This is a genomic window from Rheinheimera oceanensis (genome assembly GCF_018831085.1).
GTDB classification, from domain to species: domain Bacteria; phylum Pseudomonadota; class Gammaproteobacteria; order Enterobacterales; family Alteromonadaceae; genus Alishewanella; species Alishewanella oceanensis.
The window spans coordinates 1-56,676 of the sequence record NZ_JAGPNM010000003.1; the positions used below are offsets into that span (position 1 = coordinate 1).

General features: G+C 47.5%; 59 protein-coding genes and 5 tRNA genes (1 of these 64 only partly in view). 46 read left to right on the top strand and 18 right to left on the bottom strand.

Annotation, left to right across the window (positions count from 1 at the left end; genetic code table 11):
- Positions 1–128: 128 nt before the first annotated feature.
- The 10 genes from J3B89_RS08035 to aqpZ all read left to right on the top strand — a co-directional run bounded on the left by J3B89_RS08035 (position 129) and on the right by aqpZ (position 5,979).
- The gene (locus tag J3B89_RS08035; RefSeq protein WP_215768298.1) at positions 129–344 is read left to right on the top strand and encodes a hypothetical protein; all 216 of its coding nucleotides are present in this window, start codon (positions 129–131) and stop codon (positions 342–344) included.
- A 118-nt stretch (positions 345–462) separates the two neighbouring features.
- Entirely contained in the window at positions 463–810 is a 348-nt protein-coding gene (locus tag J3B89_RS08040; RefSeq protein ID WP_215397034.1) for an immunity protein Imm33 domain-containing protein, read from the top strand.
- A gap of 88 nt (positions 811–898) precedes the next feature.
- Positions 899–1,429, top strand: coding sequence for a hypothetical protein (locus J3B89_RS08045; RefSeq protein WP_215397035.1), 531 nt, complete (start codon positions 899–901; stop codon positions 1,427–1,429).
- A gap of 150 nt (positions 1,430–1,579) precedes the next feature.
- Positions 1,580–1,969, top strand: coding sequence for a hypothetical protein (locus J3B89_RS08050; RefSeq protein ID WP_215397037.1), 390 nt, complete (start codon positions 1,580–1,582; stop codon positions 1,967–1,969).
- A 390-nt stretch (positions 1,970–2,359) separates the two neighbouring features.
- Positions 2,360–2,770 carry a hypothetical protein gene (locus J3B89_RS08055; protein ID WP_215397039.1) on the top strand — a complete coding sequence of 137 codons (411 nt, stop codon included), beginning with the start codon at positions 2,360–2,362 and terminating at the stop codon, positions 2,768–2,770.
- 189 nt (positions 2,771–2,959) lie between these two features.
- A complete protein-coding gene (locus J3B89_RS08060; RefSeq protein WP_215397040.1) occupies positions 2,960–3,397 on the top strand; it encodes a hypothetical protein in 438 nt (145 codons plus the stop codon).
- Positions 3,398–3,500: 103 nt separating this feature from the next.
- Positions 3,501–3,968: a hypothetical protein gene (locus J3B89_RS08065; protein ID WP_215397041.1), complete on the top strand. Its 468-nt coding sequence runs from the start codon at positions 3,501–3,503 to the stop codon at positions 3,966–3,968.
- 65 nt (positions 3,969–4,033) lie between these two features.
- Positions 4,034–4,333 (top strand): hypothetical protein, encoded by a 300-nt coding sequence (locus tag J3B89_RS08070; protein WP_215397042.1) that lies wholly within the window; start codon positions 4,034–4,036, stop codon positions 4,331–4,333.
- A gap of 74 nt (positions 4,334–4,407) precedes the next feature.
- Complete coding sequence (locus J3B89_RS08075; RefSeq protein WP_215397043.1) at positions 4,408–5,016, top strand: hypothetical protein; 609 nt, start codon at positions 4,408–4,410, stop codon at positions 5,014–5,016.
- 270 nt (positions 5,017–5,286) lie between these two features.
- Positions 5,287–5,979, top strand: a complete 693-nt coding sequence (gene aqpZ, locus J3B89_RS08080) for an aquaporin Z (RefSeq protein ID WP_215397044.1) — start codon at positions 5,287–5,289, stop codon at positions 5,977–5,979.
- A gap of 42 nt (positions 5,980–6,021) precedes the next feature.
- Here the strand turns inward: aqpZ and J3B89_RS08085 are convergent, their stop codons facing one another.
- Both J3B89_RS08085 and ppnP read right to left on the bottom strand, forming a co-directional pair.
- A complete protein-coding gene (locus tag J3B89_RS08085; protein ID WP_215397045.1) occupies positions 6,022–7,824 on the bottom strand; it encodes an ABCB family ABC transporter ATP-binding protein/permease in 1,803 nt (600 codons plus the stop codon).
- Positions 7,825–7,859: 35 nt separating this feature from the next.
- Positions 7,860–8,141, bottom strand: a complete 282-nt coding sequence (gene ppnP, locus J3B89_RS08090) for a pyrimidine/purine nucleoside phosphorylase (RefSeq protein ID WP_215397046.1) — start codon at positions 8,139–8,141, stop codon at positions 7,860–7,862.
- 253 nt (positions 8,142–8,394) lie between these two features.
- Between ppnP and J3B89_RS08095 the strand changes: the two genes are divergently transcribed.
- The gene (locus J3B89_RS08095; RefSeq protein WP_215397047.1) at positions 8,395–10,971 is read left to right on the top strand and encodes an ExeM/NucH family extracellular endonuclease; all 2,577 of its coding nucleotides are present in this window, start codon (positions 8,395–8,397) and stop codon (positions 10,969–10,971) included.
- Positions 10,972–11,036: 65 nt separating this feature from the next.
- Here J3B89_RS08095 and fadE read toward each other — a convergent pair whose 3' ends face one another.
- On the bottom strand, positions 11,037–13,505 hold the full coding sequence (fadE, locus tag J3B89_RS08100; RefSeq protein ID WP_215397048.1) for an acyl-CoA dehydrogenase FadE: 2,469 nt from the start codon (positions 13,503–13,505) through the stop codon (positions 11,037–11,039).
- 188 nt (positions 13,506–13,693) lie between these two features.
- On the opposite strand from fadE, the gene J3B89_RS08105 reads away from it, so the two are divergent.
- A complete protein-coding gene (locus tag J3B89_RS08105) occupies positions 13,694–14,461 on the top strand; it encodes a class II glutamine amidotransferase (protein ID WP_215397049.1) in 768 nt (255 codons plus the stop codon).
- On the opposite strand, the gene J3B89_RS08110 is transcribed toward J3B89_RS08105, so the two are convergent.
- The 8 genes from J3B89_RS08110 to J3B89_RS08145 all read right to left on the bottom strand — a co-directional run bounded on the left by J3B89_RS08110 (position 14,440) and on the right by J3B89_RS08145 (position 20,900).
- On the bottom strand, positions 14,440–15,192 hold the full coding sequence (locus J3B89_RS08110) for a DUF3108 domain-containing protein (protein ID WP_251372313.1): 753 nt from the start codon (positions 15,190–15,192) through the stop codon (positions 14,440–14,442). The genes J3B89_RS08105 and J3B89_RS08110 overlap by 22 nt on opposite strands.
- The gene (gene purN, locus J3B89_RS08115) at positions 15,173–15,823 is read right to left on the bottom strand and encodes a phosphoribosylglycinamide formyltransferase (RefSeq protein WP_215397050.1); all 651 of its coding nucleotides are present in this window, start codon (positions 15,821–15,823) and stop codon (positions 15,173–15,175) included. The genes J3B89_RS08110 and purN overlap by 20 nt, the downstream gene beginning before the upstream one ends.
- Positions 15,824–15,831: 8 nt before the next feature.
- Positions 15,832–16,875 (bottom strand): phosphoribosylformylglycinamidine cyclo-ligase, encoded by a 1,044-nt coding sequence (gene purM / locus J3B89_RS08120; RefSeq protein ID WP_215397051.1) that lies wholly within the window; start codon positions 16,873–16,875, stop codon positions 15,832–15,834.
- A gap of 78 nt (positions 16,876–16,953) precedes the next feature.
- Positions 16,954–17,361, bottom strand: coding sequence for a hypothetical protein (locus tag J3B89_RS08125; protein ID WP_215397052.1), 408 nt, complete (start codon positions 17,359–17,361; stop codon positions 16,954–16,956).
- A 7-nt stretch (positions 17,362–17,368) separates the two neighbouring features.
- On the bottom strand, positions 17,369–18,265 hold the full coding sequence (locus J3B89_RS08130) for a LysR family transcriptional regulator (RefSeq protein ID WP_215397053.1): 897 nt from the start codon (positions 18,263–18,265) through the stop codon (positions 17,369–17,371).
- Between the two features lie 23 nt (positions 18,266–18,288).
- Positions 18,289–19,254: a tRNA 5-methoxyuridine(34)/uridine 5-oxyacetic acid(34) synthase CmoB gene (cmoB, locus tag J3B89_RS08135; protein WP_215397054.1), complete on the bottom strand. Its 966-nt coding sequence runs from the start codon at positions 19,252–19,254 to the stop codon at positions 18,289–18,291.
- 24 nt (positions 19,255–19,278) lie between these two features.
- Entirely contained in the window at positions 19,279–20,004 is a 726-nt protein-coding gene (gene cmoA / locus J3B89_RS08140; RefSeq protein ID WP_215397055.1) for a carboxy-S-adenosyl-L-methionine synthase CmoA, read from the bottom strand.
- A gap of 59 nt (positions 20,005–20,063) precedes the next feature.
- Positions 20,064–20,900 (bottom strand): DUF72 domain-containing protein, encoded by an 837-nt coding sequence (locus J3B89_RS08145; protein ID WP_215397056.1) that lies wholly within the window; start codon positions 20,898–20,900, stop codon positions 20,064–20,066.
- Between the two features lie 66 nt (positions 20,901–20,966).
- On the opposite strand from J3B89_RS08145, the gene J3B89_RS08150 reads away from it, so the two are divergent.
- The 25 genes from J3B89_RS08150 to J3B89_RS08270 all read left to right on the top strand — a co-directional run bounded on the left by J3B89_RS08150 (position 20,967) and on the right by J3B89_RS08270 (position 46,156).
- A complete protein-coding gene (locus J3B89_RS08150; RefSeq protein ID WP_215397057.1) occupies positions 20,967–23,789 on the top strand; it encodes a transporter substrate-binding domain-containing protein in 2,823 nt (940 codons plus the stop codon).
- Between the two features lie 83 nt (positions 23,790–23,872).
- Positions 23,873–25,651 carry an aspartate--tRNA ligase gene (gene aspS, locus J3B89_RS08155; protein ID WP_215397058.1) on the top strand — a complete coding sequence of 593 codons (1,779 nt, stop codon included), beginning with the start codon at positions 23,873–23,875 and terminating at the stop codon, positions 25,649–25,651.
- 63 nt (positions 25,652–25,714) lie between these two features.
- Positions 25,715–26,458, top strand: a complete 744-nt coding sequence (locus J3B89_RS08160) for a YebC/PmpR family DNA-binding transcriptional regulator (RefSeq protein ID WP_215397059.1) — start codon at positions 25,715–25,717, stop codon at positions 26,456–26,458.
- Between the two features lie 13 nt (positions 26,459–26,471).
- The gene (gene ruvC / locus J3B89_RS08165) at positions 26,472–26,996 is read left to right on the top strand and encodes a crossover junction endodeoxyribonuclease RuvC (protein WP_215397060.1); all 525 of its coding nucleotides are present in this window, start codon (positions 26,472–26,474) and stop codon (positions 26,994–26,996) included.
- 34 nt (positions 26,997–27,030) lie between these two features.
- A complete protein-coding gene (ruvA, locus tag J3B89_RS08170; protein ID WP_215397061.1) occupies positions 27,031–27,651 on the top strand; it encodes a Holliday junction branch migration protein RuvA in 621 nt (206 codons plus the stop codon).
- A gap of 3 nt (positions 27,652–27,654) precedes the next feature.
- Positions 27,655–28,665 (top strand): Holliday junction branch migration DNA helicase RuvB, encoded by a 1,011-nt coding sequence (ruvB, locus tag J3B89_RS08175; protein ID WP_215397062.1) that lies wholly within the window; start codon positions 27,655–27,657, stop codon positions 28,663–28,665.
- A gap of 746 nt (positions 28,666–29,411) precedes the next feature.
- Positions 29,412–29,822 carry a tol-pal system-associated acyl-CoA thioesterase gene (gene ybgC, locus J3B89_RS08180; protein WP_215397063.1) on the top strand — a complete coding sequence of 137 codons (411 nt, stop codon included), beginning with the start codon at positions 29,412–29,414 and terminating at the stop codon, positions 29,820–29,822.
- Positions 29,812–30,501, top strand: a complete 690-nt coding sequence (gene tolQ, locus J3B89_RS08185) for a protein TolQ (RefSeq protein ID WP_349814204.1) — start codon at positions 29,812–29,814, stop codon at positions 30,499–30,501. Before ybgC ends, tolQ begins: the two co-directional genes overlap by 11 nt.
- Positions 30,501–30,932: a protein TolR gene (gene tolR / locus J3B89_RS08190; RefSeq protein WP_068229639.1), complete on the top strand. Its 432-nt coding sequence runs from the start codon at positions 30,501–30,503 to the stop codon at positions 30,930–30,932. The genes tolQ and tolR overlap by 1 nt, the downstream gene beginning before the upstream one ends.
- A 1-nt stretch (position 30,933) precedes the next feature.
- Entirely contained in the window at positions 30,934–31,851 is a 918-nt protein-coding gene (gene tolA / locus J3B89_RS08195) for a cell envelope integrity protein TolA (protein ID WP_215397064.1), read from the top strand.
- Between the two features lie 2 nt (positions 31,852–31,853).
- The gene (tolB, locus tag J3B89_RS08200) at positions 31,854–33,200 is read left to right on the top strand and encodes a Tol-Pal system beta propeller repeat protein TolB (protein WP_215397065.1); all 1,347 of its coding nucleotides are present in this window, start codon (positions 31,854–31,856) and stop codon (positions 33,198–33,200) included.
- 40 nt (positions 33,201–33,240) lie between these two features.
- The gene (gene pal / locus J3B89_RS08205) at positions 33,241–33,762 is read left to right on the top strand and encodes a peptidoglycan-associated lipoprotein Pal (protein WP_215397066.1); all 522 of its coding nucleotides are present in this window, start codon (positions 33,241–33,243) and stop codon (positions 33,760–33,762) included.
- A gap of 27 nt (positions 33,763–33,789) precedes the next feature.
- A complete protein-coding gene (ybgF, locus tag J3B89_RS08210) occupies positions 33,790–34,593 on the top strand; it encodes a tol-pal system protein YbgF (RefSeq protein ID WP_215397067.1) in 804 nt (267 codons plus the stop codon).
- A 148-nt stretch (positions 34,594–34,741) separates the two neighbouring features.
- Positions 34,742–34,817 (top strand) — tRNA-Lys (locus J3B89_RS08215).
- 25 nt (positions 34,818–34,842) lie between these two features.
- Positions 34,843–34,918, top strand: a tRNA-Lys gene (locus J3B89_RS08220).
- A gap of 17 nt (positions 34,919–34,935) precedes the next feature.
- Positions 34,936–35,011 (top strand) — tRNA-Lys (locus tag J3B89_RS08225).
- A gap of 22 nt (positions 35,012–35,033) precedes the next feature.
- Positions 35,034–35,109: transfer RNA gene (locus tag J3B89_RS08230), tRNA-Lys, on the top strand.
- Between the two features lie 71 nt (positions 35,110–35,180).
- Entirely contained in the window at positions 35,181–36,239 is a 1,059-nt protein-coding gene (nadA, locus tag J3B89_RS08235; RefSeq protein ID WP_215397068.1) for a quinolinate synthase NadA, read from the top strand.
- A gap of 115 nt (positions 36,240–36,354) precedes the next feature.
- Positions 36,355–36,444, top strand: a tRNA-Ser gene (locus tag J3B89_RS08240).
- Between the two features lie 323 nt (positions 36,445–36,767).
- Entirely contained in the window at positions 36,768–38,339 is a 1,572-nt protein-coding gene (locus J3B89_RS08245) for a class I SAM-dependent DNA methyltransferase (protein ID WP_215397069.1), read from the top strand.
- A complete protein-coding gene (locus J3B89_RS08250; protein WP_215397070.1) occupies positions 38,329–39,699 on the top strand; it encodes a restriction endonuclease subunit S in 1,371 nt (456 codons plus the stop codon). Before J3B89_RS08245 ends, J3B89_RS08250 begins: the two co-directional genes overlap by 11 nt.
- A complete protein-coding gene (locus J3B89_RS08255) occupies positions 39,699–41,999 on the top strand; it encodes an AAA family ATPase (protein WP_215397071.1) in 2,301 nt (766 codons plus the stop codon). The genes J3B89_RS08250 and J3B89_RS08255 overlap by 1 nt, the downstream gene beginning before the upstream one ends.
- An 88-nt stretch (positions 42,000–42,087) precedes the next feature.
- Positions 42,088–45,246: a type I restriction endonuclease subunit R gene (locus J3B89_RS08260; protein ID WP_215397072.1), complete on the top strand. Its 3,159-nt coding sequence runs from the start codon at positions 42,088–42,090 to the stop codon at positions 45,244–45,246.
- The gene (locus J3B89_RS08265) at positions 45,243–45,956 is read left to right on the top strand and encodes a zeta toxin family protein (RefSeq protein WP_215397073.1); all 714 of its coding nucleotides are present in this window, start codon (positions 45,243–45,245) and stop codon (positions 45,954–45,956) included. Before J3B89_RS08260 ends, J3B89_RS08265 begins: the two co-directional genes overlap by 4 nt.
- A 29-nt stretch (positions 45,957–45,985) precedes the next feature.
- Complete coding sequence (locus J3B89_RS08270) at positions 45,986–46,156, top strand: hypothetical protein (RefSeq protein ID WP_215397074.1); 171 nt, start codon at positions 45,986–45,988, stop codon at positions 46,154–46,156.
- Between the two features lie 314 nt (positions 46,157–46,470).
- Here the strand turns inward: J3B89_RS08270 and J3B89_RS08275 are convergent, their stop codons facing one another.
- Positions 46,471–47,166 (bottom strand): 2OG-Fe(II) oxygenase, encoded by a 696-nt coding sequence (locus J3B89_RS08275; protein WP_215397075.1) that lies wholly within the window; start codon positions 47,164–47,166, stop codon positions 46,471–46,473.
- Positions 47,167–47,339: 173 nt separating this feature from the next.
- Here J3B89_RS08275 and bdpA point away from each other — a divergent pair, with 173 nt between their 5' ends.
- Together bdpA and J3B89_RS08285 are read left to right on the top strand one after the other, a co-directional pair.
- Entirely contained in the window at positions 47,340–48,833 is a 1,494-nt protein-coding gene (gene bdpA / locus J3B89_RS08280) for a BAR domain-like protein A BdpA (protein ID WP_215397076.1), read from the top strand.
- A gap of 90 nt (positions 48,834–48,923) precedes the next feature.
- The gene (locus J3B89_RS08285; protein WP_215397077.1) at positions 48,924–49,115 is read left to right on the top strand and encodes a hypothetical protein; all 192 of its coding nucleotides are present in this window, start codon (positions 48,924–48,926) and stop codon (positions 49,113–49,115) included.
- 9 nt (positions 49,116–49,124) lie between these two features.
- Here J3B89_RS08285 and yjjX read toward each other — a convergent pair whose 3' ends face one another.
- A complete protein-coding gene (yjjX, locus tag J3B89_RS08290) occupies positions 49,125–49,643 on the bottom strand; it encodes an inosine/xanthosine triphosphatase (RefSeq protein ID WP_215397078.1) in 519 nt (172 codons plus the stop codon).
- Between the two features lie 157 nt (positions 49,644–49,800).
- On the opposite strand from yjjX, the gene J3B89_RS08295 reads away from it, so the two are divergent.
- Complete coding sequence (locus tag J3B89_RS08295) at positions 49,801–50,508, top strand: DUF445 domain-containing protein (RefSeq protein ID WP_215397079.1); 708 nt, start codon at positions 49,801–49,803, stop codon at positions 50,506–50,508.
- A gap of 69 nt (positions 50,509–50,577) precedes the next feature.
- Here the strand turns inward: J3B89_RS08295 and J3B89_RS08300 are convergent, their stop codons facing one another.
- Entirely contained in the window at positions 50,578–51,780 is a 1,203-nt protein-coding gene (locus J3B89_RS08300; RefSeq protein ID WP_215397080.1) for a dipeptidase, read from the bottom strand.
- Between the two features lie 250 nt (positions 51,781–52,030).
- Between J3B89_RS08300 and J3B89_RS08305 the strand changes: the two genes are divergently transcribed.
- Both J3B89_RS08305 and J3B89_RS08310 read left to right on the top strand, forming a co-directional pair.
- A complete protein-coding gene (locus J3B89_RS08305; protein ID WP_092794992.1) occupies positions 52,031–52,228 on the top strand; it encodes a CsbD family protein in 198 nt (65 codons plus the stop codon).
- A 93-nt stretch (positions 52,229–52,321) separates the two neighbouring features.
- On the top strand, positions 52,322–52,705 hold the full coding sequence (locus tag J3B89_RS08310) for a cytochrome b562 (RefSeq protein ID WP_215397081.1): 384 nt from the start codon (positions 52,322–52,324) through the stop codon (positions 52,703–52,705).
- Between the two features lie 72 nt (positions 52,706–52,777).
- Here J3B89_RS08310 and J3B89_RS08315 read toward each other — a convergent pair whose 3' ends face one another.
- Both J3B89_RS08315 and J3B89_RS08320 read right to left on the bottom strand, forming a co-directional pair.
- Positions 52,778–53,479, bottom strand: coding sequence for a YebC/PmpR family DNA-binding transcriptional regulator (locus tag J3B89_RS08315; protein ID WP_215397082.1), 702 nt, complete (start codon positions 53,477–53,479; stop codon positions 52,778–52,780).
- Positions 53,480–53,614: 135 nt separating this feature from the next.
- Positions 53,615–54,199, bottom strand: a complete 585-nt coding sequence (locus J3B89_RS08320; protein ID WP_433915365.1) for an acyl carrier protein phosphodiesterase — start codon at positions 54,197–54,199, stop codon at positions 53,615–53,617.
- Between the two features lie 154 nt (positions 54,200–54,353).
- Between J3B89_RS08320 and J3B89_RS08325 the strand changes: the two genes are divergently transcribed.
- From J3B89_RS08325 to J3B89_RS08335, 3 genes are read left to right on the top strand one after another with little or no spacing between them, the layout of a single operon-like run.
- Positions 54,354–54,692, top strand: coding sequence for a hypothetical protein (locus J3B89_RS08325; protein ID WP_215397084.1), 339 nt, complete (start codon positions 54,354–54,356; stop codon positions 54,690–54,692).
- A gap of 15 nt (positions 54,693–54,707) precedes the next feature.
- A complete protein-coding gene (locus J3B89_RS08330) occupies positions 54,708–55,229 on the top strand; it encodes a hypothetical protein (protein WP_215397085.1) in 522 nt (173 codons plus the stop codon).
- The gene (locus J3B89_RS08335; RefSeq protein WP_215397086.1) at positions 55,226–55,516 is read left to right on the top strand and encodes a hypothetical protein; all 291 of its coding nucleotides are present in this window, start codon (positions 55,226–55,228) and stop codon (positions 55,514–55,516) included. The genes J3B89_RS08330 and J3B89_RS08335 overlap by 4 nt, the downstream gene beginning before the upstream one ends.
- Here the strand turns inward: J3B89_RS08335 and J3B89_RS08340 are convergent.
- A complete protein-coding gene (locus J3B89_RS08340) occupies positions 55,513–55,851 on the bottom strand; it encodes an MGMT family protein (protein ID WP_215397087.1) in 339 nt (112 codons plus the stop codon). The two genes, J3B89_RS08335 and J3B89_RS08340, sit on opposite strands and share 4 nt — an antisense overlap.
- 42 nt (positions 55,852–55,893) lie before the next feature.
- Positions 55,894–56,307 carry a YccF domain-containing protein gene (locus J3B89_RS08345; RefSeq protein WP_215397088.1) on the bottom strand — a complete coding sequence of 138 codons (414 nt, stop codon included), beginning with the start codon at positions 56,305–56,307 and terminating at the stop codon, positions 55,894–55,896.
- 160 nt (positions 56,308–56,467) lie between these two features.
- Here J3B89_RS08345 and J3B89_RS08350 point away from each other — a divergent pair, with 160 nt between their 5' ends.
- Positions 56,468–56,676: the 5' portion of an HAD family hydrolase gene (locus J3B89_RS08350; RefSeq protein ID WP_215397089.1), read on the top strand. It continues 403 nt past the right edge of the window; only the first 209 of its 612 coding nucleotides appear in the window; its start codon is at positions 56,468–56,470; the stop codon falls past the right edge of the window.

Here is a 56,676-nt window from a genome sequence, read left to right on the forward strand (position 1 = left end):
TCGTTCCGGCCACAAAAAGCGTGGCCTCCACTGGACTGCCTACGCTGCGCTGCGGCAGCCAATTAGCAAAGCGTTATAAGCCATAGGCAAGTATGAGTGTAAATAGGGAACAACTCGCGAAAGTTCGGATGCCGTTTAGAGTACTGGCAGGGTTTATTTTATTGCTTTCTCTGTTTGCTATTCTAGCAACTGTATTTTTTGCAATTACAGAACCATATGATCATATTATTTGGGCTTTAAGTGCAGTAGTTTTAACTATGGCGTATGTATCGGCACATGTAGTTATTACTGGTTATGCTCCTAAATTTTTATTGTTTGCGCACGGTGCCAAAAATGGCTTATAACAAATTGCTTAATTTCGTTCCGGCCACGAAAAGCGTGCCCTCCACTGGACTGCCTACGCTGCGCTGCGGCAGCCAATTAGCAAAGCGTTATATGCTTTCGAAGGATCGGAGTTGAATCTTGAGTTTTGAATCGAATCAGCGAGAGTGTTGTGAACACTTCGGCGCTCAATACAAACCAGTAGATGAAAATCAACTTGTGGCTATTTCAAAAGGGATTTACGAAGGCGTTACTCCTGTTGAAGGAGTGAGATACCCATCTCCACCGCATATGAGTGGTTGGTGGTTAACTACCGACGAATATGATGGAAATATAGGCTCTTTGGTAACCGTTCACTTTAAACATATCATTGAAAAGCGTCCCGAATTAGCTTTATATATGGCATTGCCGTTTGGTTATCGTTTTATCTTGGGTGGTGAAACTGATCATGTTTGGTTTGACCAAGTAGTAGCGAATGAAAGCATATAACAAACGCCTTAAACATCGCGGCCTGCGGCCGCTGGACTCGCAACAAGTTGCTCGCCGTTTAGGCGAGCGTTACGTTGCAAGGTGAAGTATGAAGCAAGCATCAAGGTTTATGCCCAAGTACGAACCTAGAAAAGCAAGTAAAGCAGCTCTGATTGCCTTTCTTGCAGTTTCATTGGCGATTGTTTTATACCAGCCTTGGTATCTTGCTGTTATTGCGGGAATAGCTTTACTAGTGGTTGTATGGAGTGCAATCGATCAGCCCAAAGTAGAAAGGCATTTTATTGACCTGTGCAAGGAGCGTAATGGATTATCAATTTGTGAATTTGCAAGAGAGTTTGATCCAAAGGTTGTAGATACTTGGATTATTCGCGCGGTTTATGAGCAACTCCAAGCTGCGCTTCCGACTAAGCAGCATGTTCCTATTAAGGCTTCAGATACGCTCTTTGAAATATTGATGCTTGATGAAGATGATCTTGATCTAGATTTAGTAGAGGAAATAGCACAAAGAACAGGTCGAAGTTTTGAGGGCTACGAAAATAACCCTTACTACGGCAAGGTAACAACAGCACGAAACCTAGTGCTCTTTTTCAATCATCAGGCCCGTGCCAATGCAACGTAACAAGGCCAAGCACAATCGCCCAATGAAAAATCCGCATTGGGCTGGACCTCGCTACCGCTCGGCCTGTGTTGGCGGCGTTAGGTCTTTTGGTATCTGCTCGACTTAGACAATCTTGGTAAATATATGCTTTTTCTGAATTAGGAATTCAAAGTGAACGAATTTATCGCTAAAGACGGGAATAAATACTATATCGATTTATATGATGGAAAAGATATTACGGTGTATGACAGCAATATGAGTCGGGTGGGCTCTGTTACGCTTATGCATGTAAATGAAGATGATTGGCAGTTACCAAGTTACTTCTATCTTCAGCACCTTGAATTAGATAGATGTAAGAGACTTGGTATCGGAACCGAAATATTTCGTCTTCATAACGAAATTTTCGGTGAGCCGATTACAGCGGCCAGTGAATTTGGGCCGAGGATGGATGATGGTAGCCACCTTATCGATGACGGTGTACCGTTTGTGGCAAAAATGAGAGAGAAAGGACTCATTTGTGCAGAGTCTGGCGACGAAGAATTTATGGATGAAGACTACTGACCTAACAATGCCATACACGCGACAAGCGCGTGATGGCGGGCGTTAGCCGGTTTGGATTACTGAGACGTTATGGATTCATTTTTGGACTTGCTTTTATATAGACATCGCCGGTTTAAAGGAGAAACGTATTTCAGAAATCGATTCCCTTTAATGCTTTTAATCAGCGCCATTTTTTCAGCTTTCATAGCTGATACCTTTATTCTGTTTTTAGTTTCAGTAGGTTTTTTTATGTTTATAGATATGCTCCTCGCTTTCGGGGCGTGGCTTTACTATAAAACTGATTTATAGCTTTTACGGACAAGGATATGGCTAACAAACGCAGTCACAATAGGCTACTACGTGGCCTTGGTCTCAACCGCTATGCGGGTTTAAGCCTGTGCTGCGAGCGTTATGTTTTTAGGTAAATCGAGAATGCGGTGTTTTGTTTTCCTATATCTGTTAAGTTTTGCTTCTTATGGGTCATCATGCGTTCAAAGTGATGGGCAAGTAGCAGCATGGAGCTCAAAATATGCTCATTTGTTTGATGTAAGTGCACAGAATAATAATAATTCATTCTCTGTTTATGTTTCCTTGCCGGAAACAATTGAAGAAAGAATACTTCATTCTGTTTGGATTGTTGTGGGTGAACCAAATGCCCCATTGATTGCTTTGCCAACAACAGTGTTTGAAGAAGATGGGAAAACAAGAGCTTGGTTCGTCGCTAAACCAATTGATAACGAAGAATATAAATTTATCTTTCGCTACGGAACTGACTGCAGTATTTCAATTGAAGTACCAGTTGAGTTTAAAGAAAAAACATAACAAGCAGCTGTTGTCGCTCCTTCGTGGCTGGGACGGCCTTTCCGTCGCTTCGCGTTTCCAAACCGACGCGTGAGCCGGGCGTTATAGCTACTTCGAGGCGCAGTCTGTTTATCATAAATAGGAGAAGGGAGTATTAATAAGTATCTGACGAAAGAAAACAAACTAATCTTATTTATCTGTGTTGCGTTGGTGCTAGCCATTTTAATAGTTAAATGGTCCAGAACAGATGAATCTGAATACAGACCGCTTGTCCAGGATATGCGGTTAGTTGACGCAGTGAAAATTGCTGATGTCTTGGATAAAAGCGAGATTGATTACTTTTCAGATGTGAAAAATCACATGTTGTATGTAAATCAAAATCAGTCAGTTCAAGCTCGTATCGAATTAGCAAAAATTGGGATTGTAATTGAGTATCCAAAGATCTCTGAGTATGCAGACCTTCATGAGGCATATGCCCAACTCAGTGAGAATTTAGAGCATGAAAAAACGCATGGCCCGCTTCATGAACAACCCTGGTTTCTAAGAGTAATTCGATTGATAATGGGCGGAATTATAATAATTGTTCTTATACTATCTGTTGTTCGCCCAGCATTAGCAGCTGTTTTGTTGAGTGAAGATGAAAAGTAGCTATAACAATCAAATTTTATCGCCAGAGAAAATTACTGGCTGCGAGGTCAACCCGCTGCGCGGCTTTCCGCGCTAAATTGGGGCGTTAGTTTTTTAGGATAATATGAAGTTAATCCCATACGAAAAATTTCAAATTGATTCAGGCTTATCTGCTGCTGACGTATTGCAACGGATTAAACAGCACACTGGAGAAAGGACACTTTTTAGTTTCCAATCTTCTCATGAATTTAGTGGTCATGTTAACGAACGAGAGTTTGAGATTACGAAAAATATTTCATATCGGAATTCATTTCTTCCGGTAATTGAAGGAAAAGTTGAGCAAACTAGCACAGGTGCGCGTGTAACAATCTCAATGCGTCTACACTTGGCGGTAATATGCTTTATGTTTGTTTGGTTTTCGGGAGTAAGCATTGGTTGTATTGCAGTCCTTGCACACCTCGACAGGTTTTCAATGCCGATGTTAATACCATTTGGAATGCTAATTTTCGGTATAGCATTGGTGTCAGGCGGATTTTGGTTTGAAGCTTCTAAACAAAAAATAAGGATTATAGAGTTATTATCAAAAAGCTAAAGCCTGAAAATTATGTTTAAACTTCATTTGGCCATAATAATGCAATAAGGGAGTAGTAATAAGTAATGGATTTGTTTCTGGCTAATATAATAACTGTATTTTTCTTCGTTTCAGCTTACCTGCTGGTGAGGAAGTATCGCTTAATCAGGCAGCGTAACTCTTATCTTACTGCTATCTCCATTGTTGTGGGGCTGGTTCTTTGTCTATTGCTGGCAGGTGTTTGTGTTGCATTCGCTTTGGGCGAGATACTACCAGTTATTTATGTGCATACCTTTGCTTATAAGGCTGTATTTGTTTGGTTAATTCTGGCAATTAACTGGTTATGGCAAATGGTTAAACAGCAATCGGGAAGCCATTATGCCTAACAAATGCTGCCACAAACGGCCAGTGCGTGGCCTGAACCTTAAACCCGCTGGCGGCGTTATACACTCAGGAAGATATGGACGAACTTTTAACAAAACTACATTCTGAATTTGACGAAGCGGAAGGCTGGATTCGTATCATTGAAGCAGACAGGTCTGCGGATGACCTGAGATTAAGTCTCTCGGTATCTATGCACGATGAATCGCAGCCTGAAATCTGGCAGCTAACATGCACCGGAGTAGTGGAAGAGTCTATAAGCTTTATGGGCGAAGAAACACTCTCTGTTACATCTGAATCGCCTTTACTACTGCCGTATCGTGAAACCGAAGTAGATCTTATGTTTTCGGAAAATGAATGTAGCCCTGCTTTATTGTTGGGGTTAATCGTTAGTAGCTGCGTTGAGGTTCTGGGAAAAGCTGAATATTTGCATCGGTTTCTTAATCAAGAGCCAACTGTGAATGGTATTGTTAGTTCTAAATTTGGCAAATTGGGGCGCTTCCCCAAGTCGCTGGCAGAAAAAATTGTACTGGCATTAAAAGATCAGCCAATACGCGTAAATTCAATCGAGATCGGGCCACCGAAGCGGTGGACGGGTACAGAATTCATTCGTTACCCCTCGTTGAAAGTTTTTGAGCTGGGGACATCCTATGTCATAGGTGAGAGCTTTAGTGCAGTGCTTGCATAACAAATTAAGTCTTCTCAGAGTCAATAGATAAAACCGCTCTTCTGGCCGCGCTAGCGGCCAGTTTGTTGTCTATCAGCAAGATAGGCTGCTTTATCTGTCATCATGGTTTTGCCGCTGATAAGTCGATGCCGTTGAATTGTTTCTTCCTTGCTGTTTCTGGATCTACAGAGTATTTTCAATATGTTGTATGGCAGTAACCAGGTTGTAGCGGTGTGCTGGTTTACTGTTTGTGATTTTGGAAGATGGTTAATTAAAACAAGGAAAAACACTATGAGATCTTATGTTGCGGAGTTTATCGGCACCTTCTGGCTGGTGCTGGGCGGGTGTGGCAGCGCAGTATTGGCGGCGGCATTTCCGGAGTTGGGGATTGGTTTTGCCGGTGTGTCGTTAGCTTTTGGTTTAACGGTATTAACCATGGCCTATGCCATTGGCCATATTTCGGGTTGCCATTTAAACCCGGCGGTATCAATTGGCTTATGGGCTGGCGGCCGCTTTGCTGCGAATCAGTTGTTACCTTATATAGTGTCACAGGTGTTGGGGGCTATAACTGCCGGTGCTGTACTGTATTGCATTGCCACCGGTAAAGCTGGTTTTGATGTATCGGCAGGTTTTGCCTCCAATGGCTATGGTGCGCATTCACCCGGCGGTTACAGCATGCAGGCGGCATTGTTGACTGAAGTGGTGCTGACAATGCTGTTTTTAGTGGTCATTATGGGCGCTACCGACAAACGTGCACCCCAGGGCTTTGCGCCGATAGCCATAGGCTTGTGTTTAACACTTATTCACCTGATCAGCATACCGGTAACCAATACCTCGGTTAATCCGGCGCGTAGCACCGGTGTTGCTGTATTTGTGGGTGACTGGGCCGTAACGCAGTTGTGGCTATTCTGGTTAGCTCCGATAGTTGGCGCTATAGCAGGTGCATTGATATATCGTTATATCAGTGGGCCGAAAACTGCATAGTTATTAGAGCTAGTATTAGCGCTAGCCTGTTGGCAGTTACAATTAGCTTTGTTGTTTTTGTTGTAACTGCCACATCCGGGCGTATTCGCCGTTGGCGGCCAGCAGTTCGTTGTGGCTGCCTTGCTCTGCCAGCTTGCCGTGTTTTAATACAATAATATTATCCGCATCAGTAATGGTAGATAACCGGTGTGCTATTACCACACTGGTATGGTTACGTGCTACTTCGCGCATGGCTTGTAATATGGCTTGCTCGGATGTTGAATCCAGCGCGGAAGTGGCTTCATCAAACACCAGAATCGGCGATTTCTTTAAAATAGCCCGCGCTATGGCTATACGCTGCTTCTCGCCACCTGATACTTTTAGCCCGCGTTCGCCTACCTGGGTAGCATCGCCGTGCGGCAGGCTGTTAATAAAGCCGCGCAGGTGCGCCAGGTCTATTGCTTGTTCAACCTCCTGCTCGCTGGCATCAGGGCGGCCGTAGCGGATATTGTCACGTATGCTGCTGTTAAACAGCACAGTGTCTTGCGGCACTATGGCAATAGCACGGCGCAGGCTGTCCAGCGTAACGGTGCTGATATCCTGGCCATCAATGCTGATCCTGCCGCCTGTGATACTGTAAAAGCGGTATAGCAGTCGGGCGATAGTACTTTTACCGGCGCCACTGGCACCGACAATGGCAACCTTGCTGCCGGGCGGTACCGTAAAACTTAACTGCTGCAAAATAGGCCGCCCGCTCTGGTAGGCAAAATCGACCTGCTGAAAATGGATTTCACCGTTAGCAAGTTGTAGGGTTGTGGCATTTGCTGCATCGGTAATATCGGCTTTGCGCTTGAGTAAACCGAGCATATTTTCTAAATCTGTTAACGCCCGGCGGATTTCGCGGTAAACAAAACCCAAAAAGTTAAGCGGTAAAAACAGTTGGATCATATAGGCATTAACCATAACCAGGTCGCCAAGCGTAAGTTTTTGGCTGACAACTTCGTCTGCTGCCAGCCACATTAATGCAGTAATCGCGGCGGCAATAATCAGTGCCTGGCCCGAGTTTAATGCCAGCAGGCTTAAGCGGTTTTTTAAGCGGGCTTGCTCCCACTTTGCCAGAAAGCTGTCGTAGGTTTGTGCCTCGTAGTGCTCGTTATTAAAATACTTTACCGTTTCATAATTCAGCAGGCTGTCAACGGCGCGGCTGTTAGTGGTGTTATCGGCCTGGTTGGCTTCGCGGGTGTATTTGTTGCGCCATTCGGTAATAACCACAGTAAAAAAGATATATACCGTAACCGCCAGCACGGTAACAACCGAGTAAAACGGCGAGAACAGCGTAGCGAAGATCAGTGCTACGGCCAGAATTTCAAATAAAGTTGGCGCGATATTAAACATTAAAAAGCGCATTAAAAAACTCAGGCCGTTGGTACCGCGCTCTATATCACGGCTGATACCACCGGTTTGCCGGTCAAGGTGAAACGCCAGCTCTAAACTATGCAGATGCTGAAATACCCGCAGCCCCAGCTTACGCATGGCATGCTCGGTTACCCGGCCAAACAGGGCGTCACGTACTTCACCAAAAAACACACTGGCAAAGCGCAGGCCACCGTACAGCAATAACATAGCCACAGGCACCACCAGCAAATTGTGCCGGCCCTGATCCAGCGCATCAACGATATATTTTAATGCCAGCGGCATTAACAGTGTGGCGGCTTTAGCTGCAACTAACGCCAGCAACGCCAGCAATACGCGGTATTTAAATTGCCACAGATAAGGCCATAACATGGCCAGTGTCTGTTTCAGGCTGGTTGCTTCAGGTCTTTTGGCGGGTTCAGGTTGTTTAGCTGCAGAGCGCATACCGCGCATGGTGGTTCCTTGTTCTGTTACTCTGGCTTAAAGCGTCAGGCGTAAGTGCAAAGGTACGCGGTATCTACGGCTACCTGCAACTGAAACTTACTGTCTGCCGGTACTGAAAAGTGCTGGCCCCGGCTAAAGGTTTGCCAGCCGCTTGCTCCGGGCAATAAAACGGTCAGTGCACCGCTTATTACTGTCATGACTTCATGCTGGCTGGTACCAAACTCATATTCACCCGGCGCCATAACGCCTACCGTTGCCGGTAACTGCTCGCCTTTAAAGGCTATAGAGGCAACTTTGCCATCAAAATACTGATTCACTTTAAACATATCGGGCTCCGTTATTGGTAGTTTGACACAGTAAACCTGATCCTGAAGCCAGATGGAAGTACCGCTTTAAAATTAGATGGCTTTACGTCTATTTAATTTACATACTGAAGCAAAACAGCCGGTTAGCAAGGTGTAAATTTTGCTGACGGTTAGATGTAAGAAAATAAGCGAAATTCAATAGATAAAGTTAATGAATCTGCCATAAAAGCGCTTTATATTCAGATGTCCTTAATAACATCTCAAGGGAGAACACATGAAAATCAGGACGCTATCAGCAACTATCGCCATGTTACTGGCACCGGCTGTGAATGCCGAGTTATTTATTTCTGAATATGTAGAAGGCACCGGTAATAATAAAGCACTTGAGCTTTACAACCCTACCGACAATGACATTGTACTGTCAGGTTATACAATACAGGTATTTGCCAATGGTGCCGCAACAGCAACCAATACCACTACGCTTAACGGTACTGTGCCGGCAGGTGGCACTTTTGTATATGCGCACACCAGTGCGGTAGCTGAGCTAAGAGCCCTGGCAAATCAGGTATCAGGTAATGCGTCCTGGAATGGCAATGATGCCATAACCTTACGTAAAGATGGTGTTGTTATTGATTCATTCGGGCAGGTTGGTTTTAACCCCGGTACTGCATGGGGCAGTGGCGATACGGCGACCATTGACCGGACGTTACGTCGTAAAGCAGTAATGTATGACACCAATCAGTTCGACGTTTTTGAACCTGCGGATGAATGGAACGGATTTCCGGTTAACGATTTTTCTGATCTCGGTTTATTTAATGGTGAAGGTGGCGGGCCAGATCCTGAGCCGGAACCCGAGCCGGTTTTAAGCTGTGGTGAGCCGGCAACACCGATTTCATCTATTCAGGGTAGTGGCATGGCAAGCCCGCTGGTTGGGCAGATTGTGCAGGTAGAAGCTGTAGTCACTCAAACTTTACCGGGGCTGCAGGGCTATACCATTCAAGCCGTTGGGGCAGAGCAGGATAATGATCCGGCAACATCTGAAGGGCTGTTTGTTTATGTAAATACCAGCAATCCTGGTGTTAATGTTGGCCAGCGTGTGCGTTTGCAGGGTACTGTGAACGAGTATTTTACCCAGACCCAACTTAGCAGCATTACAGCAACGCTTGATTGTGGCAGCAGTGCGTTACCACAGCCGGTTGAGATGACTCTGCCTGTACTGAATTTAAGTGAGCTGGAAGCGGTAGAAGGCATGCTGGTGCGGTTTAGCCAGCCATTAACGGTAAATGATACATACACCCTGGGCCGCTATGGTGAATTAACGCTGGCAAATGGCCGCCGCTATACGCCAACTCAGGTTGTAGCGCCGGGGGCTGACGCTATTGCGCTGGCAGCACAGCATGCGCTGAATAAAATTGTACTTGATGATGCCAGCACAGTACAAAACCCGGCCGTAGTACCATATCCTACAGGCGGTTTATCAGCGGCTAACCCTGTTCGCAGCGGTGATACCGTGATCAATTTAACCGGTACCATGCATTACTCTTTTAATGAGTACCGCATTATGCCAACGACAAGTGTTAATTTTGTGCATAGCAACCCCAGAACTGCTGCGCCGGAACTCTCTGACGATGGTAATGTTAAAGTGGCCAGTTTCAATGTGCTGAATTACTTTAACGGTAATGGTACCGGTGGTGGTTTCCCAACCGCACGTGGTGCTAATACGGCTGCAGAGTTTGAACGCCAGCGGGCCAAGATCCTGTCTGCTATGGTTGCGATGGATGTCAGCGTGATTGGCCTGATGGAAATTGAAAACGATGGCTACAGCGACACCTCTGCTATTGCTGATCTGGTGCAGGGTTTACGTGCGGCATCAGGTAACAGCAACTGGCAATATATCAGTGCAGCCGGCCCGGTTGGCACGGATGAAATAGCGGTTGGGTTAATCTACCGTGCTGATCAGGTACAACCGGCCGGTGAGCTGTTGATCCTTAATTCAGCAAACTCAGCTAAAGACGGCCAGGGCACAGCGTTGTTTAACGACAGCAGTAACCGGCCTATGATGGCACAGCGTTTTAGTTTGACAGAAAACAACGCTGAATTTGCCGTGATGGTTAATCACTTAAAATCTAAAGGTTCTGCTTGCGGTGCTGCAGATCCGGATACCGGCGACGGCCAGGGTAACTGCAACCTGACTCGTACCCGCGCAGCTCAGGCAATTGGTATTTTTGCAGCAGAGCATTTTGCCGATATTCCGGCAGTGGTAATGGGCGATTTAAACGCTTATGCCAAAGAAGACCCTATTACTGCACTGGCGCAAGCCGGCTATATCAACGTGTTTGACGCCTTGGGTAAATCGGGGCACGGCTATGTATTCTCTGGTTTATCGGGGTCATTGGATCATGCCTTGCTAAATGATATGGCATTGCAGTACCTGGCCGATGCCACTAAGTGGAATATTAACGCCGACGAGCCAATAGCGCTGGATTATAACGTTGAGTTTAAGTCACCCCAGCAGCAGCTCGATTTTTATGCGCCTGATGCATACCGCTCGTCAGATCATGATCCGGTAATTGTATCGTTTAACCTGGCAGGTGCTTTACCACCACTGGACGCCAGCCTGGAGCTGGTGCGTACGGTGCGCGCCCGTTTTGGAATGAGCCTGGTGCAGCTGGACTGGAGCGGTGAGGCAACAGGGCTAACCTTGTATCGCGACAATGAGGCCGTGCGTGACTTGACGGCACCGGGGCGTATTAACGACAACTTCCGTTCTGAAGCGCCAACGGTAACATACAAAATTTGTCAGCAGGCAACAGCCAGTTGTTCAGCCGATTTAGTGGTGAACTTTAACTAAGATTATTGTTGCAAATAAAAACGCCGGTGTGAAAACCGGCGTTTTTTTATCAGTTAAAAAATGATTTATGCCGCCTGATCTTTTTCTACTGCACCGGCACCTTGCTGACGCAGGGTTTTATCTGCCGCCAGGTATTCCGGGTCAAAATCATCAACATTAATGGCAAATAAACGGCCACGCTCAGCCACCCGTAACTGCTCGGCTTCGGCTTCGCTAATGGCTTTTAGCTGTAAACCTAACTCAGCAACCTCATTCAGGCGGTAGAACGGCAGGCGTTTACCGGCAGCATGGGCAACCTTGTCAAACACCGGTTCAGCGGCCAGAACATCCAGTAATGCCTGCTCCAGTAAACCTAACTGGTTTAACGGTTCGTTTTTCAGGTACAAATGGTGGCCCAGGCGTGAGCGCGTTTCGCCAGGTGTTTGCATAACGCGGGCAACTTTGTGTTCAGTAACATCTGACGCTTTACGTAAGGTACGACCCCACGGAAATACCACCCGTTTTAACACCACACCCACTGCACGGTTCGGGAAATTATCAAACAGCTCGTTTAAGGCTAGTTGCGCTTTGGCAAGGTTGTCTTCACAAGCCCACTGTACTAGCGGCAAATCGTCAATTTTACGGCCTTCGTCGTTGTAGCGCTTTAACACTGCTGATGTCAGGTACAGCATACTTAAAATGTCACCCAGGCGGGCCGAAATACGCTCGCGGCGTTTTAAATCACCGCCTAAGGTACCCATGGCAACATCCGACATCAGCGCTAATGCTGCACTAAAGCGGTTCATTTGCTTATAGTATTTTGCTGTTGCATCGCCATAAGGTGCGCTGCTAAAAGCACCACCTGTTAATGATAACCAGAAGGTACGGAAGAAATTACTGATAGCAAAGCCTATATGGCCAAACAGTGCTTTATCAAAGGCAGTGATTGCCGCACCTTGATCGTCTAACTGGGCAGCTTGCAATTCGGCCAGCACATAAGGATGACAACGGATAGCACCCTGACCGTAGATAATCATATTGCGGGTTAAAATATTGGCGCCTTCAACCGTAATGGCTACCGGTGCGCCCTGATAACCGCGCGCAAGGTAGTTATTCGGGCCCATACAAATGCCCTTACCACCGTGAATATCCATTGCATCGATAATGGCCTGGCGCATCCGTTCGGTCATATGATATTTGGTAATAGCTGAAATAACTGATGGTTTCTCGCCCAGGTCAATTGAGCCAACAGACATAGTGGTAGATGCATCCGCCATATAGGCATAGCCGCCAATACGTGCCATGGCTTCTTCCACGCCTTCCATTTTTCCAATTGGCAATTTGAACTGACGACGAATACGGGCATAAGCACCGGTTGCCATAGCAACAGCTTTAATGCCGCCGGTACTGTTAGATGGTAGCGTAATAGCACGGCCAACAGACAAGCACTCTACCAGCATACGCCAGCCCTGGCCTGCCATTTTCGCGCCACCGATAATGTAATCCAGTGGTACAAAAATATCTTTACCCTGGGTAGGACCATTTTGAAACGGTACATTTAACGGAAAGTGACGGCGGCCAATTTTTACGCCCGGCGTACTAACAGGAATAAGTGCGCAGGTAATGCCCAGCTCTTCTTTATCTCCCAGCAGTTTATCCGGGTCATACAATTTAAACGCCAGGCCCAGCACAGTAGCGATAGGTGCCAGGGTAATATAGCGTTTATCCCAGGTCAGGCGCATACCAATGACTTCTTCGCCTTCCCACTGGCCTTTACAAATTATGCCGGTATCGGGAATAGCACCGGCGTCTGAACCTGCTTCAGGGCTGGTCAGCGCAAAACAGGGTACTTCCAGGCCTTTTGCCAGGCGTGGTAAGTAATGTTTTTTCTGCTCGTCAGTACCATAGTGTTGCAGCAGTTCTCCCGGGCCTAATGAATTAGGTACACCGACGATACTGGATAACACCATGCTCTTGCTGGTGAGCTTTTGCAGCACACAAGATTGCGCGTAAGCAGAGAATTCCAGGCCACCATATTCTTTTTTGATGATCATGGCGAAGAAACCTTTGTCTTTTAAATACTGGTAGACTTCAGGTGTTAAGTCGGCACGTTCGTGTGTGGTGTGCCAGTCATCCATTATCGCCAGCACTTCTTCTACCGGGCCATCAAGGAATGCCTGCTCTTCGGCACTTAAGCGTGGCACCGGAAAATTATGCATTTTGTGCCAGTCCGGGTTACCACGGAATAAGTCAGCTTCCCACCAGGTAGTGCCTGCATCAATGGCTTCTTTTTCTGTGCTGGACATTTCCGGCATAATTTTGCGGTACACTTTAAGCAGCGGTTTAGTCAGGTATTGCTGGCGTACTGCGGCAATATTCAGCGGCAGCGCAAACAGTAAAAATACTATCCAGCTTATTGCACCAACCACATCTAATGCCGTGCCAACTGCCAGTATTACCGCAATAACAGCGGTAAACATTGTTAAGCTGGCGCGGTTGTACGCCAGTATGCCAATTGCGGCGATAATTACTGCAGAAAAAACTAACCCTTCCATTTTTTTCTCCCAATGAGAGGTCTGACCACTATATGGTTAAGAGTAAAACGCTTTAACTAAAGTTGCAAGCCTAAAAGCGGCTGTTGCATAAAGTCATTGTCAACTTCAGCTACAACTCTTACGCTATTACGTTTAAGCATAGCCTTTTGGCTTGGTTTCGCTGCTGCACTTTTCAGCTAAGGACGTGTATGTGTGAATTACTGGGTATGTCGGCTAATGTGCCAACTGATATTTGCTTTAGCTTTAAAGGTTTAAAAGAGCGGGGCGGGCGTACCGGCCCGCATAAAGATGGCTGGGGCGTAGCCTTTTATGAAAATAAAGGCGTCTGTACTTTTAAAGATGCTCTGCCAAGTTATCAGTCAGAAATTGCCCGGCTGGTATCGGATTATCCGATCAAGAGTAAGGCGGTTATTGCGCATGTACGTCAGGCAAACCGTGGCCGGGTAGCGCTGGAAAATACCCATCCGTTTACGCGTGAGTTATGGGGCCGCTATTGGACTTACGCCCACAATGGCCAGCTAAGCGGTTATCAGCAATTGCCTGTAGCACGCTTTGTGCCGGTGGGAACCACCGACAGCGAACGGGCGTTTTGTTACTTACTCAGCGAACTGGACAAAAAGTATCCGCAGAAACCGCCAGGCCGTAAAGCGGCATTTAAGTTTATTCAGCGCAAATGTAAAGAGCTGCAAAAGCTGGGCGTATTTAATATGCTACTGACCGATGGTGAGTACTTATTAACCTATTGCACCACCAAACTGCACTGGATCACCCGGCGCGCACCTTTTGGCATTGCCCGGTTGTCGGATGTTGATGTAGATATTGATTTTAGCCGTGAAACCACACCGGATGATGTAGTAACGATTATTGCCACTGAACCGTTAACCAATAATGAGCAGTGGCATAAGATGGCTGCCGGAGAAAGCCAGCTGTTCCGCTATGGCGAACCGCTGGCCTGAGCAGCGCTCGTCAGGTCAAGTTTGTGCAATTGCACGTCAAACTGTTCAACATTGTCTTCACCACGCCATAAACGCACCAGCATGTAATCAAGCTCTGGTGCTACCCAGGCGTAAATCTGTTTATCGCTGTTTTCTTCAATGCGGGCGATACGTAAGGTTTTAATATTACCGTAAGGCAACGGCAGCATTTCTTCAGCCACCACTTTATAGTGATAAGGCTTGCTGTCACCGTGGCGGTTTAATACGTTGTAAGTAAATTCAGTTTTACCGGCACGTAAGTCCAGTACTAACTGTAGCTGATAGCTTATCTGATCCAGCCAGTCGTTCTGCCACTCAGTGGCTTTAGGTTTACGTGCTTTGCCCTCGCTTAGTACTTTGGCAACAGGATCGAGGTTTAGCTCATAGTAGCGGTTTGGTCCGGTGCCGGAGCGTGTCATAACATAACGCAGTGGCTGAATAGCTCCATCGGTTACGGTAAAGTCAGATATTTCCTGGCGTTTATCAGAGAATATCATCCAGCTGATATTACTGCTGTAGCCCAGCTGATAGCCTTGTGCTGTGGTTTTTAAATAGCGGTTAGCTTCACCATGTTTTTTGCCCGCCCGATATACAATGTAATCGGCGTTAAAACTGCTTAACGGTACGGTTTCAGCACTAACTGCGCTGCAAAAGAGTGTTGCTATTACAACAAAAGGCGCCCATAAGCGCCAGTTAGTCTTCGTCTTCATCATTGGCATAACCGTTGGCTGCTAATACATTGCCATCTAACCATGCCTGATCTGCATGCTGTTGTAAACGGTTTTGGCAAAACCAGCGCACCACCAGCGGATAAATACGGTGTTCCTGTTCATGTACCCGCTCTGCGAGGCTTTGAGCATCATCATCGGCAAATACCGGCACTTTAGCCTGTAAAATAACCGGGCCGCCATCAAGCTGTTCGGTAACAAAATGTACGCTGCAACCATGCTCGCTATCACCGGCATCAATAGCACGCTGATGTGTTGCCAGCCCCTGATATTTAGGTAATAGCGAAGGGTGGATGTTAAGCAGCCGGCCGCTGAAATGTTGCACAAAAGCCGGCGTAAGAATACGCATAAAGCCGGCTAATATCACTAAATCAGGTTTATGCTGGTCTATCGCATCAGTCAGGGCCAGATCGTATTTGTCGCGGCTGGCATAACTTTTGTGGCTAAGTACCTGCGTGCTGATGCCGGCTTCATTCGCCCGCACCAGCCCGTAGGCATTAGCTTTATTTGATATCACTGCACTGACTTTACCAGGGATAAAACCACTGCTGCAGGCGTCAATAATGGCCTGCAGGTTTGACCCGCTGCCGGAAATCAGTACTACGATAGATTTCATCGGTTGCCTTATTCGTTAATAATAACCAGCTCATCGCCTGCCGCGGCAGACTGAATTTCACCCAGATGCCACACAGTTTCGCCAGCATCACTGAGTATGCTGATGGCCTGTTGCAGTTTGTCCTGAGGTACAACCACCAACATACCTACACCACAGTTAAAGGTGCGGTACATTTCATGGCGGCTGATATTGCCCTGCTGCTGCAGCCAGTTGAAAATGGCTGGCCACTGCCAGCTTTTACCGTTGATTACGGCTTTGGTATTCTCCGGCAATACCCGCGGAATATTTTCCCAGAAGCCACCACCGGTAATATGACACAGTGCATTTACCGGTACCTGTTTAAACAGGTTCAGCAGGTTTTTCACATAAATACGGGTAGGCTCCAGCAGGTGATCGGCCAGGGATTTGCCTTCCAGCAGGGTATCCGGGCTTTGGCCGCTAACTTCCAGTACTTTACGGATTAACGAAAAACCATTGGAGTGCGGGCCGGAAGATGCCATGGCAATTAACTGATCGCCCGGTTTTACTTTACTGCCGTCGATAATGTCGGCTTTTTCCACTACACCAACACAGAAACCGGCAATATCATAATCTTCGCCGTGATACATGCCCGGCATTTCGGCGGTTTCGCCGCCAACCAGTGAACAACCAGACTGATAACACCCCTCAGCAATACCATTTACTACAGCCGATGCGGTGTCGACATCGAGTTTGCCGGTGGCGTAATAATCGAGGAAAAACAGCGGCTCAGCGCCTTGCACCACCAGATCGTTAACACACATGGCAACTAAATCAATGCCCACGCCGTCATGACGTTTTAAATCCATAGCCAGCCGCAGTTTGGTACCTACACCGTCAGTGCCGGATACCAGTACCGGTTCTTTATAACCGGCCGGAATTTGGCACAGCGCACCAAAGCCACCTAAACCACCCATAACTTCAGGGCGACGTGTGCGTTTGACTGCGCCTTTAATCCGCTCAACTAACGCATTACCTGCGTCAATATCAACTCCGGCGTCTTTGTAGCTTAACGATGTTTTCTGCTCGCTCACGGCAATCCTCGAATGACTGAAAGTGGAAAGGCTAAAAATTGGCGGCATTTTACCTGCTTAACGCCGCCGACAAAAGCCTTACTGCATAGCATTTGCCATCGCCTGCTTTACATAGTCATATAAACTGATGCTGTTGTCTCGGGTGATTTTATGGTAACACACTGAAGCAAATGGAAATTCTTTGTCATTCAGCCTGATATAAACAAAAGGAGCTGTGCTGTCAGTCTGATCATGCTGCCAGTGGCCGCCAACATTGGCGATAAACAACTCACCAATATAAGCGCCGATAATGTTACATAAGGTAAACACCACCTCGGCCGAATGGCGCTGCTTTTGCTCCCGGCTGTTTAATTCGGTTAGCAGTATATCAATTTGCTGCAGGCTGTCGATGCTGTGATCCAGCGCCAGATTGTGTTCGTCTCTGGCATAGTTTACCGCGTCTGCGGCCGCGCCCTGCATTAAGTTATTCAGTTCTTGTTGTTGCATAGTTGCCTCAGGATTTTTGATGGGCCGCCAGAATTAACTGGCGTAATTGTTTACTGCCGGGGCCAAGGGTTTCCTCTTTCGGTGCTACCAGCGATATGGTTGCCATACGCTCGCTGCTTTGGTTCAGGCTAAGTTGCACCAGAGTGCCACGGGTAATATAGTCTGTCACCATAAAATCCGGCAGCCAGCAAAAACCCAGCCCGAGTTGCAAAATTTCTATCGCTTCAAAAAAATTATCTACCGTCCAGCGTTGTTCTGCCCGCAGCCAACCAATATTTTCCTGCGGTTTTTGTGCGGTATCACGGATCACCAGCTGCAAATGCTGGCTTAGTTCATTCTGGTCAATATGATTTGCTGTGGCTAATGGATTCAGGCTACCGGTAACCGGAATAAAGCGGGTATGGCATAAATGCTCACCTAAATAGCCTTTGGGAATAAAGGCAGCGGCCGCTATTACCAGATCGGCCCGCTTTTGCAGGATCATTTCTGCGGTACCGGTAATAACACAGTCGACAAGCTGAATACGGCTACCACGGCTAAGCGGATAAAAGGCAGCGAGGGCTTCATTTAAAAAGCGGCGCGGGTAGGCCAGCTCTACCGCAATACGGATCTCCGGCTCCCAGCCCTGGTCGATATTGGCGGCCAGCAATTCTAAATCTTCCACTTGCTGTGTCAGCAACCTTGAGCGGCGCAGCATCACTTCACCGGCTTCTGTCAGATAAGCTTTGCGGCCGCGGACTTCCAGCAGCTCAACACCAAGCTGGTTTTGCAATTTCGCTACGGCATGATTGAGTGATGACTGGCTTTTATTTAGCAGCTCTGCCGCCTGCGCGTAGCCACCTGCATCGACCACCGCTTGCAAAATACGCCATTGCTCCAGAGTTGAACGTGGACGGTAGGGCATAACGGGCATGTGCTCCTGTGGCGTTAAACGTTGGCGACAATCACTGCCCTTAGCGGTGCCGGATAGCCTTCTATGGTTTTACTATGATCAGTTGCATCGAGAAAATCAATCAAACTTTCGTTTTCCATCCAGTCGGTTTTACGCTGCTCGTCTAAGGTAGTGCGGTTTAAATCTGCCAGCCGTACATTGCTAAAACCCAGCCGCTGCAGCCAGTGTGTTAGCGCGGCGACGCTGGGGATAAACCAGACATTACGCATCTTGGCATAACGCTCACCAGGCACCAGTACCGTGTGTTCGTCACCTTCTACCACTAAGGTTTCCAGGATCAACTCGCCACCGGGGCGCAATTGGTTTTTCAGCTGTTGCAGAAAATCCAGCGGCGAACGGCGGTGGTACAATACACCCATTGAGAATACGGTATCAAATTGCTTAAGTGCCGGCATCTCGTCTATCCCGATCGGAATAAGATTGACCGCAGGGTCGGGGTTAAAATGCTTAATTGCCTGAAACTGGGCATAAAACAGCTGCGACGGGTCAATGCCAACGACAAATTCTGCGCCTTCACCACGCATACGCCACAGGTGATAACCACTGCCACAACCTACATCCAGCACAGTGCGTTTAGCCAGCGGTGCAATATGCGGTAGTACCCGATCCCATTTAAAATCAGAGCGCCACTCGGTATCAATATCAATACCATGAATATTAAACGGGCCTTTACGCCAGGGTTTTAACTGCTGCAATAAATAGCGGATCTGTTGCGCTTCGCCGCTGCTAATGTCACTGGCATGGCCAAACTGCACTTGTTTTTTTAGCTCAATGACGCTGACAGATGTTGCCGGCAGGTTACTGATCACCTTCTGCCACTGCTTAAAATCGCCATGCAGGGCGTCTTTGCTCCAGCTTGCCAGCTGCGCCGGTAACGTCTGCAGCCAGCTGTGCAGTTTATTGGTTGCCAGTTGGGCATAAAAGGGGGTGAAGTCGAGCATAGCTAACCTTATGTAAGAGCGACGTTACTTAATCGCGACCATTGAGCAGAAATTAAAACACTGAAACCATAGCGTCTGGCTGGTAAAACCGGCTTGCTGTAAGCGTTGCTGGTGTTCCGCCAGGGAGTCGGGTTTCATTACGTTTTCCAACGCGCTGCGTTTTTGGCTGATTTCCAGCTCGCTGTAGCCGTTAGCGCGTTTAAAGTCGTGGTGTAGCTCCACCAGTAAGTCGTTTGTAACGGGGTCGTGGTTGATAAACTTTTCCGACAAAATCAATAAACCACCGGGTTTTAAACCCTGATAAACGCGGTTAATCAGAGTATTACGATCTTCTTTGGGTAAAAACTGCAGGGTAAAGTTAATTACCACTATGGCGGCCTGTTCAATTGGTTGCTGGCGAATATCCGCCAGTTTTACCTCAACCGGTATCTCAGAGCGAAACGCCTGCAAATGCCGCTCGCAGCGCTCTACCATAGCGCTGCTGTTATCCACTGCAATAATACGGCTGTTAGCTGCAGTGATATTGCGCCGCATCGCCAGAGTCGCAGCGCCTAAAGAACAACCCAGGTCATAGTAATTGCTGTCAGCTTGCTCAAAGCGGCTGCTAAGCTTGCCAATGGTTTGAATAATAGTTTGATAGCCGGGCACAGAGCGCTGGATCATGTCGGGGAATACATCAGCAACCTGATCGTCAAAACGAAAATCCTGAATATGAGCCAGTGGCTCGGCGAAAATGGCATCTTTTTGCATAAAAACGTGTCGGTAGGAAACAGTATAAGTGGCGCTATTTTACCTTAAATACCACAAAACTACAGCAAGCTGAATTGCTGCTCACCAGGCCAGGGTTCCAGACAGCTGTGAGGGTAAGCTAGATCCTGTGCAAACTGGCGACACAGTTGCGGCGCCAGATGGTTATCCGGCGTATGGAAAAAGCAAAACGGGCTTTTACCTTCATCGAGCCATTGCTGCACTTTAGTAAGCCATGGCTGATAAAACTGCCGGTTTACGGCCATATCATCGGTGCCGATAAACCTTAGCACCGGTGTTTGGCTGAAACTTATCGCATGTACCGGCACGCGTGGTTTTTTGGCCTGAGCATCCATTAATGCCTGATTGGTTGCTGGCACCGAAAATAAAGCTCTGCTGTCGATTACTACGCGCTCTGCCTGATAGTGCTGCAACATTTTGTGTAATTTAATTTCATATTGGCCTTTGTCAAAAAAGGCTGGATGCCGTACTTCCAGTGCACAGCGGCACTGTTGGCTAATCTGTTCAACCAAGGTGCTGATTTGGCCAAAGTCGGCCGGACCTGTGCGGGCCGGCAGTTGCAGATGCACCAGTGCCAGTTTCTGGCCAAGCGTTGCCATACGTTTAAGCCACTCTGCCAGCTGCAGCAGGCTGTCTGCACCGCCGTGATGGCTGATGCGCTGCGGCACTTTCAAGACAAAACAGTAGTGTGGGGGCGTGTCTTGCTGCCAGCGTTTTAAGGTATCTTCTGATGGATCAGCATAAAAGGTGGTGTTGCCCTCAGCACTGTTAAAATAACGGGCATACTGCGGCAAAAAGTCGGTTGCTTTGGCGTCCACAGTATAGATGGAATTTTTCCATTTTGGGTTGGCCCATACCGGGCAGCCGAGATATAACATAGCTGACTTGACCTTATTACCGTGGCGGCGTACAACTAACAGACTAAGGCTGGGAAGCATAACATAATGATTGGTAAATCTATCTTCGCTTTGTTGCTGATGTTCTCGCTGGCACATACTTATGCGTCTGCAACCGGCTTGCCGGCAAGGTTACAGGTGGCATTAAGTGCAGACACGTATCCTTATATGTTTATCAATACTGAAGGCGAGGTTGCCGGGCTGGCGGTTGATTACTGGCGCGAAGTGGGGCGCCGGGAAAACATTCAGATAGACTTTATTGCTGCCGATTGGCCAGACACATTAAAGCTGCTGCAACAAGGCGATGTGCAATTACATGGGGCTATGGCCAGCACGCCGGAACGTAAAGCTATGTTTAAGCTTACAGAGCTTAATGTGGACGCATTTAGTAATGTCTATGTAATGCGCGATTTAACCGGTGTTAATTCCTTAGCAGATCTGCAGCCCTTCGTTATCGGAGTGGTAGAAAATACCGGCCATCTGACGGCGCTAAAACAACAGTTGCCGCAGGGCAACTTTATGTATTTTCCTAATATTACTGCGTTGTATCAGGCCGCTTTGGATGGAAAGGTTGCTGCTTTTACCGGTCTGGACCGGCTTCCTACTTATGATCCCCGCTATGAAGAGCTTAATCGTAAGTTTCCTTTGTTCCGCCGTATTGCGTTACGCAAGATGGAGCTGGTATATGCTGTGATGCCTGCCAATCAGCAGTTGGCACAACAGTTGGCTGCGGCTACTGCGCGGCTTGACCGTAACTTTATTGATGAGTTGGAAAGACGCTGGCTGGGAACACCTGCTGAGCAGGATACGTTACTGCTTGGTGTGTCTATTGATAACCAGCCATATATGCATGTCTCGTTGCAGGGCGAAGCGCAGGGGCTTTTTGTTGATATGTGGCAACAGTGGTCTGAACAAACCGGTACAAAAATCGCTTTTGTACCAGACACCTCATTCAATAATCTGAGCAACCTGCAAAAAGGCCGCATTGACGTAGTGGTCGCTTTTCCTGACAACAAAGGGTTGCCCGACAATCTGCTGGATGCGCATCAGCTATACAGTTTTAATTCAGAACTTTTCAGCCCGGCAAAATTGCAGCTGAAACAGTTAGATGAAACCAGTACCGGTAAAGTGGGGGTGTTTGAAAATGCGCCTTATGTGGCGGAATTACAGCTGCGTTACCCGCTGCTGGAGTTTGTCAGGTATCGTACCCTAAATGAGATGCTGGACGCTTCTCTGCGTTTAGAACTGCTGGGCTTTTTTGGGGCCGCTGCCACTATGCCGATGCGCTTACAGCAATTAAATGTCTGGGACAGTTTTAACCGGCTGGAGTCAAGCAGTGTCAGTTCGCCGCTGTACAGCCTGGTCAGAGCGGATAAACCAGAGTTGGCAGAGCATATCCGGCAAGGTTTTACCGCATTGAAGCTGGATACGCTGATACAGGCAGAACAGCGTTGGATCACAGACCGGGCGCAATATTATTTTGCGGCATTTCGCGACAAAGTACCGCTATCGCTTAAAGAAGCCGATTGGCTGAGCAACCATAATAAGCTACGTGTTGGTATGCTAAATGACTGGGCACCAATGGAGTTTATAGACACAGATGGCAATCCGGCCGGTGTTACCGTTGATATGTTTAATTTGCTCAGCCAGCGGATGAACATTGATTTTGATATCAGCGTTTATAGCCAGTTCGACGTTATGCTGGCCGATTTACAGCAGAAAAAGCTCGATCTTATTGCTAACGTTTCAATGCGGGAGGATCGCAAAAGTTATGCGGTATTCAGTGACGAGTTCTGGTCAATACAATGGGCGGCTATCAGCCGGGGAGACGTGGCGACTGTGGTCACTACCTCTGATCTGAACGGCAAGCGGGTGGCAATATATAAAGACTATCAATTAGCTAAACATCTTAATGATGTTTATCCACAAATTGATGTAAAGCCTGTTGTTGACCTGCGCCGTGCACTGGATCTTTTGCTGCAGCATGAAGTTGATTTTGTTATCGACTCTGTCGAAGCTGCCAGCGAAATGTTGCGCCAAACCGGTTATATGTATTTGCGCGTGCAGGTGCTGGATGATTTACCGTCGTACCCATCGTTGATTGCGGTACGCAATGACTACCAGCCATTAATAGAGATCCTCAACAAAGGGCTGCGTAGCATCGGCCAGGCAGAGCGGCAACAGTTGTATCAAAAATGGTTTAGCTTTCAGATAACGCAGGGCATTAACAAAGCTCAATTTAACCGCATGATGTGGCAAATTGGTGGCGCCGCATTAGCATTGCTGACATTTTTTGTGATCTGGAATTTGTCGTTGCGCAAAGAAGTACGGCTGCGCCGGCAAGCCGAACAAAAAATGCGTTTTATGGCCACACATGACGATTTAACGCAGCTTCCTAATCGCGGGCTGATTAAAGAGCGGATAGAGCAGGCTTTGTTGCAACATGCCCGGCACAATGAGATTCTGGCCTTGTTATTTATCGATCTGGATGGTTTTAAAGAAGTAAACGATCTGTATGGCCATGATGTAGGCGATGAACTGCTGCTGAAACTTGCTTTGGTGCTCAAAGATGCAGTCAGAAAAAGCGATACCGTTGCCCGTTTTGGCGGCGATGAATTTGTGGTGTTACTTACCGGCCTGCTTAGCCGGGAAGATGCCGCTATAGTGGCAGAAAAAATGCTGCATCAGCTAAGCCAGCCGGTAACCCTTTCGGTAGGTGAAGTTAGGGTGGGTGCCAGCATTGGTATTGCTATTTATCCGGATGATGGTACCGGCAGTGCCAAACTGCTGAAAGTAGCCGACAGCCTGATGTACCGGGTTAAGCAGCAGGGTAAAAACCAGTACTGTTTTTCCCGGGCGGTGTTTTCGTAAGCGGGCAGTGACATTAGGCGTCATTTCTATATAATTAGCCGTCATTTTAGTGCCGCTGATTAGCAAGGTAGAAGGAAGGTTTAATGCGTAGCCATTATTGCGGTTTATTAACCGCACAACATGTTGGGCAACAAGTGTCTTTATGCGGCTGGGTTAACCGGCGCCGCGATCTGGGTGGTTTGATTTTCTTAGACCTGCGCGACCGTGAGGGCATGGTGCAGGTTGTTTGTGACCCCGATTTAAAAGACCTGTTTGACGTTGCCTATACACTGCGCAATGAATTCTGTATTCAGATTAAAGGTCAGGTGCGGGCCCGGCCTGACTCGCAAATTAACAAAGATATGGCTACCGGCGAAGTGGAAGTGTATGCCAGCGATCTGGTTATTCTTAATAAAGCCGCGCCATTACCGCTGGACTCCAACCAGAACAACAGTGAAGAGCAGCGCTTAAAGTACCGTTACCTTGACCTGCGCCGGCCATTGATGAGCGATAGGTTAAAGTTTCGCGCCCGCGTTACCAGCTTTGTGCGTAACTTTATGGACAGCCATGGCTTTATGGATGTTGAAACCCCTATTCTGACCAAGGCAACGCCGGAAGGCGCACGCGATTACTTAGTGCCCAGCCGTACGCACAAAGGCCAGTTTTTTGCGTTGCCGCAATCGCCGCAATTGTTTAAACAATTACTGATGATGTCAGGTCTGGATCGTTACTATCAAATTGTAAAATGTTTCCGCGATGAAGATTTACGTGCTGATCGCCAGCCGGAATTCACCCAGATTGATATTGAAACCTCGTTTATGAGCGCAGAGCAGGTCATGGAAGTGACTGAGCAAATGGTGCAACAGATGTTTAACCAGTTGCTGGGCGTCGATTTAGGCAAGATGCCACGCATGCCATACTGGGAAGCGATGCGGCTTTATGGTTCAGACAAGCCGGACCTGCGTAACCCGATGCAGTTTGTCGATGTGGCCGACTTACTCAAAGACGTTGAATTTAAAGTATTCTCTGGCCCGGCCAATGATGCCAAAGGCCGCGTAGTGGCGCTAAAAGTACCGGGCGCTGCCGAAAAAGTATCGCGTAAAGATATTGATAACTACACCAGCTTTGTTGGCATCTATGGCGCCAAAGGCTTAGCCTGGATGAAGGTCAACGATGTAACCGCAGGTGCGGATGGCGTACAATCGCCGGTAGCCAAGTTTTTAACACCGGATATTATCAGCACTATTATTGCGCGTACTGGTGCCAACAACGGCGATTTAATTTTCTTCGGTGCCGACAGCTACAAAGTGGTGTGTGAAGCCATGGGCGCGCTGCGTTTAAAGCTGGGCGAAGATTTAGGCATTACCCAGCCTGGCTGGAAGCCCCTGTGGGTGGTGGACTTCCCGATGTTTGAAGAAAACGACGATGGCAGCTTCTCTGCTGTGCATCACCCCTTTACTTCACCGCTGGATACGGCGGCGTTTTTAAATACCGCCAATAGTGAACTTGAGCTGGGTAAGTTGTTATCTAATGCCTACGATATGGTATTAAACGGTACCGAGCTGGGTGGCGGTTCGGTGCGTATTCATACTGCTGAAGTACAGGCGAAAGTATTCACCTTGTTGGGGATTAGCGATGAAGAGGCGGCAGAGAAATTCGGCTTCCTGCTTGAAGCGTTAAAATATGGTGCGCCACCGCATGCCGGTTTGGCTTTTGGCCTGGACCGACTGGTGATGTTAATGACCGGTGCCACGTCAATTCGTGATGTGATGGCATTCCCTAAAACCGCCACGGCCGCCTGCCCGTTAACCGACGCCCCCGGCGCCGCTAACCCGGCGCAGCTGGCTGAGCTTGGCATAGCTGTGCTAGCTAAAGCAGAATAAGTTTTACCATTTTACCTGCAATACCGTGGCAGCAATTTTGCTGCCACAACTAAGGAGTAACTGATGGCCGGCCATAGTAAATGGGCGAACATGAAGCATCGCAAAGCCCGTCAGGATGCGAAGAAAAATAAAATTTTCACCAAAATTATCCGCGAGTTAACTGTTGCTGCCCGCTTAAACCCTGATATCAGCGCTAACCCGCGGCTGCGTTTGGCGGTAGATAAAGCCCTGTCAGAAAATATGACCCGCGATACCATAGACCGCGCCATAAAGCGCGGTGCCGGTGCCAGCGAGGGCGAAAACTACGAAGAGTTGGTGTACGAAGGCTATGGCCCGAACGGTGTGGCGGTAATTGTTGAAACCATGACCGACAACCATAAACGTACCGTAGCTGATGTACGCCATGCTTTTACTAAAGCAGGCGGCAGTCTGGGCACCAGCGGCTCAGTAGCCTATTTGTTCAGCCGCCGTGGCGTGTTAGTGTTTGCCCCCGGCATGGATGAAGACAGCCTGATGGAAGCGGCACTGAATGCCGGTGCCGAAGATATCCTAAGCCATGAAGATGGCAGCTTTGAAGTGCTGACAGCAGCAGAGCAGTTTAATGACGTGAAAGACGCGCTGATAGCTGGCGGTTTTATGCCGGATAGTAGCGAAGTAACCTTAATACCGGCCACCCGCGCTGAGGTGGATGCGGATCATGTGGCGGCGTTTTTTAAACTACTTGATCAGTTGGAAGACTCAGATGACGTGCAAAATGTGTATCACAATGCCGATATCAGTGACGAACTGATGGTTGAGCACGGTTAAGCGTGGCGCAGCAGTGAACATTATTCTGGGCATTGACCCCGGCAGCCGCTTAACCGGTTATGGTGTTGTGCGCCAGGTAGGCATGAAATTTGAGTATGTCGCCAGCGGCTGTATCCGGCTTACCACCACTGATTTACTGCCTGAGCGCTTGCTGGATATTTTCAATGGCGTCAGCGAAATTATCAGCCAGACAAGGCCGACTATTTTTGCTATTGAGCAGGTGTTTATGGCGCGCAATGCCGACTCTGCGTTAAAACTGGGGCAGGCGCGTGGTGCGGCTATTGTCGCCGCCAAACATGCCGGGCTTGAGGTGTACGAATACTCAGCGCGTCAGGTCAAGCAATCAGTGGTTGGCACCGGCGCCGCTGACAAAGCCCAGGTACAGCATATGGTACGCACCTTACTCAAATTACCGGCTAACCCGCAGGCCGACGCCGCTGATGCGCTTGCAGTCGCCCTGTGTCATGGGCATACTCAACAGAGTTTAATCAGTTTGGCTGGCCAAGCGCGTAAAACCGTACGTGGCAGGTTACGCTAGGCAGATTTATCACCTTATTCTATAAGCAGACCTTATGATTGGACGTTTACGCGGTATTCTGCTGGAAAAGCAGGCGCCGGACTTATTAATAGAAGTGGCAGGTGTCGGCTATGAGGTTCAGCTGCCGCTGACCAGTTTTTATCAGCTACCGGCTATAGGTGTAGAAGCCACTATTTATACCCATTTTGTTGTACGCGAAGATGCGCAGCTGTTATACGGCTTTGTTAATCAGGCTGAGCGAGCGCTGTTTCGTCAACTGATTAAAGCCAACGGAGTTGGTCCCAAATTAGCGCTGACGATATTATCCGGTATGACCGCGCAGCAATTTGTGCGCTGTGTCCAACTTGATGATGTCAGCACCCTGGTGAAGTTGCCGGGAGTGGGCAAAAAAACGGCAGAGCGTTTAGTGGTAGAAATGCGTGACCGGTTAAAAGACTGGGGCATAGCGCCCAGCACCCCGGTTACCGATGGCTTAGTGCTACAAGATGATCAAGCGATTTTCAGCCCTGAGCAAAGTGCAGAGCAAGATGCTGCCAGTGCCTTGGTATCGCTGGGTTACAGCCAGCTGCAAGCTGATAAAGCTGTACAAAAGACTAAACAAAGCGGAATGAGCAGTGAACAGCTTATTAAAGCAGCGCTGCGGAGCATGATGTAAGCCATGATAGAAGCTGATCGTTTAATTCAAACCAGTGCCACCCGCGAAGACGAGGTAATTGACCGCGCGATAAGGCCCAAAACCCTGGCCGACTACACCGGACAAGAGCATGTTTGCCAGCAGATGGCCATTTTCATTGAGGCCGCCCGTGGCAGGGGGGATCCGCTGGACCACCTGCTGATTTTTGGCCCGCCGGGTTTGGGTAAAACTACACTGGCGATGATCGTGGCCAATGAAATGGGCGTAAATATTAAAACCACCTCGGGCCCGGTGCTGGAAAAAGCCGGTGACTTAGCGGCGCTACTTACCAACCTTGAGCCAAACGATGTGTTGTTTATTGACGAGATCCACCGCTTAAGCCCGGTAGTGGAAGAAATTCTTTATCCGGCGATGGAAGACTATCAACTCGATATCATGATAGGCGAGGGCCCAGCGGCGCGCTCCATAAAACTGGATTTACCGCCGTTTACCCTGGTTGGCGCGACTACCCGTGCCGGAGCCTTAACCTCACCGCTACGCGATCGCTTTGGCATAGTGCAGCGGCTGGAGTTTTATAAAGTGGCCGAGTTAACGCAGATTATTCTGCGATCAGCACATTTTCTTAATTTAGTGTTAGACGAAGCCGGTGCGGCAGAAATTGCCAGACGTTCGCGCGGTACGCCCCGTATCGCTAACCGGTTACTACGCCGTGTGCGCGATTATGCCCAGGTTAAAGCCAATGGTGAGGTAACGGTAGACATAGCCGCACAGGCACTGTTAATGGTAGATGTTGATGCCGAAGGCTTCGACTATATGGACCGTAAGCTTTTGCTGGCGATTATTGAAAAGTTTATGGGGGGCCCGGTTGGTTTAGATAACTTAGCCGCCGCCATTGGCGAAGAAAAAGATACTATTGAAGATGTGATAGAACCGTTCTTAATTCAGCAGGGTTTTATTCAGCGTACGCCGCGTGGCCGTATTGCCTCGCCACGGGCGTATCAGCATTTTGGTTTCGATTTACCGCAAACAGATTAGTAAATTAACATTCCCTAACCAGTTTAAGCTGTAGTTAGGCGGCAAATGAGCGAGCTGAAACGCCAGCGCGACCCCATGAACATAGTTTCCTATGTGATTAGAATGAGCGAATGCAGCCAACAACACTGCAGCTCCAACCAGGAGCGCGGATAAAAAAAAAGCCCGCTCAGGGAGCGGGCAATGCAACAAGTTGAAGGAGTGCTTCAAAAAATCCAGGGAACATGCTTAAGCAGCAACAAAATTTGGTAATAACACAAATCTCGCTGCCAAATGATCTTCACTAAAGTGCGGTAACTTCTTGCCTCACTTTTGCGCTAGCTCAGAACACAGGCGTAATAATAAGGATTTCGAGTAATTACTTCAAACGAGAAAATTTAGCGCCAAGGTATTAGAAAAACTAATGCCTGGCAAAAGTGACTTCGCGTTAAATTTAGCCAACCTTTGGAATGGCTTCCTCGCAAGTGCACTGTTCATCTGGGGTTAATCTTCAGCGTGGAAGATACAGCACATTACTTTTTATCAGGTTTCCATAGGTGGATGTTGGATTAAGTGTGTCTGGCATATAGGGCTAAATGAGGTATAAAAAATGTATTTTTACGGAACCTCACAACGTTACATGGGTCAACAGAAACAAATGAAAATTACAAGTAGCTGGTGAAGAAAAATATAGTTGCCGTTCTGCTTGTCAGGCAATTGAGTTAGTGTCCCGGCTTACTTATCATATGCAGCAATTAAAGCGAATGCTCATGTCAGAAACAGTCTTTACATTCCCTGTGCGTGTGTACTATGAAGATACCGATGCAGGGGGAATAGTATATTATGCTAATTATTTAAAATTTTTTGAACGAGCGCGCACCGAGTGGTTGCGCGCCCTGGGTATTGAACAGGATTTATTATTGTCAAATAATGTCGCTTTTGTTGTTACACAAGTTTTAATGGATAACAAAAAGCCAGCGAGATTTAATGAATTATTGACGGTGTCTAGCCAAATCAGTACCTTAAAGCAAGCTAGTATGGTTTTTGAGCAAAATATTCATAATGGTGCGGCAGAGTTAATCTGTTCAGCACGTATTAAAGTAGCCTGTATTTCATTACAGGAGATGAAGGCCAGGGCTTTTCCGGCCAAAGTGTCAGAGGTGTTAGCGCGTGGCAGGTGAAATTTCTATTTTAAGTTTGTTGATCGAAGCCAGTTTTGTTGTGCAACTGGTTATGCTGATTTTACTGGCAATGTCAGTAATGTCATGGACTATGATTTTCCGCCGCCGTAAAGCCTTAAGTGAAGCTGTGGTTGAAGCAAAGAAGTTTGAAGATAAGTTCTGGTCGGGAGTTGACTTAGCTAAATTATATAATGAAGTCAGCGCCAGAGCATCCAACAATGGTTTAGAAACCCTGTTTAAAGCCGGTTTTAAAGAGTTTGCCCGCCTGCATAAAACCAACAGCCGGCAACCTGCAGCAGTAATGGAAGGTACGCAACGCGCAATGCGGGTTGGTTTATCGCGCGAGGTAGAGCGGTTGGAAATGCATTTACCGTTTTTAGCCACGGTTGGTTCTATCAGCCCTTATATCGGCCTGTTCGGCACAGTATGGGGTATTATGAACTCATTTATTGCTTTAGGTGCCGTAGAGCAAGCTACGCTTGCAATGGTAGCGCCGGGTATTGCCGAAGCACTTATTGCTACGGCAATTGGTTTATTTGCTGCAATTCCTGCGGTAATTGCCTACAACAAATTTTCACATCAGGTAGAAGTGCTGGAAAGTAGCTATGCCAACTTTGTTGAAGAGTTTGCCAATATTCTGCACCGGCAGGCTGTATCTAACGGCGGAGAAGCTGCCTGATGTATGTACGTAAAAAACGTCGTTTGAAGGCTGAAATAAACGTAGTGCCCTATATCGATGTTATGTTGGTGCTATTGGTCATTTTTATGGTGACCACGCCGTTGATTACTCAGGGTGTGAAGGTAGAATTACCTAAATCAGCAGCAGAGCCTATAAAGCAAATGCAAGACGGTAAAACACCACTTGTCGCCACAGTAGATCAGGACGGCTTGTACTATTTTGAGAAAGATGGCAAACAGCAGGGTCCATTTACTGCGGCTGAGTTAACGGTGGAAGTAGCCAGTTGGCTGAAAATAGAGCCGGGTACGCAAGTGATAGTAAAGGGTGATCGTAAAGTTAGTTATGATGCTGTTATCCGCCTGATCAATGTGCTTAAAGGTGCTGGTGCGCCTTCTGTAGGCCTGATGACAGATAACGTGGATTCAAATTAAAATGGCTGTTGCAATAGATCCACAACTCGCGAAGTCGCTTGGCCTGCATTTGGCTATAGTGATAGTGCTGATTTTTGGTGCAGATTTTTCCAGTACACCTGAGATGGTGAGTGTTAGCCAGGAATCTGAAGGCAAAGCACCAATTGAAGCCGTAGCGATAGATCAACAGCAGTTAAACAACCGGGTGCAACAAATGCAGCAGGAGCGTGACAACGCCCGGGCTGCTGAAGAAAAACGTATTCGTGATTTGGAGCGCCGGGCCCAGCAGGCAGAAAGAAATCGTGCCGAAGAAGAGGCACGTTTAAAGCGGGTAGCTGCTGAGAAACGTCAGGCCGATGAAGAAGCACAACGGTCCCGGGCTGCCGCTGCAGATGCGAAAAGACAGCAGGAGCAGGAAGCTGCTAAAGCGCGTGAAGCGGAGCAGGCCAGAATAGCGAAAGAACAAGAGCGGAAAAAAGCGGAAGAGGCGGCCAAGGCCGCAGAGCAAAAACGTAAAGCTGAGCAGGAAGCTGCAGAGAAAGCGGCTGCGGAGCGTGCCCGTCAGGCTGCAGAAGCTAAAGAACGTGCCGAGCAGGAAAGAGCTATGCAGGAACAGTTGGCTAAAGAAGCTCAGGCCCGTTCAGCTGCCAGAGCAAGGCAGGCCGCGACCGAAGTGCAGCGTTATACTGCGCTGATCCGCGATGCGGTGCAGCGCAATTTGTTGGTTGATGAAAGTATGCGTGGCCGGTCGTGCCGGATAAATATTCGCTTAGCGAGTAATGGTTTTGTTACTAATGTTGGTGTTATCAACGGTGACAAAACAGTATGTGACGCCGCTGTGCGGGCTGTAAACCGTGCAGGTACTTTACCTGTGTCGCCAGACCCGGATGTGTATAACCAGTTGAAAGACATTAACTTAACGGTGAGTCCAGAATTTTGATTATGTTTAAATTGTTCAGAAATGCAGTTGTTATTATATCGCTGATGTTAAGTACAGTTGCTCAGGCATCTTTAGAAATTGTAATTACCGAGGGTATCGACTCTGCCCGGCCAATTGCAATACTGCCATTTACTTTTAAAGGTGCTAATTTACCTAAAGAGCGTATAGATGAAGTGATTGCGGCTGACCTGATGCGCAGCGGCAAATTTAGCCCGTTGGCCAGTATAAAAATGCCGCAGCGGCCACCAACTTCAGCACAAATTGATTACGCTGCCTGGGCACGTGAAGGTGTTGAGGCTATTGTTATTGGCCAGATAACAGAAATAGGTATTGACCGTTATACTGTTAGTTTTGAATTAGTTGATGTTTTAAAGGGTAGTAACAGCGCAGACAGGCAATCATTAAATGCTGGCCGTTTAACCGGCAGTAATGCTCATATTCTTGATAGCCGTGAAACCACCATTAATGGCAGCCAGTTCCGTCAGTATGCCCATCGTATCAGCGACATAGTATATGAAAAGCTGACCGGTGAACGCGGAGCGTTTTTAACCAAAATTGCGTATGTATTAGTAAATCGCAACCAGCAGTTCCCATATCAGTTGGTTGTTGCTGATTATGATGGTGCAAATGAGCAAGTGTTATTACGCTCGAAAGAGCCGTTAATGTCGCCAAGCTGGTCACCTGATGGTACCAAATTGGCCTATGTAACATTTGAGAAACGCCAGTCACAGATTTATATTCAGGATATTTATAGCGGACGCCGCACTATGTTAAGCAGTTCACCGGGTATTAACGGTGCGCCAACATGGTCGCCGGACGGGAAGCGTTTAGCCATGGTACTGTCGAAAGACGGTAATGCAGAAATCTACGTGATGGAAGTAGCTACCAAGGCATTAACGCGGGTAACAAATCATCGTGCTATCGACACTGAACCGTCGTGGGCACCTGATGGTAAGGAGCTGCTATTTAGTTCGGAGCGAGGTGGCAATCCGCAACTTTATAGCGTAAATTTGTTAACGGGTGCAACCAGACGTTTAACCTTTGAAGGTGAAATGAATCTGGCGGGCTCTTACACTCCGGATGGAAATTCGGTTGTAATGGTGAATCGCACCAGAGGGCAGTATCACATTGCAAAAATGGATCGTCAGACCCGCTTTATGCAAGTGTTAACAAAAACAAATCTGGACGAGTCACCCAGCGTGGCGCCAAATGGTTCTATGATTATTTATAGTACCACTCATGGTTCTTCGCAGGTGTTAGCACTGGTTTCTATGGACGGCCGTTTTAAAGCGCGTCTGCCGGCGGTAGAAGGGCAAGTTAAATCTCCGTCGTGGTCGCCGTTTTTATAAAAGAAAAGCGTTATTACATTTAAATACTAAGGACAACATCATGAAATTAAATAAAGTGTTAAAAGGTTTATTGATTGCATTACCAGTGCTGACCATGGCTGCTTGTAGCTCAACTTCTTCAACTGACGCATCTGATGCTGATACCTCTGGTGTTGGCCGCGAGACTGTGCAAGTTGATACTGCCAGCCAAACAGTAAGCCCTGCTGAGCAGTTACGCCAGAAGCTGGAAGCTCTGCGTCAGGAAAATACAGTTTACTTCGATTTTGACAAAGCGACTGTACGTCCTGAGTTCATTGAAGTACTGCAAGCTCACGGTGCTTTTTTAACAGCTAACCCAAGTGTTCGCGTTACTATTGAAGGCCACACTGACGAGCGCGGCACGCCAGAATACAACATCGCCCTGGGCGAGCGTCGTGCTATTTCTGTAGTACAGTATCTGCAAAACCTGGGTGTTTCTGCCGGCCAAATCTCAACTGTAAGCTACGGTGAAGAAAAGCCAGCTGATACATCACGTACCGAAGCAGGCTTTGCTAAAAACCGTCGTGCAGTGTTAGTCTACTAATCCAGACTCATTACTACATTGATACGCATGACAGTGAAATATACTCTGCTTACAGCGATAACACTGGCTCACGCCAGTGCTATCGCAAATCCGGCGCCGGTTACTGATATTAACCGCAACCGAACTGCTATTAACACTACTCAACAGGCTCAGCCTGCGGGTTCAATAGAACAACGCTTAACTGCGCTTGAACGTATTGTTGAAGCAAGGTCAGATGCACAGCTTCGCATGGCACAACAGTTACAATCGCTACTGGACGAAGTCAGCGAGCTGCGTGGAGTAACTGAAACACATACGTATCAGCTTGACGAAATCCTGCAGCGTCAGCGCGATATCTATCAGGAGATAGACCGGCGTGTCAGTGCTATACAGACAACGCCGTCTGCCAATATACCGACCATACCTGCTAATACCTCAGCACCTGCTGCGGGGGCTGCAGTGTATTCATCTGATGTTTCAGAAAATGAAGCCTATGATAAAGCGGTAAACATGGTTCTGAAAGATCGCCGCTATGACGCAGCAATTCCTGAGTTCGAAAGCTTTATCAAGAATTACCCTGATTCAGGCTATGCGCCTAACGCACATTATTGGCTGGGACAGTTGTTATTTAACAATAATGAACTGGCTAAAGCAAAGACGCATTTTGAACGGGTAGTAAAGAACTTCCCGGATTCCGGTAAAGTAGCTGACGCCTTATTAAAACTAGGGCAGGTGGCAGAGCGCGAGAACGACAAAAATACAGCACTGCGATATTATCGCCAGCTGCTGGAAAAACAGCCCAACGCTACTTCAGCGAAGCTGGCGCAGGATAGAATCAACGCACTTAAATAATACAAACCCGGCTTAGGCCGGGTTTTTTCTGCAAGCTTTAACACCTCTAAACGCTGGCATTTTGAGCAGTCAGACCACATAGGCGTGGTTTTTAACACTTTTTGGTTGCACAAAAGCCGTAAATCAGTAAGATATGCGTCCGCGGTTAGGGTCATTAGCTCAGCTGGTAGAGCAGCGGACTTTTAATCCGTTGGTCGATGATTCGAATTCATCATGACCCACCAACCGCGCAAACTTTGATATCGAAATGGGTCATTAGCTCAGCTGGTAGAGCAGCGGACTTTTAATCCGTTGGTCGATGATTCGAATTCATCATGACCCACCACTTCGATATCCCTGTTTGGGTCATTAGCTCAGCTGGTAGAGCAGCGGACTTTTAATCCGTTGGTCGATGGTTCGAATCCATCATGACCCACCAATTTTCTCCGTTTTTCCTGCATGGGTCATTAGCTCAGCTGGTAGAGCAGCGGACTTTTAATCCGTTGGTCGATGGTTCGAATCCATCATGACCCACCATGCCGCCATACTGTATTTTCTTAATTCGCAGCGCTATAATAGCCGCCCTTTAAAGTCAGCAGGTAAGCCCTATGGAACAGACGTTGTATTTCACAGAGCAAGACTTTGCCTTTCCGAAAAAGCCACTGCCTCTGAGCGGTGACGAAAAGCAAGCCTATAAAGACCGTATCAAAACCCTGTTACAGCAAAAAGACGCTGTGTTGGTAGCACATTATTATACTGATCCGGAGATACAGGCGTTGGCTGAAGAAACCGGCGGCTGTGTGTCAGACTCTTTAGAAATGGCTCGTTTTGGTAATGAACATCCGGCGAAAACATTGATCGTTGCCGGGGTAAAGTTTATGGGCGAAACCGCCAAGATTCTTACCCCTAACAAAACGGTATTAATGCCCACGCTGGATGCTACCTGCTCGCTGGATTTAGGCTGCCCGGCAGAGCCGTTCTCAGCCTTTTGCGATGCGCATCCTGATCGTGTCGTAGTGGTATATGCCAATACCTCTGCTGCAGTAAAAGCCCGCGCCGACTGGGTGGTAACATCATCGATTGCATTGGATGTGGTGGATTATCTGGACAGCCAGGGTAAAAAAATCCTCTGGGGGCCGGATAAGCACCTGGGCGCCTGGGTACAAAAGCAAACCGGCGCTGATATGTTGCTGTGGAATGCCGCCTGTATCGTCCACGATGAATTTAAAGCCAAAGCGCTTATTGAGCTGAAAAAACAGTACCCTGATGCCGCAGTGCTGGTGCACCCGGAATCGCCTGACAGCGTAGTACAGTTAGCAGACGCTGTAGGTTCTACCAGCCAACTGATTAAAGCCAGCCAAACGCTGCCTAACGACACCTTTATTGTCGCCACTGATAAGGGCATCTTTTATAAGATGCAACAGCAGATGCCCGGCAAAACCTTTATTGAGGCGCCAACCGGCGGTAACGGCGCTACTTGCCGCAGCTGTGCCCATTGCCCCTGGATGGCAATGAACGGCTTAAAAGCGATTGAGGCGGCCCTGACCGACACTAACGGCCATGAGATCTTTGTTGATGCCGCGCAGCGTGAAAAAGCCCTGATACCGTTAAACCGTATGCTGGGCTTTGCTGCTGATTTGAGAAAGCAGGTAAAAGGCAACGCCTGATAGACTTTTGGCCGGATATGTATAAAAAGCAGGCATAAACAAAGTACTACTGCATATAACAGTTGCAGCGCGCGGTGAATTTCCCTAGTATAGCCGCGCTTGCAACGCAAGTTCCGGAGAGATGGCTGAGTGGCTGAAGGCGCACGCCTGGAAAGTGTGTTTAGGTTAACCCCTAACGAGGGTTCGAATCCCTCTCTCTCCGCCAGATAAATGACAAAGGCCCACGCCAAAAGCGTGGGCCTTTGTCATTTATGCGGCAGAGATCGAGGATTTGATGAGAACCCTTCGGTTCGACAAAACGGCAGGATAGCCGTTTTGCATGGCTCAGCCACCCGAAGGGCGAATGCCATGGATGGCATGAGTGAATCCCTCTTGCTAACATCCAAAAGCTGCCTGTATTACCCACTTCAACTAGCTCGATATTGCCAAATGCGTTAAATTAGCGCACATCACCTGTCAGGCTCTGTGCCAACTGCGTTACATAACATCAAAACGCGTGCGATGCGCGTTAAAAGGACACTCCGCTGTATGCTGCAAGACATCAAAAAAACACTCTGGGCTACCGCCGATAAGCTACGTGCAAACGTCGATGCGGCTGAGTACAAGCACTTAGTGCTGGGCTTAATTTTCTTAAAGTTTATTTCAGATTCCTTCGCCGGCCGGCGCAGCGAGCTGTTAAAACGTCTGCAAGATCCAAGCGATGAACTGTATTTTGCTGATGCCAGCGAGGACGCTCTGACTGCTGAGCTTGAAGATCGTGATTACTTTAAAATGGTGAATGTGTTCTGGGTGCCGGAGAGCGCGCGTTGGGAAGCACTGCGCGCTAACGCCAAGCAAACTGATATCGGCAAACGCATTGATGACGCGCTTGCCGCAATAGAGCTGGAAAACCCCACCTTAAAAAACATTTTAGATAAACGCTACGCCCGCGCGCCACTCCCTGACGGTAAGCTGGGCGAGTTGGTAGACCTTGTCTCTACCATCGGTTTTGGTGAAGACCAAAGCAAAGCACGCGATATTTTAGGCCAGGTGTACGAGTACTTTTTAGGCCAGTTTGCCAGTGCCGAGGGTAAAAAAGGCGGCCAGTTTTATACGCCGCAATCTATTGTTAATACCCTGGTGAACGTGCTGGACCCGCATCATGGCAAGGTGTATGACCCGTGCTGCGGCAGTGGCGGCATGTTTGTACAATCGGAAAAGTTTATTGAAGCACACGGCGGTAAGCTTGGCGATGTATCCATTTACGGCCAGGAGTCTAACCCGACGACCTGGCGCCTGGCGGCGATGAACCTGGCCATTCGTGGTATCGACTTTAACTTAGGCAAAGAGCCTGGCGACACCTTTACCAAAAACCAGCACCGCGATTTACGCGCCGACTACATCCTGGCTAATCCGCCGTTTAATATCAGCGACTGGTGGCATGGCAGCTTGGAAGGCGACCCGCGCTGGGTATATGGCGCACCACCACAGGGCAATGCTAACTACGCCTGGCTGCAACATATGTTGTATCACTTAAAACCCACCGGCCGCGCCGGCATAGTACTGGCTAATGGCTCTATGAGTTCCAGCCAGAACAGCGAAGGCGATATACGCCGCGCCATGGTCGATGCCGATGTAGTAGAGGTAATGGTAGCGCTACCGGGCCAACTATTCTTTAACACCCAAATACCGGCCTGTTTATGGTTTTTAGTTAAACAAAAACAGCAGCGTAAAGGTGAAGTGCTATTTATCGACGCGCGCAAACTGGGCAGGATGATCAGTCGTGTACAAAGCGAGCTGGACCAAAAAGCCATTAACCGCATCGCTAACACCGCCAAAGCCTGGCGCGGTGAGGATATGACTGGCATTGAAGGCTTTGAGCAAGGTTACATAGATATTCCGGGCTTTTGCCGCAGCGTGCCGCTTAGCGAAATTGCTGAACATGGCCATGTATTAACGCCAGGCCGCTATGTTGGTGCGGAAGCAGTAGAAGATTGCGATGAAGCCTTTGCCGATAAAATGACCATGCTAACCGAAAAACTCGGTGAGCAAATGGCCAAAGGCGCCGAGCTAGACCAGTTAATCCGCCAGAAGTTAGGAGGACTGGGATATGAGTTCTGAAGATGTGCTGATTTCTCCCTTACCATTTCCAGAGTCTTGGCGGTTAGCGAAACTAAAAGACTTAACACAGAAAATCGGGTCGGGTGCAACACCAAAAGGAGGGCAAGCAGCTTACCTTAAAGCACGTATCAGTTTTGCATTAGTACGTAGTCAAAACGTTTATGATCGTGAATTTTCTGAAACAGGTTTGGCGTTTATTTCTGATTTACAAGCTGAGGCTTTAAAGGGCGTATGGCTAGAAGAAGAAGACATTCTTTTGAATATTACAGGGGATGGAGTCACTTTTGGTAGAGCTTGTCTCGTACCTTCGAAGGTGCTTCCCGCATGTGTAAATCAGCACGTATCTATTATTCGACTTGATAAATCTGTTGCATCACCTGGATATATTGCGAGTTACCTTACCCACCCAACAATTAAAAGTTACATCGAGTCTTTCAATGCAGGTGGTTCACGACGTGCTATTACAAAGGCTCATATTGAATCTTTTGTGATACCACTACCACCGATTGAGATTCAGAATGAAATCGCGCAGGTATTGGGAGCATTTGACGAACGAATCGTCCTGCTGCGCGAAACCAACGCCATCTTAGAAGCCATCGCCCAAGCGCTGTTTAAATCCTGGTTTGTCGATTTTGACCCGGTGCACGCTAATGCTGGCGCGCAAGCCCCCAGCCTGCCAGCCGAGATCCAAGCGCTATTTCCCTCTCGCTTGGTGGAATCCCCGCAGGGGTTAATACCAGAGGGGTGGGAGGTTAAGAAATGTAGTGACATTATTGACGTTAGAGATGGTACGCATGCATCCCCCAAAACTTCTGAAACTGGTTACCCACTACTAACCTCAAAACATATTACCAGCGGCGAATTGCTTTTTGATGGCGCATATCTAATTAGTGAAGCTGATTACCTCGATATATCAAAACGAAGTAAGGTTGATCATCTTGATGTACTCATAACAATGATTGGAACTGTGGGGGCAACTGCCTTTGTACTTAACGAATCTACTGACTTCGCTATTAAGAATATTGGATTATTTAAAACATCTAAGCGCCCCGAATTTGCTAGCTACATTTACTTGTTGCTTAGTTCAAAAGAGATGAAACACTATCTCGAAGCTCGAATGGCAGGGACTACTCAAAAGTATCTGTCTTTAAAAGCGTTACGAGAAATTGCAATTATTGAACCCGCAAAACCAGTGACTCAAGCTTTCTCAGAGTTTGTTAAGCCAATCTTTGAAAAGATTCACCAGAATCGAACAAGTGTTCAAACACTTTCAACTGTGCGCGATACCTTACTTCCCCGCCTAATCTCTGGCCAGTTACGTTTGCCTGAGGCAGAAGCAGCTTTGGCGGAGGTTAGCTAATGCAAATTAAGCGTATTACAAGGATTGAGCGGTACCGAATTTTTAGAGACTTCACCTGGCCTGAAGCGTTACCAAATTTTGCGCGTTTTAACCTGATTTACGGTTGGAATGGTGTAGGTAAAACAACGCTTTCGGGATTGTTCTCGTATCTGCAGACCAAACAGATAATGCCCGAAGGACGTGTTGAATGGTTGATTGACCAAAGGATTGTTTCATCAACCAACATTGCTAATGAACAAACGCCTGCTGTGAGGGTATTTAATCGGGATACTGTCGCCAGATCGGTGTTTGAATCCAGCCAAGGTAGCTTGCCGCCGGTTTATTATCTTGGTGAGGATAGTGCTGAGAAGCAAGCGCAGATTGAACAGTTACAAGCTAAGGTAATTGAGTTAGAAAAGCAAAAAACAGAGCTGGCTGGGCGGCAGAGTGCTGCAGTTAAGCGTTTTGAATCGTTTTGTGCTGACCAAGCCAGGGCAATCAAAAACCTATTAACCGCTCAAGGCAGTGAGTTTAATACCTATAATGCGGCAAGGTTCAAGCAGAGTGCCTCGGGGTTATTTGTTGCACCTCATCCGCGTTTAAGCAGTACAGATGTAGATAAATTCACATCGATAAAGTCTGCGTCAGCAAAAGAGCCGATAGCCGTTCCATCAACAAATTACCCGGACTTTATTGATTTAAACCATCAGGTCGACCAGGTATTAGGCAAAACGGTTGTGGCTGCAACGCTTGCAGAGCTAACCGAGAATCCTGAATTATCTGTGTGGGTTCGCACGGGCTTACACCTGCACACTGGTGAGCAGCAAAAAGACACATGTGGTTTTTGTAATCAGATAATTGAACCGCAGCGGCTTCAGCAACTTGAAGCGCACTTTAATGATGCCTTTGAGCGCTTTCAGGTTGAAATTAGTGCTTTGCTTCACGAGGTAAAAGCTACCAAATCGTTTATTGAAAAATTGCCGCTTCCGGATAAACAGCTCTTGCACGAACATTTAATAGCCAACTATGACAGTGAATTCCAGAGCTTAAAACAGCAAACCTACATGGTATCAACTATGCTGGGCAATATTGTGAAAGCACTTGAAACAAAGGCTGCTAACCCATTTAAGAAACTCGAGCTTAGAGATTTTCTGGTCGGTGGTAATGGCGAACGCCAAGATACATCAAAGTTAAAAACCTTTTTTGAAATTGTCACCACTGCTGGCAGTGCATTCAGTGCGGCAGTTGGTAAAAATGCTTTTGAAAATATTCGGAGCTTAATCCAGCAGCATAACCAGCATTGTGAAAAGTTTGCTTTGGCCCAGCGACAAGCGAGACAAGCTTTAGAAATTGATGAAGTGAACAAAGCGTTTGAAAGCTTCAGTAAACAGCAAGACGAGATAGAGAGTTTAGAGTCACAAATGTTGGCTGTAACCATTGATATATCTGAAGCATCAAAAACGGTGAAACAACTCAATATAGAAATACGTCAGCACTCTGCTGCAGCTGATGAATTAACCAATGATTTGATTTCCTACCTTGGCCGCGAGGAGCTGAAATTTACAACCCATGCAGGTGGCTACAATATTACCCGAAATGGGCAACCAGCGTTGCACCTGAGTGAGGGGGAACGCACAGCCATATCGTTTATCTATTTTTTGAAATCACTGCAAGATAGTAGTTTTAACCTGCAACAAGGTGTCGTTGTAATCGATGACCCCATATCCAGCCTTGATGCGAACTCAATTTACAGTGCATTTGGTTTTATGAAAGCCCGTATTAAAGATGCCGGCCAGGTTTTTGTTCTTACTCATAATTTCACTTTTTTCAGACAGGTGACTAATTGGTTTAAGTACACGTCAGCAAACAAATATATGCTAAAAGCTGATGTTGGCAGTGATGGCCGGACGGCTTACTTAACAATACTTGATCCACTGCTAAGCAAATACGAATCTGAGTATCACTATCTTTTCAAAACAATCGTAGACGCAAGCAAATTGCCAGATGGTGCAGAATTAGCTGCCTATTACAGTACGGCAAACGTTGCGCGTAGATTACTCGAGACGGTATTGGCTTTTAAGTTACCAGACAAAGCTGGTGATTTTAATAAACAGCTAGAGGCAATAGTGAACTTTGATACCGGCAAGAAAGCTCGAATTATACGCTTTACTCATAGTTACTCACATCTACCAGGCATCAGTGAGCCTGAACATGATCTATCCATTTTGAGTGAGTCTAAGGCTATTCTTACCGATGTGCTGGCACTAATTCGAGCGGTTGATGAGGTGCATTATGAAAAAATGCTGGCAATGTGTAATTAATGAGGCTTTTAGCTAAAGACTTGATTTTAAACCTGCAACAAGGTATCAAACATAAGTTGCAGCAGGTTGGCTGATTTAGGGACGATGCATGACAGAAGACCAGTTAGAGCTGGAAGTGCTTGGGTGGTTAGCGGAAATTGGCTACACGCCCGTTAATGGCTATGACATTGCCCCCGATGGCCCTTTTGCTGAGCGTGCTGACTATGTGCAGCCGCTGCTGCTTGAACGGTTAAAAGCCGCTATTGCCCGGCTAAACCCGCATATTCCCCGGGTTGCCCGTGATGATGCTGTTACTCAGCTAAAAGAGCTGGGCATACCGGCGCTGTTATCTGCTAACCGGCGTTTTCATAACCTGTTGCTTGGCGGTGTGCCGGTGCAGTACCAGAAAGACGGTGAAACCCGTGGCGACTTTGTCCGGCTGATTGATTGGGAAAATAGCCCTGACAGCAACGAGTTTTTAGCCGTAAAGCAATTTACCCTTAAGGGCCCTAAACACAGCCGCCGGCCGGATATTATTCTTTTTATTAATGGCCTGCCGCTGGTAATGATAGAGCTGAAAAATTCAGCTGATGTAAATGCTGATATCTGGAAAGCATTCGACCAAATTCAAACCTACAAAGAGCAAATACCCGATGTATTTCAATACAACGAAATACTGGTGATAAGTGATGGCTCGGAAGCTCGTATGGGCTCGTTGTCGGCCAATGCCGAGCGTTTTATGCAGTGGCGTACTATTGATGGTGTAAACCTGGACCCGCTTGGGCAGTTTAACGAGCTGGAAACCATGCTGCGCGGTGTATTTGCGCCAGAGTACCTGCTGGATTATCTGCGCTTCTTTATACTGTTTGAAGACGATGGCACCCTGGTGAAAAAGATTGCCGGGTACCATCAGTTCCATGCCGTGCGCTCTGCTATTGGGCAGGTGGTAACAGCATCGCGTCAGGATGTGCAGGTCAACAGGAAGGGCAAGGGCGGTGTGGTATGGCACACTCAGGGCAGTGGTAAAAGCATTACCATGACCTGCTTTGCCGCACGGGTGATGCGCGAAGCAGCAATGGAAAACCCCACTATTGTAGTGATCACCGACCGTAATGACTTAGACGGCCAGCTGTTTGGCGTATTCTCGCTGGCGCAGGATTTACTGCGTGAGCAACCGGTGCAAGCCGATACGCGGCAAGATTTACGCGAAAAACTCGGCAACCGGCCCTCGGGCGGTATTATCTTTGCCACTATCCAAAAGTTTGCCCCCGGTGCTGATGAAGATAAATTCCCGGTGCTGTCTACCCGGCATAACATCGTAGTGATTGCTGATGAAGCGCACCGCACCCAGTATGGTTTTGAGGCCAAGCTGAAAGAAAAAACGCTACCGAACCTGGCTGCTGAACCAGGTGCTGCTTATCAAGTAAAGCAGAACGTATATCAGGTAGGCTATGCCCAGCATCTGCGCGATGCGCTGCCCAATGCTACCTTTGTCGCTTTTACCGGCACGCCGGTATCCAGTCAAGATCGCGATACCCGTGCGGTGTTTGGTGATTATATTCACATTTATGATATGCAACAGGCGAAAGAAGATGGCGCTACTGTGGCCATTTACTACGAATCGCGGCTGGCCAAATTAAGCCTGAAGCAAGATCAGTTGCCGCAGTTGGATGATGAAGTAGACGAGCTGGCCGAAGATGAAGAAGAAGGCCAACAAGATAAGCTGAAAAGCAAATGGGCGGCACTGGAGCGTATCGTCGGTGCGCAGCCGCGTATTAAGCAAGTGGCGCAAGACTTAGTAGCGCACTTTGATGAGCGCAACCATTTATTACCCGGGATGGCACAGCAGGGTAAAGCCATGGTAGTGGCCATGAGCCGCGAGATCTGTGTGCACTTATATAACGAGATTGTCTCGCTGCGGCCACATTGGCATGACGACGACCCGGAAAAGGGCGGCATTAAAGTGATTATGACCGGCTCGGCCAGCGATAAGGCGCTGCTACGGCCGCATATTTACCCTAAACAAGTAAAAAAGCGGCTGGAAAAGCGCTTTAAAGACCCGGCTGATCCGCTGCAATTGGTGATAGTACGGGATATGTGGTTAACCGGCTTTGACGCGCCTTGCGTTCATACGCTGTATGTTGATAAACCGATGAAAGGCCATAACCTGATGCAGGCCATCGCCCGGGTGAACCGGGTGTTTAAAGATAAGCAAGGCGGCCTGGTGGTGGACTACATTGGCATAGCGAATGAGCTTAAGTCTGCCCTGAAGGAATACACCGCCAGTAATGGCCGTGGTAAACCCACGGTAGATGCGGATGAAGCCTGGTCACTGCTGGAAGAAAAGCTCGATGTGCTGCGCAGCATGATGCATGGTTTTGACTATAGCGACTTTGCTATCAGCAGCCATAAGCTGATGGCCGGCGCGGCAAACCATATTTTAGGCATCAAAGACGGCAAAAAACGTTTTGCCGACACCGCCCTTGCCATGAGCAAAGCTTTTAGCCTATGTTGCACATTGGATGAAGCCAAAGTCGTGCGCGAGGAAGTGGCATTTTTGCAAGCGATTAAGGTGTTGCTGACCAAGCGCGACATTAGCGTTAAAAGGCGCAGTGACGAAGAAAAAGAGCACGCTATCCGGCAAATTATTGGCAATGCGATCGTCTCGGAGCAGGTGGTCGATATTTTTGATGCCGTGGGATTAGAAAAGCCAAATATTGGGCTGTTAGACGATGATTTTCTGGCAGAAGTGCGCAACCTGCCCGAACGTAATCTGGCGGTTGAGCTGTTAGAACGTTTACTGGAAGGCGAGATTAAAAGCCGCTTTGCCAGCAACGTGATCCAGCAAAAGAAATTTTCTGAGCTTCTAAGCAACGTAGTAAGCCGCTATCAGAACCGCAGCATAGAAACTGCTCAGGTAATGGAAGAGCTGGTTGAGATGGCGAAGAAATTCCGTGAAGCGGCCAGGCGTGGCGATGATTTGGGGCTGAATGATGATGAAATAAAGTTCTACGACGCCCTGGCCAACAACGAAGCCGCAGTGCTGCAGCTTGGCGATGAAACCCTGAAGAAAATCGCCCATGAGCTAACCGATAACCTGCGCAAAAACATCAGTATAGACTGGAGCAAGCGCGAAAGCGTGCGTGCCAGCCTGCGCCTGATGGTAAAGCGCATATTGCGCAAATACAAATACCCGCCAGATATGGCCGACGACGCTGTACAGCTAGTGTTGCAGCAAGCTGAGGCGCTTGGGGAAGAGTGGGTATGAGTTACTCCGCTTCAGAGCAGGCAATAGTTTACGTTGCCCTTGAATTCGTCAAAAGAAATAAGGAACGTATTGCTAAGCAATTAACTGATGCTTCTTTATACCCTCCAGCTGACCGACCAACCGCTGTCTTTATGGCTGGCGCACCCGGCGCAGGTAAAACCGAAGTTTCACAAGCTTTAGCTGCACAGTTTTATAATACATTACGAATAGATGCTGACGAGTACCGAAGCTTGTTGCCGGGCTACGATGGCAGTAACTCTCATCTGTTTCAGGGTGCCGTATCGCTGTTAGTTGAGCGTATTTTGGATAAGGTGTTCAAAAATAAGCAAAGCTTTATTCTTGATGGCACCTTTTCTAGCTTAAAAGTTGCCAGGAAAAACGTGGATCGAGCTTTGCGCCATGGCCACGTAGTTGAACTAATGTACGTATTTCAGAGTCCGATAGTGTCTTGGGGCTTTGTTGAGGCAAGAGAGCAGCAAGAGGGCCGGCGAATTTTGCTTGATACGTTTATCGAGCAATTTTTAGAATCTAAACAAGTAGTTGATAAAATTAAGCATGAATTTTCCGATGCTGTTAACGTCACGCTTTTAATGAAAGACCTTGACATAAACAGTACCGAGTATATTAATGTAGATAAGTGCATTGATGATCACCTTTCGTGGAATTATAATGCGCGCCAGTTAAAAGAAGACTTGTTAAGAACAGTCTGATAAAAGCAGAGTAACGGGAGAAATTTACTATGGCAGATGTAAGAACGGCGCCTAATGCAGGGTTCGCTTCTATTTCTGATTTTTTCCGCAATGCCACTCAGAGCCAGAAAAAAGAAGTGTTTTTATCTGTACTGCAGCAAGCTAATAAAGCACAGCGTGAAGTGATGGAGAAATCAGCTAAATATACCGTGAAACGTTAAGCTTTAAGGGTATGTTTGGGGTTTTAATATTTAAATGCATTCACAATCCTAATTGAAAACAAAAATTTAGAGTTTTCAATTGAGAGACTCTCTCCCGCCAGATTAAAATAAAACACCCGAGCTTTTGGCTCGGGTGTTTTTTTTATTTTAACGCGTCTACAAAGACTTAGAGCTAATTTAAATAGATGCTCATGGGCTATGCACATGTTGAGGCAGCACTTAAGGTTTATTACCACATATCTCCCTGAAAAGGGACGAGCCTGGGCATAGTTTCCAGGCGTGTGGCTTCAGTCACTGCGACAAAAATCAAAACATCATTCAGACCAATACCAACTGGTCACGTTATAACGATATTGCTGCGTATTTTCGCTTGTCAGTGCTTTTACCCAGTGCTCAGAGCCCTTTGATGCAGGGTTGAACAATACGCAGCGGTTATACAAGGGCGCTATACTGACGGGGTTGTCATCCGCTCCCAGAAAAACCAGTTCACCACCGTTATTGTGCTGCCAGTCTTTATTTAAATACAACAACATACATACTTCTCTACCGGGGGAGTCATCAGCGTGCAGATTAACAAAGTCAGCTGCACCTAAGCGAAAATAATTGCTGTTAATATCGGGGTTGGCCACATTGATATCGGTCAATTGCACTTTAAAGATACGCGATAACCACGACATAAATTCATCACTACGTAAAAATGCTAAAAACTGCGTGGCAAGATTGTCAGGTGCGCCTACAGCACTAAGAGCAGGGCGCTGCCATAGATCCCGTTGTACAAAACGTTGCTTCTTTCGGGTTTTCTGCCATTTTGCGTTATCGACATATAAAGCCGAGTAGGTGTGTTTCTGTGTTTGCCAACAACCCTCTTGTTGTAACACACTGACAACCTCATCGAGTTTGTTGCTATCAAATAAATTATCAATAACGACATGCTGCGGAGTAGAGTGCAACAGCGTTTTTCTATAGGTTCGTATTGCAGCATCGAGCTTTTGCTCTTCATTCAGCCACATTTAAACGGCTCTCTTGTTGGGTGCGGGTGGGGTGTCAGAAGTTTGATGATACAGTATTTTGCACCGTGTTAACTAACGCAGTATTGCAGCAGTACGGTATTCGGTTAAAATAGCTGCACTTCCAAAAGCCGCTATCCGGTGGCTTTATGCTTGCTTCCAGTTTCGGAGTTTCCATGCGTAATTTGATTGCGTTATTGCTTGCTGCCTGGCTACCCGGTGTGTCGGCACAGGCGGCTGTGGTTTTTAGTGATGGCTTTGAAAACAGCGATGCTGAGCGCTGGCGCCAACTGGGCGATTGCCGGGCCTTGCTTGGTGTACCGCGTTCCGGAGAGTTGTCACTGCGTTGTAAGCCGGGCAATAGCGTGCTATTTAGCAAAGATGCTATTAGTGAAATGGGGGTGCTGGAATTATGGGTACGGCCTGATTCGAATATCACTGCATATCGTATTCATGTGCTGGTGTCGGATATGCCATCACTCAATGCGCTGTGGCAGCCGGTTGCTTTGATAGAACATAGCGCTGGCGATGTCAGCTATAAAGCACACCGGGTATCTATTGATGAACCCGCCAAGCGTTACCTGCGGCTGGATATTGAAGCTGTAAATGGTGTTGTGGATGTTGACGATATACTGGTAGAGCGTATTTTACTGGCAACCGCTTTACAGAAGAATGAGCAGCGTATTGTTAGTGGTATTCTGGACAAATTACGTCAGGATCAAAATATTGCCTTGCAGGCTGAGTCTTTCCGTACTTTGGGCGTTAACTACGCTGCCCAACTGGATTTACAGCGCCAGTATCTGGAATATGCCAACGCGCTGCATTCAGGTATTGCGCTGGCGCTGGCAAGCTCTGAGCGTAACAAAATGTCTAATCCGATGGCTTATGCCAGTTTCCGCAGTATTGTCAATGATGCTAAACGTGTGACAACCCCGCTGCAGCAAGCCCGGCTAAACTCTATGCTAAAGCCGTTTGGCGATCTGGCGACCGCCACATTGAATGTAGTAAGTGCAGGGGCTTACTCGGCTTTTGCTGAGCCGTTTAAGTCTTTTCTGGCATCCAGTTTTGATAAATCGAACTATAGCGATGCAGGGTTGAGCCGCTCTGACCGTAAATTTGCCGAGCAAAACGGTCTGAAAATTTACCAGGATGCTGAGCGTTTTCTGGCTGAACTGGAAAAAGAGCTGCAACAGGTAGCCACGCTGGATGCTGAATTACTGGGTATTCAAAAGAGTATTGACAGCTTTCGGCGTAACTTAGACAAACAATTGCGCGACACTTTACAACATGCCAGCATGGCGCGCTCGCAGGAGACGATTAGCAGGGCACTTAGCAAAGATGAACTGGTGCGGCAGAAACTCATGGATGAAGTGGCGGGTAATATCACGCTAAAAGCAAAGAGTTATCTGGATGAAGGGAATAATACCGAACTCATCCGTTTTGTGCTGAAAACGGCTGAGCAACTGGATCATACCCAAAGCTATAAAGATCAGTTTAATCAGATCACGTCAGCCATGCTAACGCACTATGACCGGTTCGAACGCTCAGTCAGCAGTAATCAAAATCCGTTTACCGATGCCGCTGATAAACAAATCTGGGAAAATCATGCGCAAAAGGCGCGTAGTTATCTGCAGCAATCGAAAGAGTCATTTAATCGCGCGTATCTGTAGCAGATAAAGTCTATTGTTCAGCCTGCGCTCAGGCTAAGGCTTATATAGTTAGTGGGTACTCTGTTTTTATACCCACTACAGGAGTCAGCTATGAGTGCAGTTAAACAAAATTATGAGCAAGAGCCGCGTTTTTATTTTAGTCAGCAAAAAACGGTGGATTTAACTCAGCAAGAACGTCAGGCGCTGAGCTTAGTGTGGACTGACAGCAGTGACACGGTAGAAGTTAAAAGCAGCCGCCGTGAGACTGACACTGCACATTGTGCAGTATTAGGTTACAACTGAGTTTTACAGTTAAGGATTAAACAGCTGTGGCTGAATAAACGGGATCATTGCCAGGATAATCGCCTGCTGATACACACTTGAGCGCGTCAGCAGATGGTTGGTTAACATGGCAATGGCTCCACCTTGTTGTTTAATATTATGTTGCTCAAACATCAGGTCCATTACATCGCCCAGCTCTTTGCCCTGTTGCAATGCCATGAGTGCAGCAGGTGGAATGGGTAAACTGGCCGAGCGGGTTTTACTGATGCGCTCCTGGTGGGCAATGACAACCCAGGCAAAGCTGTAGTCGCCGTCTAAACCTGCTTCAATGGCAACATAATAGTCTGCTCCCGGCGAGGCAGCTGCAACTGCCTGCAGCCGGTTGAGCGCTCCTTGTAAGGTTTCCTCGCTGTTCATGGGTTGGGCCGGTACGCCAGACGCCGTACTTTGCCCGCTGCATTGCAGTGTTTTGCCGTTAAATACCTGTGTTAATGCATCCTGTACCGCACGGATTTTTGCCGGATTTGCCGAGGCCACAACTATTTTCATCTGTATTTTCTTATTTCATCTGTAGTTTCTAACTCTCACTTATACCTGCCAGCATAACCTGATTTTGCCCACGGCTAAAGCGGGCTCTTGCCCCGTTGCGCTTAGCTGATTAGAATCGGCGCCTCATAAGTTTATGTTTTATCAGCGGGAGGCGGGCATGAATAAAAATGTAGTTACTAATGGGGTTGCCGCAGCAATTACGCTGGCAGCTTGGTATTTACAGCAACCACTTTTACTCAGCATCGGTTTATTTGCGTTATCCGGTGCCCTGACAAACTGGCTGGCAGTGCATATGCTGTTTGAGAAAGTACCATTGTTGTATGGCTCTGGCGTCATTCCGGCCCGGTTTGAGCAGTTTAAAGCAGGAATTTACCAACTGGTGATGACACAGTTTTTTAGCCGCAACAATATCGAGCGCTTTTTGGCAGACCAACAGCAAAGCCATAGTAAAGCATTTGATTTTGAGCCAGTTATAGCGCAAACCGATTTGTCGCCAGCATTTGATTCATTGTTAAAAGTAGTAGAGCAGTCATCATTCGGCGGTATGCTGGGCATGTTTGGTGGTAGCGCTGCCTTATTACCGTTAAAGGAGCCATTTATCGGCAAGCTGAAAAGTGCGCTGGCAGAGATATCGCAAACTGATGAATTTAACCAACTGGTGCTGACACAACTGGACCAGCCGGAACAGTTAGAAAGTATGCGTGCTAAGGTAGACACTATAGTGCAGCAGCGCTTAAACGAGCTGACCCCTGACTTGGTAAAAGACATTATTCAGCAGATGATCCGCCAGCATTTAGGTTGGCTGGTGGTATGGGGAGGCGTATTTGGTGGTGTTATCGGCTTGCTGGCAGGCCTTATTCAGTGATGTACCTGCCATAAATGCCGGTTTAGGCGGGGCCGGTAAGGCGCGGCTTGTACCGCGCATTACCGGTGTTTATCCGGCTTGCTGTTGCGCGGCGTATTGTTCCACCTCGCGCCAGACGCGCAGAAAATTACCCGACAGAATTTTTCCGATATCGGCTTCGCTATAACCACGCTGCAGCAGGCCATGGATTAAATTCGGATAGCTGGCCACATCTTTTAGCCCTACCGGCAGCGAATCACCTACGCCGTCGTAGTCAGAGCCAATGCCGACATAATCAATACCTACCAGCTTTACCACATGATCAATATGGTCCAGTACGGTATCTAAGGTTGCAAACGGGTAAGGGTGCTTTTTGCGAAACTCCAGCTCAAAAGCGTCATCGTCGGCCACGCCGGCCTGTTTTGCAGCAGCTTTACGCAGAGCGCCGTACTGGTTAGCCATCATGGTAACAAAAGACGAACCAAAGTTAATTTGTACTACGCCGCCATTTTTCGCCAGTGCTTTAAGCATGTTGTCATCCATGTTGCGTTCAAACCCCGGGGTGTAACTGCGCAGCGACGAGTGTGAGGCAATAACCGGCACCTTGCTGATCTCAACGGCCTGATAAAAGGCGTCATCTGATACATGCGAAATATCAATCATCATGCCGATATTGTTCATCGCCACCACCAGCTCTTTACCAAACGGGCTTAAGCCATTCCAGCGGCGGCGTAAATCGTAGCTGGAGTCGGCAATGTGGTTGCTCTCAGAATGCGATAGCGTAATATAACGGATGCCGCGCTGATAAAAATGCTGCAGGTTTTCCAGCTTGCCATTTATCGGCGTGCCGTTTTCCATGCCCAACGCCAGTGATACTTTGCCACTGCCAAACTGTTCAAGTACATCGGTTGTGCTATATGCCATGGCGAATTTATCCGGCGCGCGGCCTGCCAGCGCTTCCATGCTGTCAATCAGCTGGTTTGCCAACTGATAACCGCCGCCACTACGCTCGTAAGACGCCGGAATGTAAATAGACATAAAGGGTGCATTCAAGCCGCCAGCTTGTGCTCGCGGGTAATCAAATTCACCGCGTTGCGTGGCTACAGTAACGTCTTCCCAGTCTTTATGCAGCCGGTAAGGTACGTCAATGTGGGTGTCGATGATAATGTACTGCTGTGCCAGTTGTTGTGCGGTGCTGGCTTGTAAAGCCGCGCCGTTATTGCCTGTTGCAGCACAGCCACTTAACAGAGTAGCGCCACAAAATAAGGCTAAAAGCGTGAGAGTTTGCTTCATTATTGTTATCTCTTATTGTGATCCAGGTTGCCGTAGCTATCTCAACAGGTTTAACCGGTAACGACAAGTGCTGTCAGACCAGTAGGATAATTTTCACGCCTGGTTCATGCAACAGCTACACTTAGCCCGACAGGCGGCAGCGAGACAAACATATTGTTGCGAGGCAGATTGCTTGTCAGGTGGCCGGGCTGTAACGCTGAGCAAACGGCACCGGCTTTAGCGCGTTACTTAGAAACAAAGGAGTAATCGCATGGGCTACAAATACTATGAAGGCAACTGGGGCGAAATGCGCGCCAGAGCAAAATTACAATGGGATAAGGTTAGCTATGATGAGTTGGAGCAAACCAAAGGTAACTTTGATGAGCTGGCCGATATTATTCAGGAGCGTTATGGACTGGACAGGGATGATGCCATGGCACAGGTAGAAGACTTCTTTAGTCGCTACTGAGCCTGTTACCATTTAAGCCGGGCGGTACTGTGATATGCTTGCCCGGCGCTTTTGCGCTACAATGGCCGCCGTGTTGTATTTTGAGGTGTTGTTATGCGCGTCTTTTATTTCAGCCTGTGCTGCTTGCTTTACTCTGTATCGGTGACAGCGTCGGTTGATCTTGAAAAAACCATGAAAAATATGGCTTTTCAGTATAAACAGGCATATGACGCACAAAGTGCCGGCCAGTTGTTACCGCTGCTGGATGAGTTGATCAGCCTGACACAGCAGTCAGCCCGTGCAGATTTTGAACCGGAAAAAGCAGAACAGTTTAAACATGGGTTACAGCTGGTGTTGACTGAGCTTCAGTTAGCCCGGCAAGCGGCTACAGAGGATGATATTTCCCAGGCAAAATTGCATTTGCAGAAGGTAGACGCCTTACGCAAAGAATATCATCAGCAGCGCAAAGTCAGTATCTGGCGTTTATTGTTTGGTTAAGCCTGTAGTAAAAACAACACAGCCACCCGGCAGGATGGCTGTGTTGGTGGCGCAGATAATGCAGAACGTAAATTAGCCGGCTAAGCCAACATAAACGTTTTGTACGTCATCATCAGCATCAATGGCATCTAAAAAGGCTTCTACTTCAGCGCGCTGCGCATCGTCTAAGGTTACCGGGTTATTAGCACGGTATACCAGTTTAGCGGTCAGTACATTAAAGCCAAACTCCGGCAGAGCTTTGGCTACCAGATCTAAATCGGTGGCTTCCGTTAAAAACACTACTTCGTTATCGTCACCGGTTTCAAAATCCTGTGCACCGGCTTCTATCGCTGCCAGTTCAGCATCGGCATCTGCATTGGCAGGTTCAGCTTCAATCTGGCCTAAATGCTTAAAATCCCAGGATATTGCACCGGAAGTAGCCAGTTGGCCTTTGCGGAATAACTGTCGGATACTCATGGCGCTACGGTTTTTATTATCAGTTAAACACTCAACAATAACCGGCACCTGATGCGGTGCAAAGCCTTCGTAAACAACAGTTTCATAGTTTGCCGGGCCATCAAGCAGGCCGGCACCCTTTTTGATTGCACGTTCCAGTGTATCTTTTGGCATCGATGCTTTTTTTGCGGCTTCAATGGCAGAACGTAATTTGGCGTTCATATCCGGATCGGCACCATTACGTGCAGCAACTGCAATCTCTTTTGCCAGTTTGGTAAAAATGCGGCCTTTGGCGTTGGCAGCATCCATTTTATGTTTGGCTTTCCATTGTGCGCCCATTATTGCGCTCCTGTATTCAAGGCTATCAAAACGAACAGGGCGCTAGTCTAGCCAATAGCAGGCTTTTAACGCAACTAATGCCGGGATAAATCTGCTGCAATAACGCCGGAGCCGGTTGCGGCAGGGCGTTACTGCTCAGGTTTCAAGCGACAGCTGCTTTATATGCCGCTGCAATTGTGGATAAAACCTTAAAAAGCCTTGTTCCAGCACCGCATATTGTGGCTGAATTTCATCAATTATGCCGGCGAATTGATGTGTAAACCTTATCCGGTTGGCAATACGGTCTAAAGCCTTAGCTAACTGCGGCAGTTGCTGGTAGCTACTGAGCCAGTCATGTGTGCGTACACTACGCATAGTGTTTGCCATAGCTACCGGCATCAGGGGTTCTGCTGCGGTTAAATCTGCGTATAGCTGCTGTTTGTAATCAGCAAAACTGGTGCTGTAAAACTGCTGCCAGTGTTTGATAAGAAAGTGATCAAATAATACATCCAGTGCTATCCCGGCAAACCGGCGGCGGCCGGGAGAGAATAATGCTTTTAGCTGCCTGACTTCGGGGTGCTGATCTGTATAGCTGTCTGTAGCCCGATGATTAAGTAAACCTGCCAGGATATCGGGGTGCAAAGTGTCCAATCGGATACCTTTACAAAAATCGCCAAGCAAGTTCCCGGTAAGTGAATAAAGGTTGGGTTTTGCTAATACAGCATGGGCAAGGTAATTCACTTTTATCCTTATATCAGCCAGACAACTAAGCAAGGTTACATCTTTGGCGTAAATATCACTTTTTTGTCAAATAAATGGCTGTAAATTTGCTGGAGTTATTTTGCTATGGACCTTAGTATGAGGCTGAGACAGAACTCAATACAAGAGGTAAAGCATGTCAGTAAATAATATCAGCAATAATAACACCGCCCAGTTGCAGTTATATACTCAGGAAAAAGCAGCCACCGCTGCGCTAAAACAACAAGAGGCTCAGGCTGCGGCGTCTCCTGCTGTAAGAACAACCGATTCAGTAAAAATTAGTGAGCAAGCAAGAGCATTGCTGGCGAAAGATTCAGTAACAACACTGGGTAATGGTGCAGGTATTGAGCCGCCGAAGACAACATCAGCAGTTCCAGGTAATGGTGCCGGTATTGAGCCACCCAAAACGGCAGTAATCGACAGCAGTTATTCTACTTTGGGCAACGGCGCCGGAATTGAACCGCCAAAACTTTAGCAGCAAGGGGCTTGCATGAGTTGGTCTTACATTGACAGTTTATTGTTTTCTCTGGATAAAGTGATTTTTGTCTCGTACTTCTTTGTTTTAGTTTTAGCAATGGCAGTTGAGCGGAAGGTTTCATCTTTTGTTATTACTTTAATTGTACTTACTGTTGCTAACGGTGCCATGACGTCTTTGTCTCCTATGTTATACCAATACGCGAGCCAGCCTGATTTAAGTGCAAAGTTTGCTTGGTATGCAAGCTTTGCTTTGATTGATATGTTAGCTGTTTTCTTGTTATTTAAGTTCCACAAGCTGCTTGCGCAAAACGTAGGCTTCATAGCTAAGCTGGTAGGTATGTTGTTTGTTGTATTTGCTACTTTGCAAACAGGCCGCTTTATTGACCGATTCGTGTTTAATACAGAGTTTCTTCAGTATATTTATCAGTATGCAATCCCTTTACTTAACATTGCTCTAGTGCCTGTTATTATCGCAGCTTGGTTATCTGAGCTTAAATTACAGCGACGAAACACGAGATATGAGGCGGTTTTATGACTGTAATTTACGCCGCCATAATAATTATTATTAACTTGTTGGCTTTATTTGCGTATCGAAAACTTGGGCTGCTGCGATCAATCAGTCAGATCCAGGCTGAGGTTGAGTTGGAAATGCATAGCCGGGCACATAAACTGCTGGTGCAACGTGATAAACTTGAAGTTGGTTTAGTTAAAGAAGCAGTAGATGAAGCGGATGAAAAATGGAAAGGCGATTTAGCTGAGTATATGGAAGAGTTTGAGCAGGAAGCCTTGCTGCGTTCAAAGAAACGGCTGAACCGGGTTTAGTACTGCAGGTTAAATAGTAATTCTGCCAGTTCGGGCTGCCATATATCTTTCTTGCTTACCCGGTTTTGTTTGATCAGTACCCCTTCTGCCAGCAAATGCTGGCGCTGCTCTTCAGCGGTTGCTGAGCCTTGCGGAAAAGCCAGGCTGCGATCACTGCGCAGTACTCTGTACCAGGGTACTGCGAGTTCGGCTGGGGCATATCCCAGTGCTTTACCTACCAACCTGGCGCGGCCGGGCAGGCCTGCCAGATCAGCTATCTGGCCATAGCTGGCTACTTTTCCGGCAGGAATTTGCTTTACCGTTTGCCAGATGCGCTGATAGTGCTGCTTTGCCATAAGTTATGCCTATTTGTTGTTACAGGTATCAGCGTTTTAACATCAGATGGCCTGGCGCGCTACCACCGTTTTACCAATAGGCGCCAGCGACAGCATTGCCAGCTTTAAATGCTGTAAGCCAAAAGGTATGCCGATAATACTTATAAAGCATACCAGCGCGTGACCAAGATGACCAATAGCCAGCCAGATACCAAAAAGCAAAAACCAGATAATATTGCCCAGCGTGCCCATGGCTCCGGTGCCGATATCGTCATAGCGGTTAATATAGCGCCGGTTTACGGCATCCTGACCAAAGGGCCAGAATGCCATTTCGCCAATAACAAAGCAGCTGCGGCCAAAGGGTATACCAATAATACTAATAAAACACAGTAAGCCTGCCAGCCACCATAATAGCCCCATGACAAAACCACCCAGTACAAACCACAGTATATTAAACAGTAATCTCAGAATACTCATTTTTTCTTCCTTATAATGTAATGATATGATAGTTCAGGCAGAAAGCATGCCAGATTTAATTTGTTTAAAAACAAATAGATAATTTTGTTTGCTACTGGTGAAAATACGAATTTCACTAACTTTTGACCAAAATGACTAATAAAGGATAAGGAGCTTTGGCTTGCAGTTACAGCATATAAAAGCAGTGGTGTTTGACCTTGACGGCACACTTGTCGACTCGGCATTAGATTTTGCCGCCATGTGTGACGATATCGGCTGGCCGCATGGTACACCTTTGCTGGAAACTCTGGCCGGGGTGACAGACTTAGCTGAACGCGACAGAATCGAGCAGATTATTTGTCAGCATGAATTACATGGTGCCAGACAAGC

What these genes read in the sequence shown, in the direction of transcription:
- J3B89_RS08035 (WP_215768298.1), top strand. Translation starts at nt 129, where the DNA reads ATGCCGTTTAGAGTACTGGCAGGGTTTATTTTATTGCTTTCTCTGTTT.
- J3B89_RS08045 (WP_215397035.1), top strand. Translation starts at nt 899, where the DNA reads ATGAAGCAAGCATCAAGGTTTATGCCCAAGTACGAACCTAGAAAAGCA.
- J3B89_RS08055 (WP_215397039.1), top strand. Translation starts at nt 2,360, where the DNA reads ATGTTTTTAGGTAAATCGAGAATGCGGTGTTTTGTTTTCCTATATCTG.
- J3B89_RS08065 (WP_215397041.1), top strand. Translation starts at nt 3,501, where the DNA reads ATGAAGTTAATCCCATACGAAAAATTTCAAATTGATTCAGGCTTATCT.
- J3B89_RS08070 (WP_215397042.1), top strand. Translation starts at nt 4,034, where the DNA reads ATGGATTTGTTTCTGGCTAATATAATAACTGTATTTTTCTTCGTTTCA.
- J3B89_RS08075 (WP_215397043.1), top strand. Translation starts at nt 4,408, where the DNA reads ATGGACGAACTTTTAACAAAACTACATTCTGAATTTGACGAAGCGGAA.
- aqpZ (WP_215397044.1), top strand. Translation starts at nt 5,287, where the DNA reads ATGAGATCTTATGTTGCGGAGTTTATCGGCACCTTCTGGCTGGTGCTG.
- J3B89_RS08085 (WP_215397045.1), bottom strand. Translation starts at nt 7,824, where the DNA reads ATGCGCGGTATGCGCTCTGCAGCTAAACAACCTGAACCCGCCAAAAGA.
- ppnP (WP_215397046.1), bottom strand. Translation starts at nt 8,141, where the DNA reads ATGTTTAAAGTGAATCAGTATTTTGATGGCAAAGTTGCCTCTATAGCC.
- J3B89_RS08095 (WP_215397047.1), top strand. Translation starts at nt 8,395, where the DNA reads ATGAAAATCAGGACGCTATCAGCAACTATCGCCATGTTACTGGCACCG.
- fadE (WP_215397048.1), bottom strand. Translation starts at nt 13,505, where the DNA reads ATGGAAGGGTTAGTTTTTTCTGCAGTAATTATCGCCGCAATTGGCATA.
- J3B89_RS08105 (WP_215397049.1), top strand. Translation starts at nt 13,694, where the DNA reads ATGTGTGAATTACTGGGTATGTCGGCTAATGTGCCAACTGATATTTGC.
- J3B89_RS08110 (WP_251372313.1), bottom strand. Translation starts at nt 15,192, where the DNA reads ATGATGAAGACGAAGACTAACTGGCGCTTATGGGCGCCTTTTGTTGTA.
- purN (WP_215397050.1), bottom strand. Translation starts at nt 15,823, where the DNA reads ATGAAATCTATCGTAGTACTGATTTCCGGCAGCGGGTCAAACCTGCAG.
- J3B89_RS08125 (WP_215397052.1), bottom strand. Translation starts at nt 17,361, where the DNA reads ATGCAACAACAAGAACTGAATAACTTAATGCAGGGCGCGGCCGCAGAC.
- J3B89_RS08130 (WP_215397053.1), bottom strand. Translation starts at nt 18,265, where the DNA reads ATGCCCTACCGTCCACGTTCAACTCTGGAGCAATGGCGTATTTTGCAA.
- cmoB (WP_215397054.1), bottom strand. Translation starts at nt 19,254, where the DNA reads ATGCTCGACTTCACCCCCTTTTATGCCCAACTGGCAACCAATAAACTG.
- cmoA (WP_215397055.1), bottom strand. Translation starts at nt 20,004, where the DNA reads ATGCAAAAAGATGCCATTTTCGCCGAGCCACTGGCTCATATTCAGGAT.
- J3B89_RS08145 (WP_215397056.1), bottom strand. Translation starts at nt 20,900, where the DNA reads ATGTTATATCTCGGCTGCCCGGTATGGGCCAACCCAAAATGGAAAAAT.
- J3B89_RS08150 (WP_215397057.1), top strand. Translation starts at nt 20,967, where the DNA reads ATGATTGGTAAATCTATCTTCGCTTTGTTGCTGATGTTCTCGCTGGCA.
- aspS (WP_215397058.1), top strand. Translation starts at nt 23,873, where the DNA reads ATGCGTAGCCATTATTGCGGTTTATTAACCGCACAACATGTTGGGCAA.
- J3B89_RS08160 (WP_215397059.1), top strand. Translation starts at nt 25,715, where the DNA reads ATGGCCGGCCATAGTAAATGGGCGAACATGAAGCATCGCAAAGCCCGT.
- ruvA (WP_215397061.1), top strand. Translation starts at nt 27,031, where the DNA reads ATGATTGGACGTTTACGCGGTATTCTGCTGGAAAAGCAGGCGCCGGAC.
- ruvB (WP_215397062.1), top strand. Translation starts at nt 27,655, where the DNA reads ATGATAGAAGCTGATCGTTTAATTCAAACCAGTGCCACCCGCGAAGAC.
- ybgC (WP_215397063.1), top strand. Translation starts at nt 29,412, where the DNA reads ATGTCAGAAACAGTCTTTACATTCCCTGTGCGTGTGTACTATGAAGAT.
- tolR (WP_068229639.1), top strand. Translation starts at nt 30,501, where the DNA reads ATGTATGTACGTAAAAAACGTCGTTTGAAGGCTGAAATAAACGTAGTG.
- tolA (WP_215397064.1), top strand. Translation starts at nt 30,934, where the DNA reads ATGGCTGTTGCAATAGATCCACAACTCGCGAAGTCGCTTGGCCTGCAT.
- tolB (WP_215397065.1), top strand. Translation starts at nt 31,854, where the DNA reads ATGTTTAAATTGTTCAGAAATGCAGTTGTTATTATATCGCTGATGTTA.
- pal (WP_215397066.1), top strand. Translation starts at nt 33,241, where the DNA reads ATGAAATTAAATAAAGTGTTAAAAGGTTTATTGATTGCATTACCAGTG.
- ybgF (WP_215397067.1), top strand. Translation starts at nt 33,790, where the DNA reads ATGACAGTGAAATATACTCTGCTTACAGCGATAACACTGGCTCACGCC.
- nadA (WP_215397068.1), top strand. Translation starts at nt 35,181, where the DNA reads ATGGAACAGACGTTGTATTTCACAGAGCAAGACTTTGCCTTTCCGAAA.
- J3B89_RS08245 (WP_215397069.1), top strand. Translation starts at nt 36,768, where the DNA reads ATGCTGCAAGACATCAAAAAAACACTCTGGGCTACCGCCGATAAGCTA.
- J3B89_RS08250 (WP_215397070.1), top strand. Translation starts at nt 38,329, where the DNA reads ATGAGTTCTGAAGATGTGCTGATTTCTCCCTTACCATTTCCAGAGTCT.
- J3B89_RS08255 (WP_215397071.1), top strand. Translation starts at nt 39,699, where the DNA reads ATGCAAATTAAGCGTATTACAAGGATTGAGCGGTACCGAATTTTTAGA.
- J3B89_RS08260 (WP_215397072.1), top strand. Translation starts at nt 42,088, where the DNA reads ATGACAGAAGACCAGTTAGAGCTGGAAGTGCTTGGGTGGTTAGCGGAA.
- J3B89_RS08265 (WP_215397073.1), top strand. Translation starts at nt 45,243, where the DNA reads ATGAGTTACTCCGCTTCAGAGCAGGCAATAGTTTACGTTGCCCTTGAA.
- J3B89_RS08270 (WP_215397074.1), top strand. Translation starts at nt 45,986, where the DNA reads ATGGCAGATGTAAGAACGGCGCCTAATGCAGGGTTCGCTTCTATTTCT.
- J3B89_RS08275 (WP_215397075.1), bottom strand. Translation starts at nt 47,166, where the DNA reads ATGTGGCTGAATGAAGAGCAAAAGCTCGATGCTGCAATACGAACCTAT.
- bdpA (WP_215397076.1), top strand. Translation starts at nt 47,340, where the DNA reads ATGCGTAATTTGATTGCGTTATTGCTTGCTGCCTGGCTACCCGGTGTG.
- J3B89_RS08285 (WP_215397077.1), top strand. Translation starts at nt 48,924, where the DNA reads ATGAGTGCAGTTAAACAAAATTATGAGCAAGAGCCGCGTTTTTATTTT.
- yjjX (WP_215397078.1), bottom strand. Translation starts at nt 49,643, where the DNA reads ATGAAAATAGTTGTGGCCTCGGCAAATCCGGCAAAAATCCGTGCGGTA.
- J3B89_RS08295 (WP_215397079.1), top strand. Translation starts at nt 49,801, where the DNA reads ATGAATAAAAATGTAGTTACTAATGGGGTTGCCGCAGCAATTACGCTG.
- J3B89_RS08300 (WP_215397080.1), bottom strand. Translation starts at nt 51,780, where the DNA reads ATGAAGCAAACTCTCACGCTTTTAGCCTTATTTTGTGGCGCTACTCTG.
- J3B89_RS08305 (WP_092794992.1), top strand. Translation starts at nt 52,031, where the DNA reads ATGGGCTACAAATACTATGAAGGCAACTGGGGCGAAATGCGCGCCAGA.
- J3B89_RS08310 (WP_215397081.1), top strand. Translation starts at nt 52,322, where the DNA reads ATGCGCGTCTTTTATTTCAGCCTGTGCTGCTTGCTTTACTCTGTATCG.
- J3B89_RS08315 (WP_215397082.1), bottom strand. Translation starts at nt 53,479, where the DNA reads ATGGGCGCACAATGGAAAGCCAAACATAAAATGGATGCTGCCAACGCC.
- J3B89_RS08325 (WP_215397084.1), top strand. Translation starts at nt 54,354, where the DNA reads ATGTCAGTAAATAATATCAGCAATAATAACACCGCCCAGTTGCAGTTA.
- J3B89_RS08330 (WP_215397085.1), top strand. Translation starts at nt 54,708, where the DNA reads ATGAGTTGGTCTTACATTGACAGTTTATTGTTTTCTCTGGATAAAGTG.
- J3B89_RS08335 (WP_215397086.1), top strand. Translation starts at nt 55,226, where the DNA reads ATGACTGTAATTTACGCCGCCATAATAATTATTATTAACTTGTTGGCT.
- J3B89_RS08340 (WP_215397087.1), bottom strand. Translation starts at nt 55,851, where the DNA reads ATGGCAAAGCAGCACTATCAGCGCATCTGGCAAACGGTAAAGCAAATT.
- J3B89_RS08345 (WP_215397088.1), bottom strand. Translation starts at nt 56,307, where the DNA reads ATGAGTATTCTGAGATTACTGTTTAATATACTGTGGTTTGTACTGGGT.